Source organism: Halobacterium zhouii (genome assembly GCF_021249405.1).
GTDB classification, from domain to species: domain Archaea; phylum Halobacteriota; class Halobacteria; order Halobacteriales; family Halobacteriaceae; genus Halobacterium; species Halobacterium zhouii.
In genome coordinates this window covers 56,167-110,720 of record NZ_CP089595.1, presented here as the reverse complement: position 1 = coordinate 110,720, position 54,554 = coordinate 56,167, and the positions used below count along the sequence as shown (strand labels likewise).

The window sequence follows — 54,554 nt, the reverse complement described above, 5'->3', positions numbered from 1 at the left end:
CCAATCGATCGCGACGTCCTCGCCCTGTTTCTCGTAGACGTGCATAGCGGCGTGAACCGCATCGAGGGCGATCGTGTAGGACAGCGCTTCAGGATCGACGGGCGTCCGGTTAGATCTTTCTTCGGGTGGCAGAGTGATATCTTGGACGCGGTCCTCATGAGTTTTCAGCTGAATATCCCCACGTTTCTTCCCCCAAATTTTCGTAGAGCGCTTAATATCGTCAATGTCGACACCAATACCGAGCCCCAGCTGATGGCCGTCATCGTAATGGAAGGTGTCGGATTCGTGAACCAGCCAGGAGAGGATATACCACTCTGTAATGTCATCCAAGTCGTCTAGTCGCTCGCCTTCAAGATATTCCTCGACGAGGACTCGCGTTACGGCCTCGCGTGCTTCTTCTAGAGCTCGCCGTGGAGGAATCTCATTATCTTGGTCGTCGACGACAGGATAGGCACCTGCGTAAACTTGCAGTGTCGGCCCGAACGCCGAAATGATGACGTCTGTTTTCGTCAGAGAGAGGCCAGCATCAAGCAGGTCTCTCGCTGCCTCTTTCGCTACTTCACGGGTCTCAGCACGAACATCGCTCCACAGGGTTGGTACCGCTTCAGATTCCGTCTTACTATCGTGCGGTTTTCTCCCTGTGAGCAGCAGAGTACTGTCAGCTGAACCTCCACCACGGGTGTCGGTCCGCTGGGGCATCTCGCTGGTGATTGGGTGGGTTGATGTGATGGTGAACCCAGATCGAATCAGCGACTTTGTGAGGGTATCCCATGCACTGGATTCTTTATGGGTGAACATGACAGTCATCACACCGCCGGGCTCGAGAACACGGTAGAGTTCTTGGAAAATCTCCGCCATCTTGTTCTCGTAGTCCTCGGCAGCTAATTCGGACTTAGATTTGGAATCCGAAGCAATTTCCTCGTATTCGGCCACATTAGCAACCGCCTCTTGGCTTTTGTCAGTAAGGTCGTCAGAGAAGATGTCTGGATAGATATCTTGGAGATATTCTTTGAGCCAAACATAGCTCATATCGGACATCTCAGAATAGATGATGCTATCGTAGTAAGGGGGGTCAATTACGATGGCTTGGATGGAATCTGACTCAAACGATAGATCGGCAGCATCTCTTTGTGAGACGTGGACGTTTTCCGCATCTTCATCACGGAGATAATCGGCGATTTCTTCGTAAGAGTCCCTAACTCGATCAACAGTATCCTGATAGCTCTGATTCCCTGCCGAAGGGTTGTTTTCGACAAACGACCACTGGAGTGTGAAGTGTTTACCACCGAGGGAATTTCCGAGGAGGCCATTACTGATGTCCAATGGCGCAAAACGAACATTTCTATCTACGGTCTTTCCGGCCACTAACGCTAATACAGCCAGTATTCCCTCTGCTTTTTGCTTACTGTACTGTTCAAAGATCTCAGCTTGGCACTGCTTGTAAGCTTGGAGATACTCATATTGAGTTACCAGCTGTCTTGGTGTGAATGCATCCCGCCACTTAGTGACGCCATATGGTCCTGCACGGTCTTCGTCACCAATATAGCGCGGTACATCCAGAAGCGAGCTAAGCTCAAAATCAGCTTCAATTCGATCTGCCGCTTTTGATTGGGCCTCATTATCTTCCGGAATAGGCGCTCTCCAGGCAGTCCCCCCACTCGATTTCTCATATTTCACGCCGTAGATTTCATACTCGAACTCGTAATTACGGATCCGGTCTTGAATGGTGTCGGATTCCATTACGATACCGCAGCTGAGACATTCGGCTCCACTCCGAGTATGAGGCCCATCTTGGGGGTTGTATTCAGACTTTTCAACGTCATCGGGGAGTCTAACAACCTCGTACTCAATCTCGGTACCATCATTAGACACAGAAGGGCGTGCTGCGACACCTTTCGATGAGGATTGCTTCTGAAGCCACCACTTCTTCGTTATCGGGATATCACAGCCACATTCCGGACAATCAACTGCGTAAGTACACGCATAGTGGGAAGGTGTCTGCCGTTCACCATCACTCGGGAAATAAGGTTCAAGCTCCTCCTCAGCGAGTTCATCAATTCGGTCACCCCACCGATTGAGTTCGCTCTGGAGAGAACCAACACTCGGCGCATACTCAAGAAGAACCTTAAGCATCACAGTCGGGACGGGATTGAGTTCGTTCGCTGCTGTCGGTAGGCCATAGCGCAGAGATTCAAACGGAATAACGCCCCCACCGGCAGTCGGGTCTAAGACAGTAGGTAGCTCTCCGTCCCAATGCTCCCGAAGCAACTCGTGCATCTCCGCTTTCTCATCTGTAGTCGGTGTCCGAGTGTACGGGCGAGGATATCCGTAGTGGTCCTCTAAGTTTCCATCCCGATCATCTTCAGTACGCTTCTTTCCTGCCACGTATTCCTCAATATCGACGTCGATTTCGTCACGAGGCTTGATCTGCATCCAATCCAGCAGCGTGTTGGCGTCCACCTCTGGAGGAAGTATGGACGCAAGGATAGCCAGTCTAGAAGCTGGAGTTGGACGACGTGCAAACCACGGGTGAAGATACCGATGAGGCGGCATAAAGTAGGGGTTAGCCTCTTTCAGATTCTCGATGCCAACCGCCTTCAGGGGGAGGTTCCCCTCAATTGCGACACGCTTCAGCTCCGAATCACTGTCCTGGCTTTCGGGATTTTGGCTCATCGTTAAATCACTCAATATGGTCCGTCAGCAACACTCGAAGGGCCTTTTCGCCGTTCGGACTCGACGGAGACCGACACTTTGCGTACCAGTAGTAACACTCCTCATCGCTCATCCGTGCAACGCCGCGAGCCAGCGACCGCATCCGGTCGATACGTTGGATCGGCTTCACGCCACGGAAGGCAACAGCAAGCCGGACGCCTGCCGTTTCGGGTAGGAACACGAACCCAGCCCCGCCAGTGAGAACTTCTGATGAATCTCCTGGCGTGCCTTCAATCGCCTCCCGGACGACGTCCTGGAGCGCACGGACGCGGGTCGGGTCAAGCCGTGCGACCTTTGCGCCGGCCCACTCATCCCACGTCCAACCATCGAGCTTGGATAGGAGGTCGTCCCCAGCAATGTCCGAGACGAGATCCTCGACTGGTGTGATACTCAGCGAACGACCATCCCGCTCCAGGCGATCACGGCGGGCTTCAGCCTGTTCACGAGGGAGTAGTTCATGCAGCGTCCACTCTCCGCCGCCGTCTGTCTCTCGTCGGACGAGTGTGAACGTCGGGCGGCCACCGAACATACTCGTCCCGTAGCGAACCAGCCGATCCTCCTCTGTCCCCTCGGCGGGTGAGGTCTCAAATTCCGAACCGCGACTCGCCATCAGACCGTCACCTCCGAGCTCGCCTGAATCGGGCCACGCCCTTCGACCCGGACGTCGATGTTGCCCGCATCGAGGTCATTATCGAGGGCAGCGAGGAGGTCGTCACCCTCGTCAGTAATCGGTTCGGGCTCGTCAAACTGGAAGCGGAACTGGATGGTCTCTCTATCATCGCCGAACGAGCCGGGCTGGTCGATCACGTCCCGGAATCGGCTCGGTGACCCCGTGAATTCCGCGCTGTACGTCCCGTCGTCAGTCTGGGTTTCGTACTGCATTCGAACCGTCACCGAGTCTTCGCGGGCTTTGAATCCGGGGCGCTGACTGATGAACTTGGCCGCTTGGAAAGGTTCGTCCCCACCGACCTGGATGGTCACCTCTTCAAGCAGCGGCGTCCGGTCAGTTCCGGCCTTCGATTCCGCATCGCGACGAACCTCTGAGAACGCCCGCGAAGCGGACATCATCTTCTTGCTCGCCTCCCAGGATTCGTCTGGCTGGCATTCCTCGCAGCGTCCGCGTGCGTCCAGCAGCTGCTCGCTAGCGACCTCTTTTCCGCAGGAGCTACAGGTCGTATCGGACTGGTGTTCCTCACAGTAGTAGGGTTCGCTGCCTTCTGGGTTTTCAACCTCCGCCCCACACTCGGCACAGGTAGCAACCGTCTGTTCTGGCCGGTCGATTTCGTCGAGGTGGTCGTCGACGAGCGCGTCGATATCTCGATAAACGACGAAGTCACTCCCGATTTGGACATCGCTGTCCCGAATCGAGGTCTCGACATCGGGGGATTTCGCGAACGGTTCCGGATGCGGCCACGTTTCAGGCTCCGTTGTCCCGACCCAGTACGCTGTCCCAGACTCGCCATCCCAATATGCGTACCCGTGGTCACTAACGAGGGACGAGACAGTCTCTCGAATCGGTTTTGTGCTGAAGAGGTAGTCCAGCCCCGGCTTCTTCGCGTATTGGTTGACCAGCGCTTCGGTGGACATGGCGTCCTGGGTCTGCTGCCAGAGCTTCTGTTGGACGTGAGCGGACCCACGAGCGCCGGCGTCGCGTTTCACGATCTTATCCTCGAGCGTTGTCTGGACAGCGTCGACCAGTGTCGTCCCGCCGTTGGATTCGGTCGCACCGATGGTGATGTGGGTGAGCCCGTCCCGGTCAGGGTAGTAGAGGTGTCGGTAGACGTTCCGAACGAGCTCTCCGAGCATCAGCTGTGCCTCGTCGCTCCGTTCTCGAAGCTCCTCGATTTGTTCCGAGGAGAGGTCGGCTTTCTGTTCAGGGCTATCAAGCAGGGCCTCTATAGCCTCGAGACGCCGAGCCTCGTCGATTGCAGCATCCATTCGATCAGCGTCAGGGGCGAGGAACAGAGCGTAGTTCTTGTAGATTCGCGTCTCAGTCTCTCCCTCGTGTTTTGCGGCTTGCTGCTCGTAGAGCTGAGTTACCCGGTTCGGCGGCGTATCGCCGCCGTCTTCGACAGCAGCGGTATCCGGATGCATCACCGCGAGCTTCGGCGTATCCGGGGTATCCGGTAAGTCCGCCGGCGATTCAGGGAACTCCACCGGCTGGAAGCCACCATCGCCGATTTCCTTCGAGGTGAGACGGTTCTGGAAACGCGAATGAGCGCTCGCTTCGGGAGTAGACTCGATCCGCTGGTCGATGATCCGGATCAGATTTGGTTCTTGCTTGAATCGGAGGCGCTCTTCCTCGTAGAGGAAGTAACAAGCGACGTCCATATCGTCGCCCCGGAGTGCGGATAGGGCGGCATCGTAGTCGTCGAAGTTCAGATTGGGGTGGCCGATAGCGAGGTTCAGATCGGCGTGAGTTAGGCCTGCAGCCTGTTCTCCGTATGCAAGGCTGTGCCAGAGAACTGTCGTCGTCAGATGGGTACCGAGAGGTGGGAGACCGTTTTCGGTCCATTTTCGGTCCTCAAGCTGGGCGTGCGCGGTACCATCGTCGTCGTAGATGTCGGCGGTCACTGCGGGACCGAGATCGACGAAGTCGAATAGACGCTCACGAAGGATCGTCTGAATCCCGCCGCCAGGATCGTCATCAGCGACTGTGAGGTCGTAGATCCGAATCCAGTGGCGGTCGTAACTGTCGGGCTGGTGATTCCAGAGGTAGTAGACGGCTCGAGCAAGTAAGCGGAGGGCATCACGCGTGCGCTGGAATCGAGGTATCGTATCGATCTTGTCCGTGAGAGCGTCGATTAAGGAGGGATGGAAGGGGTATTCGCGAGCGAGGACATCCACGTAGCCAGCGTCGGTGGCTTCCTGTGGATACTGCCGGTCTTCCTGGTCATAGAATTGGAAGTATGAGTCGGCGGCTTCGTGCGCGGCGTTTTCTGGAACTTCCGAGAAGAGTCGGTGCTGAAGGACTTGTCCGATCTCGTTTTCGTCGGTCGGCGTGACCGTCTTGTGCTGCCGTCGGCCAATCTCATTGACCTCCTCGATATGGTCACGGACGCCATCACGAACCCGGTCAGCCTGCTCACCAAAGGCCGTATCCGCGATAGAGTAGACGACCGTGACGTGCTCCGATTCGGCAGCCGCTTCGAGGAGCGCCATCACGAACGAAAGCGTCTGATCGGCGAGCGTCTTGTCGCCGACAGGCGTGCCCGCGGCTTTGTTCATGTAGTCGGCGATTTCGTCGATCAGAATGAGGGCCGGCTGGTCGTGCTGAGCGAAGAGTTTCGAGAGGGTCCCCTCACCGGGGGCGTCCCGGTCTTGGTCGTAGTCCTTGAGGTACTCGTAGCCATCGAGCCCATAGAGCTGGTACGCGAGTTCACCCCACATCGTCCGGGTATTCGGAGCATCCGGATCGTCGTCGGCATGGCGGGCATCCTTGCTATCAGCCTTCGTTCCGATGAAGACCCCCGTCGCAATATCGAGGCCCTCTGCCACCGCATCTTGATAGTCGGCCGCAAGCTCCTCGTCGCCGTCCAGCAGGTAGTGTGAGAGGTCGTCAATATCTACGGGGTTCTCAGCAAGATGGTAAGAGGCGATGAGGTCGTGCGTTTTCCCACCACCGAACCGTGTGTCGAGACAGAGAATGCTCGAAGTATACGAGCCGGGGTCGTACTTTGTGGTCGCCAAGAAACGCCCCGTGAGATTGGAGAGCAGCGTGCGGAGACCCTCCGTGGGATAGGTCATATCGTAGAACGAGTCGGGGTCTCGATAGACTGGTGCTGCCTTCTCAGGGTTGTGGACGACAGTCGAGAGTTTCGCAGCGAACTGTTCCTCCTGGAGCGAGCCGTCTAAGACGTCGTCTCGTGGCTGACAGCTCTCGAATAGAGAGGGATACTCACTACTCATCGATTTCCTCCGTGGGTGATGAATCAGCTGCTGGTTTGGACACGATCACGAACTCACTCTCCGTGCTGTTCTCGATAATCGCCTTGGCGATTCCCTTCGATTCGGCGACATCGACCTTGATGGCGTCCCCAACCTCCGCATCGAATTGGTCGAGTTCAGGTCCCGACAAATTCACCCGGCCCGATTGACCGGTGTTCTGTCCAATTGTCTTCTGAGTCATCTGGATAGTCACATCACTTAGCGGGAATGTTATAACCTTTACTTAGTCTAAGTTCCCGATTTGTAGTATGGTAGTTCTTCTATATCCCCTCCCCCCACTACCCCCTGAATACTAAGTGACTGGGGGTAATCGGTCTACTCACAATGCAAATTAATCGCGGTCCTCGCGACCACCGATATGGGACGTACTGGAATCGTATCCCGGAGTGTATGCCAAGGCACGTCCCGGTAGCAGACCTGGGAGGCTTCTCCATACCCCGTAACGAGGGGGGAGTACCCTCTAGAGAGGAGTTCCCCTATCCAGTAGTCCCGGTCACCGACCAATACCAGTTACATCTGTTTCCGGCACCTGACCATATCCGGCCGATGCTGGTTCGGCTCACCGATGGCGAAGTGCTCACCGATGGTCACGAACCGTACGGATTCTGGTTGACCGTCGATGGGATTGCCGAAGCTCGAGAGACACTCATCGCACAGGCAGAGAACTATACGAACCAGACGGCACCTCGAGAGCTCGGAACCGCCCTCCAAGACGCACTCGTCACGGATGAACTGCTACACGACATCTTCTCAAAGCAACTTACTGAGAAGCTCCGTCCACCGACCGTTCGTTGGCTTCGTGACCGTACCAAGTCTGTAAGCGCAGACACTGTCGAATACACCGGTGGAGCGTACGTCAAAACGGAGTGGACCATCGAGTTAGAGCCTGAATCAAACAGAGAAGAGCGATCCCCACGGACACTTGAGTTCCACACCGATGACCTCATTCAGCAGGATTCGCAACGGTTCACGGTTGATTACCGGCAGCTCTTCCGCCAGCAAATTCGATGCTCGAACACCTGGTGGACGGATCTCAGCAGATACTGGATCTCCTCGGCAACGGTCGAAGATATTGTAGACGACGATTATCCCACAGAAGACGAATCTACATTCTCGCTCCGCCAATCGGGGAAGGCGAAGTACCACCTCGTACAGAATGAAACTGGGACGACCGTCTGTGGTCATGAAGCCCGTTCAGGCGACACCCGGGAATTTTCCCCAGATACGCTCCCGATGCCAGCGGCACTCTGCAATCATTGTTCTAGAGAAGTCAAACGACACCTGATTCCCAGAGAATAGTGTCGATTCGGGCTGATCGCTGATCGTGAGAGCTGAACACGATAGAATCAGGCGATCCGCAACACCTATTTAAACCAGACAGAAGCGGTACAGCACCAGAATATTATGACGTTCCAGCGTGGTATCTTCGTATGAGCATCCCCGATCTCACCCCGATACGAGAGTCTCTTGATGCCAGAATCGAGGAGCTGGAAGAGGAGCAAAAACGACAGGAAGAGCGGCACGAAGGAGATGGAAGCACACCGGCGGTCTGGGACAAGGTAGAACCGAAAATTCGGAGGGATGTCGTGGAGGACTGCCAAGAGGATCTTGATGGCGTGGACGAACAAGACGAACTTCTCCGAATATTGGCAGAATGGCGCCGTAACGAAAATCGAGAGTGGGAATTCAACAGGAACAGTTCCAAGGTAGAGAACGAACGAAACAACATCAAGACGGCTGAAATTCGGATCTGGAAGGAGAAGCTCATAGAACTAATTCCCGAATCCGAATTCAAGACCTGCGGCCGCTGTGAGTCACTTCAATTGCCAAAAAGCGACCGGCGCAAGAGTCGAGGGTACGTATGGGAATGTCCTGACTGCTTCTAGTCTGGGCCCACGAACATCTATTATACTGACGACAAGAGAGGGGAGTATGGGCGCATCTGATTGGGCTGGCAGGATGTGTATGCGACTAGAAGAGGAGTTTAACATAAGCGAGGACCGGGCCCTCCGTATCACGACACTCGTTCGACTACTCCGAGGAGAAGGATATGAGGATGTCTTTGGCGAGTACGGAAGCGAGCGACACCAGAAACTCCAAGAGCAGCTGATCGACGAACTCGATAAGTCACTCCTCGAGCAGTCCGGCAATACGATCGAAGAACGCTGGAATAACCTGATGGATGAGCTGGACTGTCAAAGTCGCGCAGACAACGGAGTATACCTCATCCCCTGGAGTGAACACGAAGCCGACGACTGGCAAAATCCCGGTGTGACAAGTTCCCGCCCGTGACCTGATTCCGGAAATCCCGGAAACCTTGAGTTTCCACGAACAGGAATCGCGTTACTGCGCGAGGATTTAGTTAGGTTCGAGGGAGCTAAATGGGGTGTTTCCGGAAGCAACCCGGTCACGTTTTTAGTACTAGCCAGAAAACCAGTCTATCAAGCAACGATGATCCGCGATGCTCGCGTTCTCCGCGCCGGGTTCGTCCCTCGGGAAGTTGAGCATCGCGACGCCGAAGTCAACCACCTTTCCAGCGTTCTCGAGCCCATCACGAACGGAGAACCCGCCGACACCGCTATCGTCACCGGACCCAGCGGAACGGGGAAGACGTGCATCTCGAAGTTCGTCACGGAACGACTTCGAGAAGAGGTCCTCGACGTCGAGGCCATCTACGTCAACTGCTGGCGTAACTACACCCGATTTCGGACGCTCTACCAGATCCTCGACGACCTCGGCGCGACCATCGATATCCACCGGCAGTCGACGCCCCACGACGAACTCGTCGATCGCCTCCAGCAGCATGACGGCCCGCGAACCGTCGTCATCCTCGACGAGGTCGACCAGCTCGAAGACCCCAGCGTCATCTACGACCTCCACAGCCTCCCGCAGTTCGCGATCATCTGCATCGCGAACAAGGAAGAGGAGCTGTTCAGCCGCGTCGACGACCGCCTCGTGAGCCGACTGCGCTCCAGCGAGCACGTCCGGATGGACAAGTACCACGACGAGCAGCTGTACGACATTCTGAGTTCGCGGGCGAAGTGGGGGCTCGACGAGGACGTCATCACCGACGACCAGCTCTACCGGATCGCCGACGCGGCCGCCGGCGACGCCCGCCTCGCAATCGGCATCCTCCGAACGGCCGCCGGCAAGGCCGATCGCGAGAACCACGAGCGCATCACCGACGATATTCTCCTGGACGCCGCCGAGGATGCTCGGGCCCAGATCAAGCAGAAGAGCCTCGACTCGCTCACGCCGCACCAGCGCGTTGTCTACGACATCGTTCGCGAGCACGGCCCGGTCGGGCCGAGCGAGATTCACGAGCGCTATTCCGAGGACGTCGATGATCCGCGGACGAAGCGGACAATCCGCACGTACCTCTCGAAAATGGAGCAGTACAACCTCCTCGAGGCGGAAGGGACGAGTCGGGACCGAGAGTACTCGCTCGTCGATTCGGCGGCGGCGTCGCCGATGCAGTAACGGTGACACCGTCAGCTATCAGGAACTGAACTCGCCGAGGCCCGATTGCTCGTGGTCCAGTGGCTCGATGACCTGGGGATCGTCGTTGCCGGGGTTGTTGACTCGCGTCGAAATCTCGTAGGCGTCCAGATCGTCCTTCGGGTACGGCTGGCACAGTTCCTTGCGGGTGTCCGGGTCTGCGGCGAGCCAGTCGGACTCAGCGTCCTTTGGGAGGACGACCGGCATCCGGTCGTGGATTGAGTTCATCAGGTCGTTCGGCTCCGTCGTGAGAATCGTGACGCACGAGATCCTCTCGTCATCACCCTCCCAGACGTCCCAGAGCCCGGCCATCGCGAACGCGGAGTCGTCCTCGCGAAAAATCCGGTAGGGCTGTTTCGACCCGCCGTTCGGCGATTTCCACTCGTAGAACCCTGACGAGGGGACGAGGCAGGGACGTGATTCCCACGCCCGCTCGAAGACGCGTTTCTCGTCGGCAGTCTCGGAGCGAGCGTTGATGATACCCTCCTCGGGCTCATCCGCCCAGAACGGAATCAGTCCCCAGTGGTAGGCGTCGATCTCGTCTGGAGCCTCGTTCGTGACGATGTGGAGGTCGTCGCCAGGCGCGATGTTGTATCGGGGTGTATAGCCTCCGTCCGCGACGACCTCGGCATCGAAGCGGGCCTCGAGGTCTGCTTGGTCGATGAAGAGCGAGTTTCGGCCACACATACCGAGGAGTTCGGAGGGAAGCATCTTCAACGTGGTCGCACAGAAATCACGTCGTCGCAACAAACCTCATATAGTTCCAATTGATGATGAGGGCTGTTCAGTTGAGCTGAATTTTGTGAACAAGCTTCTAATCACCAGGGAAAGAACAGGAGTCACATAGATGGTGTCTCTAGAAACCGTTCTCACCATCGGCGGGATATTAGCTACACTCTCGATAGCAGGCGCAACCTACTGGACTTTGAGAAAGGATATCCGGACCAGGGTTAGGATACGGCACACGAACGACATTCGTGAACAAGTTCTGGAACCTTGGCTCAATAACCTGCCATCTTACAGGGCCTCCTCACCGCTTGGTGCCGACGGAGGTACCGAATCACTTGTTGCTGAGCTCGCAGGTTATGGTTTCAGGCCCTACCCAGATGAAGTCTCGACTACGTTGAAGGATCATTTTTTGGAACATCATTTAGATGAGCAAGCACCGCACGATCTAAATCAGCTACTTGAAAACATAGGCGAGAAGATCCAAGAAATCCGTTCGGAGAAAAGGGCCTACGTAGACGAGGTCAAGGGGTCTCCTGAGATGGAGAAAATGCTTTCAGACATATCTCGGAACTGGGCTGAAGTCGATCCTCAACAGCTCACAATCTGGCTGCGAGAGGTTTTCGTAGCCGAATACACAGGTGGAGACTTCCAAGGCGAAATATTGTGGATGGACCCCGAAATAGCAGAGAATGGCCTGAGAGTCGTAGAGCGCGACGGCGAATATCACTATTACACCCTCACGGAGAAAAAGCGAGAGAGGACTCAGGTAACGAATGCACCGATTATAACGTCAGACACCAGAGTCCCCAATTTCCAAGTCGAAAAGCTTCTACACGAATACAAGAAGCACGCGGAGTACGACTTTGGGGCAGGGAATCGAAACGAGCATATCCGGAAAGCAGGGGAGGCAATGAGCGAACTAATCTCAACCCAGTACCAATCACTAAGGGAAACACTGGAATACTACGGAGCCATGCCCATTCTCCCCAACGACTGCTATCACTCGAAATGAATCACCGATCATGGACCCGAATAAGTACCAAAAAAGAGCCTCTCTCAATACCCACTACAACTGAGTATTCGTCAGCAGGTACTATGGATATCCTGGAAACGTTCTTGGAAACAATCGATTGACCCGGGAAACTCGACGGCTGAGTCAGGGTCAGTATCTGTCTCGTGCCTTCCCTGAAACGCGGAAGCGACACGCTGCGGCTTATCGGGAATGTGGACCTCTATTCGAGTATGGGAGAACACTCAACGTCGAACCGATTGGCGGTGGACCAGCCGACACGGGGCGCCGACCGCAATCGGTCCCTCGCTGACCAGGCCGATCCGGCTACAGACGAGATGTTGTTGCCGTCACTCGGCGACGGCATCACGCTGCTCGACGTCGAGGGAGGCCGCGGCGTCCCAATCCTGCAGTCGCTCGTACTCGACCATCTCCTCCTGCACGACGGACCCGCCTTCTGGGTCGACGCAAATGGTCACGCGACGACGACGACACTTGCTCAGATCGCGCCCAGTCAACGGTTGCTCAACCGAATCCACGTGGCACGCGGATTTACCGCCTACCAGCACTACGGCGCCGTCTGTGATCTCCCGACGGCAGTGAACAAGTCGATCCAGATGTTCACCACTGACGCCGGGGCGGCCGGTCGAGGGGAACCGAGTCGTGACGAGGACACGTCGCCCCACACGCCCGCCCTCATCGTCGCGCCGGCCGTCGACGCCCAGTACCGCGCCGACGATACCCTCGGCGAAACCCACGCGGGAACCCTTCAGGCTCGAACTCTCGCCCGTTTGGCGACCTACGCCGATGGGTACGACATCCCGGTGCTCGTTACGCGAAACGAACGAAACGAATTCACCGGGCCAGTCGCGACGGTCGCCGACCATCACCTCGAGTGTGAGCAAACCCGGATGGGGCCACGGGTCGTCGGCGAAGACTTCGAGACGCTCATCTATCCCGTCGACGACGGCGCGTACTACCAGACGACGTTCGCGTACTGGCGGCAGCTGCTCGCGGCACGCGCCACGCAGGTCGGCGTGGAACCGATGACGCCGGCGCCGTCGACGCCGACCTCGGAGGGCGTCGGAACGGGCGTCACCGCTGACGGTGAGACGGTGGCGGCCACTGCGGACCCCTTGCTCGATGCGTGGACCGCGACCGGGACAGGAGGCCGATAGCGATGGGGCGCACAAACCCGACGTACCGGGATGCGCTCCGGGCCATCGAAGAGCGGTGGGCGGAGTTCCGCCGGGCACTGCGGCGTCGCGACCAGCCGCGCTTCGACCGGCTGTTCAAGTACGCCCGCGAACACGCCGACGCGAGCGGGCTGTTGAACCACCAGAACCCGCTGCTGCCGGCGCTGCTCAGCATCGATCTCGAACAGGAGGGGCGCCTCGACGATCACGAAGAGCGCCTCGAGGAACTCGAAGCCGTGGTCGCAACAAGCGATGACCAGGAGAGTGCCCCACCGGACGGGAACCCGTGACGATGCCGTTCAGTATCGACTTTCTGGACGACGGCCGCGTCCTGGAGTGGGAGGCAACCGCCGACGGCGCCGTCGCGACGGAGCGCCAAGACTACACTCCACGCTTCTACGTCGCCGCTCGCGACCCAGAGACCGACCTCGACCTCACGACGCTCCAGTCGGTGTACGACCAGCACCCGGACGTCGTCGCGACCGAGATGGTTGCGCGACGCCCCGGCTTTCGACGAGACGAGGAGGCCGTTCTCGCAGTCGACGTTGCCCACATCGATCACGTCACTCCACTCGCCCGGCAGGCGCGTCAGCTGTCGGCCCATCCAGTCGGGGATCTCGTCTGTTTCAACGTGGACTTTTCGCGAGAGTTTCGGTACTGTCTGGAGACCGGCGCCGATCCGACGCCGGCGAGCGAGCTGTCGACGCTCCGGCTCAGTATTCCGGTGACCGAAACGAGCAACGACGTCTATGGGGAGCTGTCCGTCGCCGGCGACGCCGTCACCGGCTCGCCGACGGATATTCTGACCGCCGTCCAAGGGGCACTCGAAGCGCACGATCCGGATGTCCTGGTCTGCTCAACCAGCGAGATCGTCCCAACCCTGTACGAGATGGCGATGGACGCCGGCGTCGACGACTTCTCGCTGAGTCGGTGGCCGGGCGTCGACTACCAGCAGCTCGCGAGCCGGTCGACGTACTCGAGCTACGGCCGCGTCGGCCACTCGCCGGCGCGGTACAACGTGCCCGGCCGGGCGATTATCGACGAGTCGAACACGTTCTTCTACGGGGAGACGAACCTCGAGGGCGTCCTCGACCTGGTGTCGCGCTCGAAAAAGCCCGTCCAGGAGCTCGCGTGGGCGTCGATCGGGAACGTGCTCACGGCGATCCAGATCTGCGAGGCCCACGACCGCGGTGTCCTCGTGCCATGGAACTCCTGGCGCCACGAGTTCTACAAGCCGATGGGGACGCTCCACGACGCCGACCGCGGCGGCTTCATCTTCGCGCCCGAGGTCGGCCTCCACGAGAACGTCCACGAACTCGACTTCTCCTCGTTGTATCCGAACATCATCTGTACCCGGAACGTCTCGCCGGACGTCATCCGGTGTAGCTGCCACAGCGACCGCGACGACGTCCCCGGCCTCGGGTACTCGATCTGCGACGACCGGGGCTACCTCGTCGACGTGCTACAGCCGATCATCGACGCTCGCGACGAGATCAAGGCGGCCATCCGTCGCGAGAAGGAACGGGACGACCCCGACGAGGACCGCCTGGCTGAACTCGAGGGGCGGTCGGGAGCGCTGAAGTGGATTCTCGTCGCCTGCTTCGGCTATCAAGGGTTCAGCAACGCGAAGTTCGGTCGCATCGAGTGCCACGAGGCAATCAACGCGTTCGCTCGCGAGATTCTCCTGATGGCGAAACAACGACTGGAAGCCGGCGGCTGGCGCGTCGTCCACGGTATCGTCGACTCGATCTGGGTAACCCCAGACCCCAACGTCGACGACGATGACCGCGAGGACCTCGAGACGCTCGCAACGGAGATCACGGAACGCGTCGAGATTCGGCTCGAACACGAAGCTCAGTACGACTGGGTGGCGTTCGTGCCGCAGCGCGAGAGCGACGCGGGCGCGTTGACGAAGTACTTTGGGAAGGTCGCCGGCGACGACGATTTTAAGATCAGAGGGATCGAAGCCCGGCAGCGCTCAACCCCGCCGTTCATCGAGGCCGTCCAGCGGGACTGTCTCGACCGGCTCGATGCCACGCAGTCACCGGACGCTGTGCTCGGGCGTCTCGAACGAGCAATCGACGAACTGCAGGCGGGCAACTTAGCAGTGGAGCGACTCGTCGAGCGGAATCGTGTCTCCAAGCCGCTGGAAGGCTACTCACAGAATACTCAGAACGTAGCCGCCTTGAAGCGAGCCCGCGAGCAGGACCTGGCAGTCCACCCGGGGCAGGATATCGAGTACGTGGTCGTCGACGACGAGAAATCCTCACGAGAGCGTGTCGCCCTCGCCCACGAAGCGATCAAGACCTACGACGCCTCGTACTACGAGACGCAGCTGGTCAGAGCTGTCGAGAGTGTGCTTTCACCGCTCGGGTGGGACCGAACCGATATTCGTCGAGAGCTCTCCGGTGAGAGGGACGCTGTTTTGAGCTCATTCGGGACTACCAACGAACTGTCGTAGTGGTCCCCACCCCTGGTTTCCGTCGTTTCGATCCAACCCCACGTTTCCGACGTAATTTTCGACCCCCCTCGTTTCCGTCGTTTCCTCACGCCACACCCCAGATTTCCGTCGTCCGTACCCACTCTGTAGTAGGAGGTTTCTACTCGCGAGTCCAGTCCTGCATCCGGCTGTCTTCGAGGATCGTTTCGCGGACGACCTGGGGGTCCTCGATGAGTCGGTTCTGGAGGTGGATGCCGCCGGCACTCCCCTTGTTAATCTTCTCGATTTCGACAACTCCGAGGAAGGCTTGCTCTTTCAGGATGTCGCGGAACCGGCGGACGGAGAGGATGTCCATATCGAGATGGTTGCAGATCCGTTCGTACTGGTCGTACACCCGACTCGTGAGGAAAGCATCGTCGTTGCTGTTGACACTCAGTTCCGTGAGCGCCAGCAACGCCGCCTTCGCCTGCGTGGGTGCGCCGTTCACGAGTTCTCTGAACCGATCCTTTTCGGCGTGTTGCTGTGCCTGGCGGACGTGGTCCTCCGTCACTTGCTCTGCCCCGGCCTCGTAGCCGACCTCCCCGGCGTGGCGAAGAATATCGATCGCCTTCCGAGCATCGCCGTGTTCCTGCGCGGCGAAGGCAGCCGAGAGCGGAATCACGTCCTCGGAAAGGACGTCGTCCTGGAAGGCGTCCTCGCGGTTGAACATGATCTCCCGGAGCTGGTTGGCGTCGTATGGCTTGAAGAACAGCTCCTTGTGCTGGAAGCTGCTTTTCACGCGCTCGTTCACGTTGTCGACGTACTGGATCTTGTTGCTGATCGCGATGACACCGACGCTACAGTCGATTTTCCCCGCCTCCTCAGCGCGCGAGAGCTTCATCAGCACGCTGTCGTCGTTCATCAAGTCGATCTCATCCAGGATGATGATCACAGAATCGAATTGAGCGTCGAGCGTCTTCCAGAGGAGTTTGTAGTATTTCGACGTACTGAGGCCGGTATGGGGGACGGTGATTCCAGTCGAAGGTTCATCGTTCAGCTTCGCGGCAAGTGAGGAGATTGCTTGGGTCTCGGTATTGTCTTCAGCACAGTCGATATACGCTGTTCCAATCTCGACGTCATCCTGAGCGGCATTTTGAGCTCGTTGACAGACGTGTTTTGAAACGAGAGATTTACCGGTCCCAGTTTTCCCGTAGATCATCACGTTTTCCGGAGAGTACCCGTGGACAGCACCATTGAGACGTTTCGCGAGCTTCGAGATTTCCTCGTCGCGACCGACGATTCGGTCAGCCTCCGGAACGTGGCCGATTTTCAGGAGATCCTTGTTCGCGAAGATACGATGCCCCGATTCAAAGAGTGGGTCGTCGACAGAACTGGGTGAAGAGTCGGGCGTCATTGAATATCACACGGTGTGAGCGGGGGGAGTATAAATCTAGTGGAGGACACCACCCTACGTTTCCGACGTTCCTTGTCCGATATCAGCAGGAAAATGCCCTAATTCGGTGGAATTGGATTGCTGACAATATAGCCGCGTTTCCGACGTGAGGTAGGAAACCCGAAGACGGAAGCGTCGCCTCGATCTCGAATTCCGAACACACACACCCTACGTTTCCGTCGTAATCACTGAACAGGTGGGGAGGGACTTCGAAGAAGACGTCCACGACGAGATACCCAAGACAAAAGCGGCCTAGCCGTCCATAGCTAGCCGTCTATAGAAATGGCTGGAAAGGGTTGTTTCATCTGAGAGGGCGAAGTACTTCGCCCCTCCTTGGCAGAAGTACACTTAATGAACGTTTCTCAGCTATACTACTTTAATCTATGTGTTGCAGAAGTTAGTTCATCTCTAGGTTGCTTCTAGGCCAACATGATTAGCAGCTGCATAGTACTAATCGTAGCCTCTCCCTACTCCGTCGTGGAGAAACGACGGAAACGCGGGGGGTGTGATCCCTTCGAAATCAGCTTCACCCCCTCCACCGACATCCAGTTACGACGGAAACGTGGGGTGGGTGTCCTCCCTCTTCGAGTTTTACTCGTCCGGGTTGACCGGACCCATTCACACTGAGGGATGTTGGGCAAACCGATCCCATTCACACTCTGGGGGGTGCCGTCTGCTTCGTCTCTAATGGTACTGAAAAGAACATCAGGCTACAGTTCCATCTAGTCTACTCGTCGGGATTCACCGGCCCTTTGTACTTCGACGTCACCGAATCTCCTTCCCGCCACTGCCAGTAGTAGTAGCGGTTGTCGTTGATTTCTTTGATCGTGATCGTCGCCTTCGCCGGCACGTCGTCCGGAAGGTCATCGGGGCGCTCCTCGACGTCGGCGTCGTCCGCTTCCTCCTCAAGACGAGCTTCACGCTCCTTGTGTTCGGCCAACGCCTCGGCGTAGCTGGCAGCGTCCCGAAGATGCTCCGGTGTGGCTTCGCTGAGGGCGTCGACGATCTCCGTCGGGAGGTTTGCCGGTGGGGACGGTGGTTCGTAGGACATCGACTCTCTCCGTGTTAACCAACACGAACTCTCTATCCATAGTTTTGTTGGTTAAGACGATGGAGCAAGCTCTTGTTCCTCTCTGTCTGCAACACTACTCGAAACTTCTTTATATAGTAGTTTCGTACAATGTTACACCGTGCTCCGGCGTATCGAACTCGAGGTACTCGCCACGGTCGACCGCGGCGACACGATCTCCGAGCTCGCGACGAAGCTCGACCACAGCGAGAGTTACCTCTCTCGTGCCGTCGGCGACCTCGTCGAAAAGGGACTCGTCTACACGGAACGCGACGGGCGGCGAAAACGAGTCGTCCCGTCGGATGCTCGCGCCGTCGAACTCTATCGGGACCTTGTCCGCCAGCACTCCCACATCGAGTTCCCAGAGCTGCTGACCGGGAAGGCACTCGAGGTGCTGTACTACCTCGACCAGCCGCGAACCGTCTCCGAGATCGCCGACCGGAGCGACAACTACCGTAACACGGTCAACCGCGTCCTCAAGCGGTTTCGTGACCGTGGTCTCGTCGGGACGGCCGACGGCCGCAATGACTTCAACGCCGATTTCGACCGCCTCCACGAGTTCGCACGTGAACTCGCACACCATCTGCATCGCCAACGCCTCGAAGCCGTCGCCCCAAAGGGGACGATTCTCTGGGAGGATTACGACGAATTCCTCACACAGACCGAGAGGGAGATCGACGCGGAGGCGTTCCACGAAACCGGCCTCGCTCGGTTCGCGGCCTTCGACCTCCAGTTCCTACTTACCGGCCACCGCTACTACGTCTACTCCGAGGAACTCGACGCAGTCTCGCCGGCGGAGCTCTGCTGTCACGCCCTCTTGATCGACGACGGCAGCCGCCACCGCTCGTACTGTCTCCTCCTGCTCAGCCACGTCGACGTCGACGAGGAGGATCTCCGAGAGCAGGCGGTGAAGTATGGCCTCGAAGACGAAATCGACGCCTTGCTGCTCTACCTCGAGACGCACGGCGAGGTTGATGACGAGCGGCTCCCGGAGTGGGACGAGTTCCAGGAGCTGGCGGCTGATTACGAGGTGCCACTATCACCATGAGACCAACATTCGGACGCGAATACATCGAGAACGAATTCCAGCGAATCGGGGACGGGCTGTCTGAACCGCTCACGGTCTACCTGATCGGTGGTGGCGCGATGTCGCTGCGCGACCTCAAGGGGGCGACGAAAGATATCGACCTGGTCGTCCCGGATGGCGACGCGTACGGCCAGCTGTGGGCTGTCCTGATGGACCTCGGGTATGCCGAGGTACAGTCGCTGGACGCCGATTATCGGGCGCTGGGTGCGACCAGCTGCGTCGAGAATGACGATGGCTGCCGCCTCGACATCTTCAACCAGCAGGTCGCGAACAAGCTCGTGCTGACCGAGGGGATGCGCGACCGAAGCGAGCCGTTCCTCGCGACCGACCGATTGACGGTCCGGCTGGTCAGCAACGAGGATATCTTCCTGTTCAAACTGATTGCGGGCCGTGACGACGACATCGAGGACATGAATATGCTCGTGCAGGCTGGCCTCAACTACGACGTCGTCCGAGATGAACTCGAAGCCCAGATCGATCGGCTCGGCGACGACCAGTTCGCCACCTTTGCGAATGAAGCCCTGGTCGAGCTTGAGGAGCGGTACGGGGTGACCACACCGATCGAGGACCGCATCCAAGAGCTGACGAACCGATACTACCGCGGGCTCGAAGTCCTCCAGGCACTCGACGAACCGATGACCGTCAACGAACTGGTCGCCGAATTGGAGTTGGATACCGACGAGGTTGACGACCGGATCGCGTATCTCTCAACGTTCGACCGGGTCCACAGGGATGGCGACACAGTCCGTCCCGTGGAGTAGTCCGGTCGCCACCCTACGGTGAGGGAAGTCGCCCATCTGGTCGGGGAACACGTCCCTGTTTGATTTCGTGATCCACGCGACGCAGATGCTTGCAGCCACCTTCGGGTGAGCGCTGCTGCCAGTCGGGACAGGTACACGACTCGTCGATGACGTCGACTTCGTACCTGTTTCCGGACGCGGACTGCACCTCGTAGCGGCCACCTTTCGAGAGGAGCGAGACGTCCATCGCTTCGCTGACGGCGCGCTGGGTACGTGGTTCGAGGTCGTCCTGTAGCTGTGGGTCATCGTCGACGACCAGCCGGTCGCGGACGTCGCCGGTTCGGCCACCGTCCGGGGCGACGGCTTCCGTAGGGCCAGCGAGTCGCTCGTGGAGCAGCTCCTCGACCGGATGGCTTTCCGGCCAGAGGTAGTGGACTTCGCGACGCTCGCGATGGTCGTAGGATCCACACGCGGCCGCGCTGCCGGTCCAGACTCGCCAGGCACCGAGCGCGGCCATCACGTCGACGATGGTCCGTGGAACTGTCTCGTGGTCGTCCGGGAAGAACACCCGGAAGCGGGTACACGCTTCTTGCGGCGGGATGGTCTCCCACCAGTCTTCGCTGGAGCCCCAACTGTCGAACATTGCTTCGTCCGTCCCGTAGCCGACAGTCAGGCCATCGATCTGCGGCACGGTTCTTGGTGTCGCATCAGGCTCGCCTTCGAGTACCCGGAGGATGGCGTACCGAAGATACTCGTGTGCAGGGTGGTCTGTCGGCCGGGCGATTTGGTCGTGCTGTTCTGCAACTCGTTCCGCCTCCTCGAGGATGACGGTCAGATACTGGTCAATCATGGTTTAGTGGAGACGGGAATGCGCCTCCGCCCCTCGGCGGGCGATGATAAACTTAACCAACAAATAGAGCGGATTACACCCGATTGTTGGTTAAGTTTGAATGAACGCTGATTCAGTCTTCGACAATCTTCCCGATGATTTCCTGAGCCGTCGAACTGATCCGACCGAGACGATCCTGAATCACGTCCGGCTCATCGCCCTGCCACGCGGCCACGTAGAACGCGGATCCGCTCGTATCCAGATCGAAATACCGCCCGACGATGTACGCGACGGCTTCCGCTTCGACCTCGCGTTTCGCCCGTTCAGCCTCGTCGGTGACGTCTGCGTGGAGGAGTGCGTGGGCGTACTCGTGGATGAGTGTCACGGCGAGATCAGCCTGATTCGTGCGGGCTTTCGCCTCGACGACTGGTTGGAGATCACGCGTACTCCGGTATTTGCAGACGCCCTTTGCGTCGCCATGCTCCCACTCGGCAGCGTCGACGATACGGACCGTCACGCCGATATCAGCGGCTGCGTCCGTGAGTGTAGGCACGAGATCGTCGGCGTCCCCAGTTGCCTCGGTTTCCAGTTCGGGGATCGGCTCACCTTCGGTCTGGGACACGTCGAAGACAGACGTGGGTTTGAAGCCGACAAGCCCTTTCGACCACTCGTCCGGCGACGTTTCGTCGTATTCACAGTCACTTTGCTCGTGGTAGCTAGGCGAGTTCTCGCATTCAGGACACTGCTTGGTGATGATCGGGGCCCAAATCCAGATGGCTGACTCGCCTTCCTGGACGTGCCGGTCGAACTCATTCCGCCAGGTGTTGTACCCCGCGACCTTCGTCGCCTCGGGACACTGAAGATTGATGAGGAGGGTGTTTCGGTGGGAGTAGTCGTGGAACCGACTCTGGACGTCGAGCCACTCCTGGAATTCATCGCTGGCCTGCGCATCGTCGACGTGGTCGACGAGGTCGTCGATCCACGCTTCGATGGTACTGTGCATCTCGTCGTGTCGCGTGTCGGTCTCCTTGAACGAGACCGATGAGTCACTGGTCGTAGCCATGTTTTCAGTAAATCGCGTTCACGGCGACTGCGTCAGTTCAGATCGCGCCGCACCCCTTCGGGGCGCATAAAAAACTCGCGGCGGCGGTCACCGGAGGACGGCCTTCTCGTCAGCGAAGCCGACCGCCACGAGGTACTCGAGGAACTCATCGAACTGTTCAACGTCGCTGGGCGTGTCGGTCGCGAGGTGTCGCGCCCACTCGATAGCCCACCGGAACGCAGGGTCGGTACCGCCCGTTCCGTGGATGTACCACCAACGAGCAGCCTTCAACACGACGAGCGGATTCGTCGGTGGCTGTTCGCTTGCAAGCCTACGAGTGATCGACCGGATCTCCTCAGGAACTTCGGCGGAATCGACCTTCCCTGATTGCGTGTTTGCAATATCGATTGGAATGTCGTCGATCGAGATGTTGTTGGCACTCTGTTGTTGACTCACGAAGTTCACCTGTGTGTGAAGGCTCTCCATCGAGCCTTCGCCCTCTCCGGGCGCGAAAAAACTGCTCGTGGCGTCACGCGGGCGGGAGGTACACGCTCTGCTCGCCGGCGAACTCCTCGAGATTGTTCCGATGACGATGCGCGAAGTAGCAATCATAGCTGCAGTAGCCACAGATCTCGCCCGTATCGTACTCAGCGATGTAGGGGCTGCGCCGGGTCATCCAGACGTTTGCGCCACATTCAGTACAGGTAGCACTGTCGAGATCGCTTGGTGACGGTCCCTCGTACTCGATGTGAATGCCGTTCTCCTGCGGCGTCGACTCAGGCCAGACGCCGTGTGCCTTCCAGAACCCCCGAATACGACCGAGGCTGTGCCGGACAGTCTTGCGAACTGTAACATGGTCAGCGTCGCGACCGCTGTCGTCCCAGCCATCAGCTGTCCAGAACTCCCCGAACTGCGCCCCGCGATGCAGGCCGTTCCAATCGAGGCCGACGATGTCGGCGGGTGGTTCGTCCGTGAGCGTCGGTCGAGTCAGTTGCCGGATGACGTCAAGTTGTTTGGGTGGGCTTCCACCGAGGATGTGGACGCGCTGGCCACGCCAGTCAGTCGGTTCGGAGAATTCGTGGGCCAATCGGTCGGCGTACCCGCGCGAATAGCCGAGGATGAGGTCGTCGGGAATCGTGTGAATCACCTCTCGACACTTGGGAACGATAACGAGTTCTGCATCGGGATAGCTCGCCTGGATCTCGCGAGCAGCGGCTACGTACTCATCGACCTCGTCGGGTTCGTATGCATCCCCGATCACACCAACTCGGGGCTCGTGTTCGAAAAATCGGGAGACGTACCGGTCAAGATCGGGATTTCGAAAATCATTATCGAGCATCCCGACGGGGATGTCCAAGTGCTGAAACTGGGTCTGCTGATAGCCACAGTCTTCCCGAAAGCCAGGAAGAAAGTCGAACTTCAAGGCGTCCAACGCGAACGGAACTCGGTGCAGGAACGCCACGACGTCGGCTTGTCTGGCAGCGGCAATCTCTCGCGCAGTGCTGCTGCTAGTGCTGATATCAAGTGACATGAGTAGGGCCTGGCGCGGCCACATCTGGCCGCCCGCACCCTCTCAGGGGGCGAAAAACCGCTCTGAAGGCTGCTATTAACCAACGGCGGCAGACGAGACGATGATTGTGTTGGTTAACGTGGGCGCTTACTCCTGGTCTTCTTGTAACTCAGTTACCTTCCACGACGAGAACTCGTTTCTCGGCCCCCTTTCTAACTGTATTATACCGATATCATTGTTACCGTAATGGTCTTGCCGCCGGAGCGTGTAGCACCTAGATATGGAGCGAAAAACGATTGCGGTCACCGGGATGTCCTGCAACGGCTGTGAGCAGAACGTCGAGAACGCGCTCAAAACGATCGAGGGTGTCACTCGCGTCGAGGCCGACCACAAGGGAGATTCTGTGGAGATCGTCGTCGACGAGAACACCGCAGACGACGACCTCAATACAGCGATTCGAGACGCTGGCTACGACGTCACGGCCTAGACGGTTGCCTCATCCTCCTGTCCGATTGCTGTGTTTTCCCCATCAACGGTGAAGTCGGTGTTGACGCCCTCGCCGGCGAGCAGTTGGCCACCGAAACTGTTGGCGAGGACGGCCGTTACTGACAGTACCATCGCGATCATCGCGAACACCGGATGGATCAGTCCGGTCGTCGCGGCGGCGACGCCGACCCCGTTGAACGTGAACGCCGCTAGCAGGTTCTGACGCGTCTTCCGGTAGCTTTCCGTCCCGATTTCGTAGGCATCCATCACGCCGCCGAGGCGGTCGCCCATCAGGACAATGTCCGCGCTCTCGATGGCGATGTCGGTGCCTGCACCGATGGCGATCCCAATATCGGCTTGCGTGAGGGCAGGCGCATCGTTGATCCCGTCACCGACCATCGCTACACGATGCCCTTCGTGTTGGAGACGGCCGATCTCGTCACGCTTCTCGTTCGGCAGGACGTCGGCCATTACCTGGTCGATACCTACCTCAGCCGCGACCGCCTCGGCGGTGCGCTCGTTGTCTCCGGTGATCATTACCGGGGTAATCCCTGCGTCGGTCATCCGCTCGATTGTCGCTGCGGCGTCGGCCTTGATCTCGTCACCGATTCCGACGAGGCCGACGAGAGTACCATTACGAGCGATGCCCGATACAGTGAGGCCCCGATGCTGGAGGCGCTCAATCTCGTCGGTGGCCGCTGAGAGGTCGATGCCCTCTGTCGTAAGCCAGTCTGGTTTGCCGACCCGCACATCATCCCCGTCGACTGTCGCCGTCACACCCTTGCCGGTCACCGACTCGAACGATTTGGGATCTGCGTACTCGACGCCGCGTTCGTCGGCGTACTCGAGGATGGCGTCGGCGAGGGGATGTTCGCTGAACGCCTCCGCGCCTGCCGCCGTCGCGACCACCTCACTTTCGTCACTCTCGAGTGCCACGACCTCGGAGACTGCGGGCGTCCCAACCGTGATGGTCCCCGTCTTGTCGAGGACGACGTGGTCGACGTCCGGGAAAATCTGGAAGGCGTCGCTACTACGCATCAGGATGCCCCGGTTCGCGGCCTTGCCGCCGCCGCGAATCAGGGCCAGCGGTGTCGCCATGCCGAGCGCACACGGATACCCGAGGACGAGCACCGCGAGCGCGGCGAAGGCTCCGGTCTGTACCTGTGGGCCCGTGCCGAGGATCGTGCCGGGAACCACTGCCGGCACGAGAATCCAGAACAGGAACGAGAGGACGGCGATCGTCAGCACGCCGGGAACGAAGTACTTGAGAACGCGGTCGGCGAGCTGGATAATGCCGGGCTTCATCGCGCGCGCTTGCTCGATTTCGCGGGCCACCTGATTCAGGAACGCATCCTCGCCGGTGGCGGTTACTTCCACCAGGAGCGTCCCGGTCTCGTTGATGCTCCCACCGATCACCTCATCGCCCGACTGTTTCTCCTCGGGGATGGACTCGCCAGTCGCGACCGACTCGTCGACCGTCGACTCTCCGTCGACGACCGCGCCGTCGATGGGGATTGTCTCGCCGGGTTTAACGCGCACATGGGCACCGACTTCGAGGTCGTCGATAGCGAGTTCTTCGACAGCACCGTCGTCGGTGACGCGACGGGCGGTGTCCGGCCGAAGGTCGAGGAGGCTCTGTACTGCCTGGGATGCCCGCGTTCGGACGAGGAGACTGGTGTATTCTGAGAGGATGTGATAGGTGGTGATGAAGACGGAGACGGCGAAGAAGTGGACAGTCGGGAACCCGGGGAAGACGAACAGACCGAGAAAGCCCCCAAAGAGGCCCGCGAACGCGCCGGCCTCCAGCAGGACGTGCTGGTTGAAGATGCGCCTTCGAAGGCTGTTGTACGCCTTCTCGAGGATGTAGCGGCCAGGGCCGAACATCGTGCCGAGTGCGAGGCCGAGGGTAACGAGATTCATCGCGAGCGATGTCGATTCGAACCGCCCCATCACGAAGATCATCCACAGCATCAATCCGGCAGTACCGATGGATGCACCGCCGGCGAGCAGGAGTCGACGTTTCCCGTTGGTGAGCTCTGCCTGCTGTTCCTCGAACCGTTTTTCTTTGTCCGGGTCGCGGATCGTGTACCCGAGGTCGCGAAGCGTATCCTTGAGTTCGACCTCGCTCAGCGTCTCGTTGTCGTAGCGGACGAGTACCTCTTCGTGGGCGAGGCTCACGTCGACGTCTTCGACGCCGTCGGTCCGGTTGTATGCCTTCTTGATACTCTCGGCGCAGAACGAGCAGGACATCCCCCCGACGTTGAATTGGTTCTGTGTCGTTCCCATCGTGGTAGTAGCTTGCTGCGCGACGCTAAAAACCATTACGACAAATATTATAGCGGTTTTCAATTCATTATATCACTGCTGGCTGAGTGGCGATACTCTTACTGTCGTCGTGCGTCTATACACTCCTAAGAAAATGGCTCTACTCGAATCTGACGTGCCGATTCGCGAGGTTGTGACGACAGATCCGGAGAAGGCGAAAGCACTGGAGAACGACGTACGAGCGAAGATCATCGATATGCTCGCTGAAAAGGAGATGACCATCGAGGAGATTCACGACGAGCTAGACCATCGCGGCGAGGAGAAGGCCGAGACGACGGTGCGCCATCACGTAAACGTCCTGAAGGACGCGGGGATGGTCGAAATAGCGCGACTGGAGGAAGCTGGCGGTGGCACGCAGAAATACTACAAATCGAACACCCGCATTTTCTCCTACGACCTTCCAGAGGACGCTGAGGAGACGCTCGCTGGGGCGCAAGAAACGGCGACAGCGGAGCTAACGAACCTCGTAGAGATGCTCTATGAGGAACACGGCGACGACATCGAAGCGGTTGCACGGGAGATGAAGCCGTGCGAGTACTGTGCAACACAGCACTACGAGGAGTTCGTCATCCGGGAATTGCTGAACCGCGCGCTCATCGACCTAACAGAGGGTGAGACGCTGGAGGCGCTACGTCCTGACTTAGAACAAGCCGACGATGAATCCGAGTCCCATGATGACGAGGACGGTCGCTGAGAATAGCGGAAGGTACGGTGTGTACTTTTCGACCGTTTCCTCATACTCCTGGTAGCCAGCGATGAGCAGCATCGTCAACCCGACGATCCCGACGATGACCGTCAGCGCATACGCAGTCATCAATTGCAGACAGTACGTTGAGCCAGCGCAGAGTCCGATAATTTCGAACTCCTCCTCGTGAGCGAACCCGAGTACGAACGCGAACCAGGCAATTCCGAACAGTCCCCGGTCGGCGTCATCAGCTGGCTTCGCCCCGTGCTCGTGAGAATGTCCTCCGATTCCTCCAAGCCGAGCTTTCACCCGTGCAACGAATCCATCCGAAGTGTGTTCCTGCACCGGAGACGTGGCGTGGTCGTGCTGGGCCGACTGGCCCTCTGCATGCTCATCGTGCTCGTGATCGTGGTCATGCTCGTGATTATGAGAGTGGCCGTGCGTGTACTCTCGAATTCCGAGACCGATGAGTAAGATACCCGCGACGATGCTCACCGGGCCGCCAATGGCGATGCCGCCGAGGATCGAGATCGGCTCGTTCACCTGAGTCAGCTGGAAGTACGATTTCGCGTAGAAGAACACGCCGACCATTGCCAGACTGCTGATAAGGTGTCCGATACCGATGAGGGAGCTGGCGGCGAGTCCGTAGAGCCACTTATTGGATTGATCGAGCGCATAGCTCGCAGCGACCGGCCATCCGTGTCCGGGTTCGATGCCGTGCACGAATCCAAGCGCAATCGCGCCGACCAACAGTGGAAACGCCTCGCCCTGTAGCATTCACCAGTCCATATATCGTCGCGCTGTATAGCGATTGTTAAGACTGAAACGGGAATTCCGTAATAATCGAGGGCTCAAGACGCCGGGGGACCAACTGGGGAGTATGCGAACGAGTTTGAACGTGTCTGAGGACATTCTCGATGAGTTCGACGAGACGTGGCAGGCTGAGGGGTTGGACTCTCGCTCGCGGGCAATTCGTGAAGCAATGCAGGAGTATATTGAGGGCCATTCACAGCTCGAAGAGGTATCCGGTGACGTGGTCGCTGTCTTGGCCTTTGATTATCAGCATCACGAGGTGATTCATGACCTTCATTCTGCCCAGCACCAGTTCCAGGACGTGATCGAGACAATGAGCCATACCCACCAAGGCGACTGGTGTTTGGAGACGGTCTTCTGTCACGGCGATGCTGCGCGGATACGAGAACTTGTGTATCGGCTCCGCGATTTCGATGGGGTCGGTCGGGTGAAAACGATGTTACTCCGATCAGCCACATAACCTTCTTGCGTACCGAAGTACTCCCGGATAGGTCGATCTAGATTGTCACGAGGGTTTATGAACGCCACCGGCAGCGGAATTGATGCTCTCTGGGAGTGTCGGGTGGATGTGCATCGTGTTCGCAATCTGTTCGGCCGTCGCGCCGAGTTCGATTGCGAGGACGAGTTCGTGGACGATCTCGGCGCCCTGTTCGCCGACGATGTGCGCGCCGAGGAGTTCGTCCGTCTCGGCGTCCGTGACGAGTTTGATGAAGCCAGCGGTTTCGCCGAGCGCCTTCGGCTTGGCCTGCTCAGCGAGGGTCTGTCGACCGACTCCGACCTCATAGCCGGCGTCACGGGCCTCCTCCTCTGTCAGTCCGACGTGGCCAACCTGTGGGTCGGTGAACACCGCCCACGGGACGGTTCGGCCCTCGGTGCTGACCTCTTCGTTTTTCGCGAGGTGGCGATACAGCAGGTCTGCGTCGTCGCGTGCGGAGTGAGTGAACATCGGTGGCCCACTGACATCGCCGATGGCATAGACGCCGTCAGCAGTCGTTCCGAAGCTGTCGTCAGTCTCGACGAACCCGTGCTCGTCGGTTTTAGCACCTGCCTCGTCGAGACCGATTCCATCGGTGTTCGGTCGGCGTCCCGCGGCGAGCAGGACGTCCGAGGCGGTCGTCTCGACGGTTCCGTCTGGTCCGTCGGCCTCGACAAGGATGTCGTCTCCGTCCGATGTGAGAGCCGTCACAGCTGTATTAGTGTGAACGTCGATGCCCTCGTCCGTGAACACATCCTCGATCACGTCACTGACCGCCGGTTCCTCTCGCGGGAGCACCCGATCACCACGCTGAAAGACGGTCACGTCCGCACCAAACCGGCTGTACATCTGTGCGTATTCGGTGCCGACGTACCCCCCGCCAATCACCACCAGCGAATCCGGCACCTCGTCGAGAAATAGCAGCGATGTACTATCTTGGACCTCAACCTCGTCGAGGCCATCGATCGGCGGTTTTGCTGGACGGGCTCCCGTGTTGATGACGATCCGGTCGGCAGAGAGTGTCCGGTCACCGACGCGGAGCTCGTGGGCTGACTCGAAGACGCCGTGGTCTTCGACGAGCGTGAGATTCTCGTTGTCCTCGACGTTGTTGTAGGCTCCCTCGCGAATGCTCTCGACGACGTCGTCCTTCCGCTGGACGATGGCGTCCATGTCGGCCTTGATGGTACCGTCGATGTCGATGCCGAACTCCTCGCTACGGTGGGCGAGGTTCGCCACTTCGGCGCTCCGGATCATCGTCTTGGTCGGAATACAGCCGCGGTTGAGGCACGTCCCGCCGAGCAGGTCCTCCTCAACGAGTGCGGTCTCCATGCCTGAGTAGGCAGATTTCATTGCGACTGGGAGGCCGGCCATACCGCCGCCGAGAACGATAAGATCGTACTCGTCCGGCATCAGACTAGTTCCTCCTGTGCTTCAGTGATCGCCGCTCGCACGTTCCCGAGACAGCAACCTCCAAGTGGACTCTTCCATCGACAGGCACACTCCTCGGCCTGGACGCGTTCAGTGATCCAGTCGTCGATGTTCGTTTCGCCGTTCTCCGCGATGTCCTCTTGGATGTGTTCCTTGTTGTATCCAAAGCAGTAACACAGCGGGTATGGCTCGGCGTCACCATCCAACTTGAAATTCGGTTGTTCGCGAATCACGTCAATCTCGAACTGCTGATCGAGTTCGTCGGCGAAGTAGACGACTGGACAGTCCTGAGTTTTGCAGATTCGGTACTGAACGTCGTCCTCTATATCTTGATTCCCGAACGGTTCGACCATGTTACGAACTGTTTCGGTCTTTATTTGCCCGGCAGCGTTCCCACAGTCGGGGCAGGGTTCAGTCGTCGCTGGCATAATTCGTCCTCTAATGGTACAACGACAATTAGAATAAAAGTGGTGCCGGAATTCGAGCCACCAGTGGAAGCCGGTCGACTAAGCCCTATTAGTATAAAATACTCACGTAGAACTTAGAGATTTTCGGAATAAGGGGTGATAACGCATCTGCCTCCTAGCGAGGTGAAGCATAGATAATTGATGTCAAGTACGCCCTAAATGGGGGTTCTAGCACCAACGCTTTTGGAATTTCAATTCCTATTGAGTCGTATGGGAATTCTTGAAACAGGAAGAGAAGACGTTGTCAGCGTTGCACCGGACGCCACCGTCGAGGAAATTGCACAGACAATGTTCGATCAGTCCGTCGGCAGCGTTCTTGTCGAAGAGAACGGTGAGCTAGAAGGCATTATTACCGACCGTGATCTCGTCGTCGAACTCATGACCGGTGACGGAGCGGCCAATGTCTTCGAAGACCCGTCGACAGCGGCCGACGTGACTGCCCAGAATCTCATGACGGCTGATCCGGTGACTGTCGATCACGAGATGGAGTTTCCGAAGGTTCTTCGCGAGATGGAAAACGCGGCTGCACGACGGATTCCGATTACTAAAGACGGAGACGTAGTAGGAATTGTGACCCTCGACGATTGTCTTCCCCGCATCGCAGGAGAAAGCGAGCAGGTGTCGGCGAAACTCGAATCGCTTGCGGGGGTCGTCCGTAAGGAATCTCCTGAACCGGATACATAAATAGAAACGTCAGTCAACAAGTGATAGTTGCTGTCTGCAGATGTGTAGATAGAACACTGTTTTAGAGTGACCAGTGGTAGAATCGTATGTAGTCATGCCCAGTCTACTGGGCGGTGGGTTCATTCTGCTGTGCCAGTAATATTAGCGTCATGCGCCAGGCGGTACTCAGCGTCGACCACGAAACACTGGCCGAGTACGGATTCGCGGTCTTTCAGGATGCCGGGTTACTCGACATTGAAATCCTCTCGTGCGAGGGGCCGCGCGGCGTGTCCCGAATCCACGTCGAAGAGCAACTGGACGAACACCGGCTGGACGAACTCAAGACGATCCAGTGGTGGGAATGCGTAGCGGACGAGGGATCGAAGCATGTCTATCTCGTCGAGATGAACGTGGCTGAACAGTTAGACAGGGTCGGTGTCGATGCTGACGTAATGACGCGGACTGAATGGGCCGAGGTACACAGCCAGGGGTTCTCGTTCGAGCAGACTGGCTCACAGGAGGAACTCAGTGCTATGCTCGCTGACTTGCAGGCTGCTGGACAAAATATCACCTTAGAAAAACTGCAGGACTACCGTATCCAGGAGACGCCCATGGATGTACTGACGGATCGACAGCACGAAGTGCTTGACGTCGCGTACGAACTCGGGTATTACGACGTGCCCCGCAAATCGTCAACGGCGGAGGTTGCGGCCGACCTCGGCGTGGACGATTCGACGGTGTCCGAACACCTCCAGCGAGCGGAACACAATCTCCTCGAATCCCTTCTGGGCTAGTCGAGGACCACGTACCGCCGTACTAGCGTCCCGACTGCCGCTGGTTGAAACGGGACGGTTTCTCCGTCAGTTTCTGCGGCCCACTGCTCGTAGGTGTCTGCGGATTCGAACGCGTTGATGTATTGGCAGAACGTGTTCGTAAGACTGGGCGTCTCGGCTTGCAGCATCCAGCTGAAGATGGTTTCATCGCTGTCTTCGAGTTCAGGGATGGTCGCAGCGATCCCGAATGTGATCACGGCCTCTTCAGGGGTGACGTCCACGGTCCCGTCGTCGACGGTGAACGTGACCGGCGTCCCGGTCACAGGGTCAACCGAGCGGACGGTCACCGGGTCCTGGTCCTCCATCACCGCGGCCCCGAGCGCATCTAAGATGCACGGCGAGTACCGGATATGGTCGTTTACGCGGACTTCGTGACGGGTCGGGTTCTCCGTGTACAGATCTTCCGGCTCGATGGTCTGGTCGCTCGCCGCAAGCTGCTCGGCGAACCTGGCCCAGTAGTCGTCCATCGTTTCCGGAGGCGTCTCGAAATTGCCCACCGCCGCGAGGTGATCCGCGAAGTCGGGCGGCAGGTCGATACGGTCGTCGGTCTGGGGTTCAGTTCCCATTGCAAGGTAAGAGATGGGCTAGCGAGCGGTGTTGCTTGCTCCCAGCTAGCTGGGGGACTTCATAGGAGGCTCCAAATCCCTGCAAAACCGAGTAGGACTACTGATTTCTCCTCTGCACTGACTTCCAGGATAGACAAAACGCTAGCCCAAAACTACCAATATCTGAGGGTTTCGATAGAGCCCAGTTACTCCACACAGCAGCTCATCGTCGAGGTATCCCGTCGGAACGCCTGGCAAGCGTGTTTGAACGCTTCGCTGAACGTCGGGAACGGGTGAATGGTGTCGATGATGTCGTCGACGGTGAGCCCGAATTTCACGGCGAGCGTCGCCTCCATGATCATGTCTGCGGCGCGGGGAGCGACCATGTGGACGCCGACGATCTCGTCGGTTTCGTGGTGTTTGACGATTTGGACGAGCCCGTCAGTGTTCTCGACGGCCTTCGCCCGCGGGATGTCCTCCATCTGGACGGTGCGACACGAACACGTCCCGTGCTCGTCCATGTACTCCAGTTCGGTGATCCCCACTGAAGCGACCTCAGGGCTCGTGAACACGACCGCCGGAACTGCATCGTAGTCGATGGTGACGCCTTCGTCGTCTTCTCGCGGGCTCTGCCCGCTCGAATGGCCCGCGGAGCTTCGCTCCACGCTGCCGAAGGCATTCTTGACGCCGTGGTTGCCTTCTTTGGCGGCGACGGTCTCCAGTTCGGGTTCGCCGATGACGTCGCCCGCGGCATAGATATCCGGGTTGGTCGTCTGGAAGTACTCGTCGACGCGGATTGTTCCGTCAGCGTCGGTCTCAACCCCGACCGCTTCCAGCCCGATGTTTTCGCTGTTGGGCTGGACGCCGGTCGCGACGAACAGGCCCTCCGCTCTAAAGGTATGTTCGTCACCGTCGACTTCGGTTTCAACAGCGATCCTCTCTTGGACGGCCTCAGCGCCGCCGTCTGCGACTGGCGAGTGAACCTGCCGGACGTCATTATCGGTCACGACGTTGATCCCTTCTTCCTCGAATGCCCGCTGCATCTCACGGCCGAGCTGCCCCTCCATGGCCGAGAGCACGCGCTCGGAGCGCTGGAGGATGGTCACGTCGACGCCGACGCGGTGAAGGATCTGGCCCCATTCGAGCGCGATATATCCGCCACCGATGATGACGATGCTCTCGGGGAGATCACGCTCGTCGAGGATGGTCTCGCTCGTGTAGTAGTCGACATCGTCGAGGCCGTCGATGGGTGGCGCCCACGGTGCGCTCCCGGTGGCAACGAGCGCTTTCTCCCCGGTGATGCGCGCACCCTCGTCCGCACCGTCGACTACCTCGATGGTTGTATCATCGACCAGCTTGCCGTATCCCTCGTAGATGTCTGTATCGTAATGCTCGGCGACGTCAACGTAGTTCGTCTGCCGGAATTGCTCGACAAGGTTGTCGGTGCCGTCCAGCGCGGCTCCCCAGTCGACGGTCGGCTCGTCTTTGCTGTACTGGACGGCGTCGAACGGGTTGTCCCGAGAAGCGAAGGCGCTCTCGCCGACGGCCAGTAGATGCTTGCTGGGGACACAGCCGACGTTGACACAGGTTCCGCCAATAGGCAGTCCAGTATTGACCATCGCCGTTGAAAGCCCACGACTACTCGCTTCGGTGATAGCGGCGAACGCTGCTGCGCCGCCACCGAGAATCACGAGATCATATTCGCCTGTTCCATCCATTCTAATGCTCGTTAGAGTATTACGTTATATAGGGATTGCGGAGGATCGTAGAAGAGGCCCTCCCTTAATGCAGTATAACTCCAAAAGCCTATATGGCAATAGTCCAGTGAGTATTGTAATGAGTGTTCAGCTCCTCCAATCGAATGCAGACGTGAACGACGCACGGGCAAATATCTTCGGAGCGTTGAGCGACCCAACTCGATTACGGATTTTCCAGAAGCTGATCGAGAGCGACGAGCCGTTGAACGTGACTGAGATCTGTGATCAAACGGATCTAAAGACGAATCTGGTCTCACACCACCTTCAGTGTCTCAAGAATTGCCAACTCGTCGACGCCGAGAAGGACGGCCGGAAGAAGTACTACGAAGTCAGTCGCCCAGAGGCCGTCGAAATGCTCTCGCTCGCCGACGACTGCATCCGCCAGAACATCGAGAGCGTCATCGGTTGCGAGATCGTTACCGATTCAGATGACCATGACGAGTAAATGGTCGTGGCTGCCGTACGCGGGGGTCGGAGGCGCCGTTGTCTGTTGTCTCGCCATCGAGTTACTCGGCGGAGCAGTGATACTCGGTGGCATCGCGGCTGCAGTCGGCCTCTCGACCGGGCTGACGTATCTCCTCGCCGTCGGTCTCGGTGGAATGCTCGCGGGACTGCTGGCGATCAGCTACCATCGGATAGAGGGGGTGAGCCATGGCACCCTCGGGTGACGGCTCCGCCTGGGGCCTCCTCGGAGTCGCCGGTGCGATAAGCCTCTGTTGTATCGGCCTTGCGACCCTCGCCGGTGGTGCCGCCGTCGCTGGCGGGACAGCTGCTGGCGCGACGGCTGCGAGGGGTACTTCCGGTGGGTTGGGTGGCATCCTCGCGACTGTGTTCGCGACAGCGTTGCCACTGCTCGTCATCGGAGTCATTGTTCGCCGACGGGGATACCACGGATGACGGGAAGGAACAACTGTCCGGTCTGCGGAGAGAGCTTCCCGAGAGAAACCAGTACCCGTGACCACGCGTGGGACGTTCACGGCGTCTGCCACCACTGCGGGGCCTCATTCGAGGACCGAGCGGTGCTGTATACCCATTGGTTGGAGGCCCATGAGGACGACCTCACGGCGGAAGACCGCAAGCGGGCCGAATCCAAGGTCGGTGACGGGACCGTCTGTCCGGTCTGCGACCAGCGATTTGCGAGCGAGACGGCCGTCCACGACCACACGTGGAACGCACACGGGGCATGCCACGTCTGTGGTGCGGACTTCGACACCCAGAACGCATTGTTCACCCACCAGCTGGCCGTTCACGCCGAGGCATTGTCCCGGGAGACCCGTGACCGGCTCGAGGAGGCGGTCGGCCCGCTCACGTTCGGGAACCGGCTGGCCCACCAGGGTCCCATCGATGCTGTAACGAATACTAGACTTAGCCGGCGGAAACTCCTCGCCGGTGGGGCCATCGCCACCGCCGGACTCGGCGGCGTCGCTGCAGATAGCTTGCTCGGATCGTCTGCCAGTTCTGTATCGCGGGAGCGTGGGGGGACGAGTCCCGGGGCGACCGCGGCCCCTGCCACGTTCACCACCGTCGACGGCGAGGAGAAACAACTGGCCGACTACCGGGGCCAGAAAGTGATGTTCTGGGTCTTCGCCACGTGGTGTCCGTCGTGTAAAGAGGGCGCACGAGCACTCCAGGCGAACAAGGACAAGTTACAAGACGTGACCTTCCTCGGGCTAAAGACCGACGGGAACGCGGGTTACGACGGCCCGTCGGTCTCCGAGTTCGCCCAGCAGAACGCACCGGAACTCGTCGATGCAGACAACTGGGTGTGGGGGGACCTCTCGGCAGAATCGACCCGCGTCTGGAATCCACAGGACCGACCGGACATCTTCTGGCTCATCGATGCAGAGGGAACGATCCAGGCGAAGACCGCGGCGCCGGCCGCGAGGATAGACCGAATCATCCAGTTCGCACAAGCCGAAAATCCGGGCGGTGACCGACCCGGGGAATCGATCGAGATTCAACCTGCCGAGCATATCCAGCAGGGTGCCAACCATCCCGAGTACAACTCGAACCCGCCAACCTCGGGCTGGCACTATTCCAGACCGGCGGAGTGGGGGTTCTACGACCAGGCGCTCCCTGACGAACGCGTGGTACACAATCTGGAACACGGCGGCATCTGGATCACGCACAAGAACGTGAGTGACAGCACCCTCTCGCAGTTACAGCAACTCGCCACGGACTATCCAAAGAGCGTCGTTATCACGCAACGCAGCGAGAACGATGCGCCACTCGCCGTCGCCTCCTGGGGTCAGCTCATGAAACTCCAGTCGTTCGACCGAGAACGGATTGTCGAGTTCATCGAACAGAACCGGAATCGCTCCCCGGAACCAATCGCGGGTGAATGACGTGAGTCAACACCAGATAGACGACACCCTTCGAAACCAAATCGAGTCCTGGAGCAGGGCGTCCAGTATCGTCTTCTCGCAGCGCAAATACCGGGCCATCGGGGCGGCGACGTTCGTGGTCTTCGCCACGCTCTACCTCTTCACGCTCCCTGCCACGTACACAGGGGGACGGGTCGGCCTGGTGTCGCTGAGATTGCTGACGCCGACGCTCGCGACGTTCTCCGTCATCATGGCCGGGTTGGTAGCCGTTATCGTGTCGTTCACGGCGTACACGATACGCCTCGGTGGCTCAGCCAGTTCAGCGACGACCACGACAGGGTTCGTCGGCAGCGTCTTGCCACCGCTACTCTGCTGTTCGCCGCTACTCCCTATACTCGCTGCGTCCGTCGTCGGCGTATTTCCCGCGGCCTTCGGCGTGAGTGGCTTCATCCAGGGCGTTATGGCGACATACGAGGTGGAGATTCTGACCGGGGCCACGCTCGTACTGGTGTACGCAGCGACGCAGAACGCAAACGGGGTGACAGAGTGCTCTGTCTAACTCCGCGGCGTGTGCTGGCGACCACCCTCCTCACCCTCGCTAGCCTGTCGATGGCCCCGACCGCGGCAGCGCACGGTGGGAGCACTCACGCCGGAACCCCACACTGGATCTTTCTGGGAATCACACTGCTCGGTGTGGGTATCGTCGGGATTAGCATCCACTTCGGACGGACGCGCTGGGCGGGTGCCCCGCGGCGAACGATCAAAAGTCTCCTCCTCGGGACGGTGGTCGCAATGATCGGCTCGACCGCAGTGATACAGATCCAGATCGAACCGATCGGGACGACGCCGACCGCCCTCGAGTGGTACCCGATCCTCGCTGGCATCGTCGGGGTCAGCATCCTGATTGCGAGTCTCGTCGTGGGGATTGTCCGCTGGCCGGAGCGCCCGCGATATACACTGCTCGGAACGCTGCTCGGCCTCTGGGTGCTCTACCCTGCCGTCATGCCGAGGGCGGGATACACGCATCCGCTAGGCTATCTGCTCGTCGCCGTCGTCCCGCTCGTCATCGGCTATATCTTCTGGCGCGATGTCTCCCCGGCCCTCTCCACCGCCGTGGTCGACCAGTTCTCTCGACGCGTCGGCGGAATCGTCGCTGCGCTGTTCACCGTCTTCTTTCTGTTTTCGGCCGGGTTGTTCACAGTCAATCCCGACGAGGGCGTGAACGCGCCGACGGAGTCGTTCGTGACGACAGCTTCGTTCGCGAATCCGCTTGTCATCTGGCCAGCCATCGAGTTCTACATTCCATCGATTCCACTCTTCGGTGGACTCTCGATCGGAACGGCGCTGGTCATCGGGCTACTCGCTGTCCTCATCGGCGTCAATACGGCCCTCATGACGACGGTCTGGCAACGCGATATCGAACTCTCCTCGACGGTCGGTGGTGGCGGGGCGGTGGCGACCACTGGTGCAACCGCGTGCTGTTGCTGTGGTCCCGCTGTGTATGCCATCGCGAGCGCAATTCTGGGGGTGTCGGCCAGCCCACTCTATTGGTCGTTTGTAGCTCCGTCATCGCCACTCGGCGCACTCTTCTTCGTCAGTGCTGTAACACTCCTGACCGGAAGTTCGGTCCGACTCACTCGCTCGTTGAATGATGCTGGCGTCTGCGCTCACCCGGGGGATCACAGAGTAGTACCGGGGTGACGATTCATTTCATGTGGTGGATATTCTCGAGTTAGCGTGTTGAGTAATGTGATAGACCGAGAAGCTGTAGGGTCAGCTCATCGCGTCCTAGAACCACCCGCGGAGCGCATCCTCGCGTTCCTCGAACTGGTCGACCCTCTCTTGCAGGTCGTCACTGACGCGCTCGATGGTGCCTTCGGGGTTGAACAGGATGTCGTTGACGATGCCGACGTACTGATCGAGGGACGCTCCCTCCTTGCCCTGGAAGAAATGCGTCAGCGCGTACGTGTCGCCGGAATGTAGCGTCCACACATCGATCTCGAAGGATGATGCCGCATTTGCTTCTGCATCGCCTGCAGCGCGCTCGGCCAGGTAGTCCGGGAAGCCCAGCAGGCTGTAGAACTCTGTGACGGTGAACGGGAGTTCCGAGAAGTCGAGGTCGATCTCCTGAGCGTCACGAATGAACTCGAAGAGGTCGTCGGCGACGAGTTCGACCTGTGCGAGGATCTCCTCCCACCAGATCCGGAAGTTCCGGACGCCGCCGACGTGCTTGATGACCTCCTTGTCGGTGAGCGAGCGCATCGTGTTCGAGCAGTAGCCGTCCTGGGCGAACCCCTCCACGTAGACGGCGTGCTCGCCGAAGAAGTCGTAGCCCGACGTGACGCCCATCGTGATCGGGTCTGATCGGCCGGGGAGGCGCACCTCGAGGCCATCGAACATAATGTCCATGTGGACTTCGCCCCCACCTCGGTAGCGCCGAATTTCCCCGAACATCACGTCGCCCAGCGGCGTCCCATCGATGGTCTCCTCGCGAAGGATCTCTTCCAGCGGGCCGTACACGTCGACCGGGTTGATGATCGAGTACGAGTCGGTCGGGATATGGAAGAGAGAATCCATTTCAGCCTCCCCTGCGGTCGCCTGTTCACGAGCTCGACTCGGCTCGACGAGCGCGTTGAAGCGCTCCGTCTCGACCCACTCGTCGGTGAATGGGTTCTGGTACGCCACGGTGGTCTCGACGGCCTGGGGGAGGTCTCGGATCGCCTCCGCGAACGTCACGGACTCTACGCCTCCGCGACGCTCCCGATACCACTCAGGGAGTTCGGTGTCGGTACGTCCGTCGACGCCAGCGAAGATGGTTCTGGACTTTGGGTCTTTCATTTCGGTCACCTCGAATCAAGAACGCTCATCGATCCGCGACTGCGTCGTCTCGCGCCCCTCTCCCGGGCGCAAAAACAACACCACGTTAACCAACAATAGCAGCTTTGCCGCTCCTGATGTTGGTTAATTCACAGCTGATATCGTGCCTCAAGTGGTTCGATCTCTCCGGCGTGGACGAGACTCGTCTGTGAGTCTGCCTCTTCGTGAAGAAGATCGACGAGTGCGAACTGCGCGCAGGCAGTGAACGAGCATTCCTCGTCGAGACACCACACATCGGCGTAGGCAATGTCGGTCTGCTCACCAGCGTAGATGGGTTTCCCGATGCCAAGGTGAGATTCGCAGTCGTCACGGGGGCAGATCGGCTCGATACGCGTGAACGTGGATGTGTCTTCCATCGAATTCATCAGTAGGGAGAGTAATTCGGCGTGATATCGCCGGTCAGGACACTGCTCTCGACGGCGTCGCTTTCACTGCCCTCGAGATCGACGATTCGATAGACGGCGTCACCGCTCCACTCGCAGTGGACACTGGAACACATCGCACTTGCGTACGCGCCGTTCTCGTTATCAAGGTGGACGCTCAGGAGGTCGAGACGCTCGCTACAGAGCGGACACTCTGCCGGAACCTGTACATACCGATAGCCCGTCGCGACGGTGATATCGTCCTGGTCGACCTCGACGCCGTGACGCTCCCCGAGCCGGTCTCGGACCGCTACGCGAATATCGTCGAGGAGTGCATGGCGCACGTCCTCGTCGACGGGGAGATCGACGCCGTCGACGGTAATCGTTAGCCGGTACGCTGTCGTCTGGTCTGCATCTTCCATTCTGGTCACCTCTGGGGGCACGTCTGCTCGCGCCCGCGCCCCTCTCGGGCGCTCAAAAACCACCAGTCGCACCCAGTGTTAACCAACAGCAGCAGTGAAACGGCCTCTTGTTGGTTAATTCAACTAACACCCCTTCGACTGTCACGACAGACTTGCGTGTTCGTCGGACCCCGCTCGGGGAATGAGTCCCAATCTTTAAGACGAATCGAGAAAATACAATATGATGGTGATGGCTCAGAGCACTCTCGATCGCATCTGGAATCGGCTCGTAGACCGCTACAACCAGGATGATGAGGCAGATTGCTGCGGCCCCACTATCGAAGAAGACCAATCTGACTCCGCAGAATCCGAGTCGGAACCCTGCTGCGAATAAACCAAACCGTACAATTCCAATATGTCTGAAACAGAGTCACCGCCGGAGGATGCCCAGGATGCACTCGAACGGCTCTACGATGATCCAGCGGCCCGGATTGCCGCCTTACAAGACGTCCGGCCATCTGAACAGGATGTCGCCGGTCAGGAGACTGTCTTCAAAGCCCTCGGAAATGAAGATCGACTCCGCGTTCTCGAGGCGCTCCGTGATTCAGAGTGCTGTGGCTGTGAATTACAGGTCGTCCTCGACGCCCCACAATCGACCGTCGCCACGCACCTCCGGAAGCTGAAAGAGGCAGGCCTGGTGAAATCGCGGAAGAAGGGGAAGTGGAGCTACTACCGTATCGCCGACACCGCGGTCTTCGAACTACTCGACCTCGCTCACGCGATCCAGGAGGACGCCTAAGATGCTTCCACCAGGTCTTGGCGAGGCACTCTTGGATTCCTGGGACTACTTCCTCCACCTCGCCGTCATTCTCGTCCCGCTATTCATCGGGGCTTCGTTCCTCGTGGGCCTCGCGCAAGAGTACCTACCCCCGGAGAAAGTCGAGCGCAAGCTCCGCGGCCACGATGAAGGAACCGGCAACGTCGCTGCCGCTGGATTAGGAGCTGTCACGCCGTTCTGTTCGTGTTCGACGGTTCCCGTCCTCGCCGGGTTGCTCCAAGCAGGGGCACCGCTCGGACTCGCGTTCTCGTTCCTGCTCGCATCGCCCCTCGTCAATGAGATCGCTATCCTCCTGCTTATCGGCCTCTTCGGAATTGAAGTCACTGTCTACTACGTCCTCATCACGTTCGTTGCCGCTGTCATCGGTGGCATCGTCATCGGACGGCTCGGATTGGTCGAGCACGTCAAAGATGTCCGTGTCGTCGAAGAGACGAACCAGGCCGTCGCAACGGACGGTGGGACGGCTGACTGCTGTGCAGGTAGTCCAGTTACGGCGAACCAGACGCACAGACAGCACGTCGAGACGGCCGCACGTGAAGCGTGGTCGTTCTTCGTCGATACGCTCCCGTACTTGATTCTGGGGATGACGCTCGGGGCGCTGATTCATGGTGTCGTTCCCGTCGACGTGCTCCACGCCGTCCTCGGGTCGGAGAATCCGCTGGCCGTGCCACTGGCGGCGGTGGCCGGTGCGCCGGTCTACATCAGCCTCAGCGGGATGCTCCCCATCGCGGCGTCCCTGAGTGAACAGGGGATTGCTATCGGGACTGTCCTCGCGTTCGTCGTCGGTGGCGCGGGCGTGAGCATTCCGAACCTGATTCTACTGAATAAGCTCTTCGAGCGCCGGCTGTTATTCGTCTACGCTGGTACTGTCGTCACGATTGGAGTCGTCGTTGGTGTCGTGTTCAACGTCTTCATCGTCTGAGTCCCTACATTAGAATGCGTGACTCACGCCTTCATCGCCCTCGACCAATACCGGGACGTCGTCGATCCCGGCACTCTGACGACACTCTTCATTGGTAGAAACAGCCCTCGTATGGTATTCGCAGCCGTCTGTTGTCGTTATTCGACGGCGACGACGGCGTCGACGGTGACTGCGGCACCGCCGAGCAGTTCACAGACGCCGACCGTTGTCCGCGCGGGATACGTCTCCTCGAAGTACTGCTCGTACGTCTCGTTCACCTGCTCGTACGCGTCCATGTCCGCGAGGTAGAGCGTGACCTGGAGCACGTTCTCAACGGTCCGCCCGTGCTGAGCGAGGACGGATTCGAGGTTCTCCAGGCAGAGTTCCAGCTGCTTCGACGCAGAGTCATCGCTTTCCACTGTTCCATCCCGTTCCGGGAGCTGCCCCTCGACAAAGAGGAGATCCGAATCACCGGTTCGCTGGCCGAATGCGCCCGTAAACTCAGTTCCGTCACGTTGTTTGCGAGTAGCTTCACTTGCACGCGAGACAACACGGGTTCGGGTGGTTGATTCGCTCGACATCTGTTAGTTGTCTCGTTGTTCAACTAACTTAGTTCGACCGGTCTTCAATCATACGCCTATATATGGTTATGTGAGGCTCGTTGTTCGGATGTGTTCGCTCGTAAGCGAAAGCACTAATTGAGTCGTCTCTCAACTAGATGCTAATGGCACAAGCCACAGATCGATTACGACGCTATCTCGATGACGAACTCGGGGAGTGTCGCAGCGAGGACGTCGAGCGTCGGCTCGACGAACTCGGCACCCTCGAAGCAGCACTCGGAGCACCGCAGGTGAATGCTGAACTCGACGTCCTTTCGGCACTCGCCAATGAGACGCGCTACACGCTCGTTCGTGTGCTCGTGGCGGCCCAGGAGGAACTCTGCGTCTGCGAGTTGCACGCGGTCGTCGACGTGAGTGAGAGCGGGCTAAGTCATGCTCTCTCGGCACTCGTCGACGCGGGCCTCGTCGACGGGCGAAAGGACGGTCGCTGGAAGAAGTACCGGGCGACCAACCGCGCAGTCGCCCTCGTGACCGTCCTCGAAGGGAGCGTGAGCGATGAGTAACGTCGACGCCCACGAGCACGGGCCGAACTGCGACTGTGAGAGCTGTGGTGACCCGCGGTCGATGGACTTCCTCGACAAGTATCTCACCGTCTGGATCTTCGGTGCGATGGCGATTGGCGTGGGACTGGGCTACGTCGCCCCGTCAGTGACCGAGCCAATCCAGAATCTCCACCTCGTGGGAATCGGCCTCGTTGTGATGATGTACCCACCGCTGGCGAAGGCGGACTACTCACAGCTCGCGACAGTGTTCAGCAACTGGCGGGTGCTCGGGCTGAGTCTCATCCAGAACTGGCTCATCGGCCCGACGCTGATGTTCACGCTCGCAGTCGTCTTCTTCAGCGGGCTCGTTCCCGGCCTGCCGGCTCGCCCCGAATTCTTCCTTGGCCTCATCTTCATCGGGATGGCCCGGTGTATCGCGATGGTCTTGGTCTGGAACGAACTCGCCGAGGGTTCGACCGAATACGTGACCGGGCTGGTCGCGTTCAACAGCCTGTTCCAGATCATTACCTACGGGGTGTACGTCTGGTTCTTCGCGCTGTTCCTGCCCCCACTACTGGGGATGGAGACACTCGTCGCTGGCATCACCACCTTCGACATCACGCCGATGCAGGTGTTCGAGGCGATCGTCGTCTTCCTCGGTATTCCCTTCGCGGCAGGGTTCCTCACTCGCTATATCGGGACACGGACCAAGGGCGAGGAGTGGTACGACGAGGTGTTCATCCCGAAGATCGACCCCCTGACGCTGGTCGCGCTGCTGTTCACCATCATCGTGATGTTCGCCACGCAGGGCGAGAACATCATCGCCGCGCCTGCAGACGTCCTGTTGATTGCAGTGCCGCTGACGATCTACTTCGTGGTGATGTTCTTCGTGAGCTTCGGCATGGGCCGGGGCATCGGTGCGGACTACTCGACGACGACAGCGATTGGCTTCACGGCTGCCTCGAACAATTTCGAGCTGGCGATAGCAGTCGCGGTCGCGGTGTTCGGCGTCGGCTCCGGTGTTGCCTTCACGACCGTCATTGGTCCGCTCATCGAGGTGCCGGTTTTACTCGCGCTGGTCAACGTCGCCCTCTATTTCCAGCGGAAACTCGACTGGACTGACTCCGAGACTGGAAGTCCCGGACCATCCGCTCCTGAACCGACCACGAACGACGACTAATCACCACACAAGCCAATGTCCACGAATACTGATTCGGCTGAGCCGATTCGTATCGCCTTCATGTGCGTCCAGAACGCTGGCCGCTCCCAGATGTCCACGGCGTTCGCAGAGCGAGAACGCGACCGCCGTGGTCTCGACGACCGCGTCGAAATCCTGACTGGCGGGACGCATCCGGCCGACCACGTCCATGAGGAAGTAATCGAGGTGATGGACGAAGCGGGGTTCGCCCTCTCTGATCGAACACCGCGTGAAATCACGATTGACGAACTCCAATCGTGTGATTACGTTGCGACGATGGGCTGTTCCACGCTGGATGTCGGCGAGGTTGGGAGTGCTGTCGAGGTGCGCGACTGGGCGCTCGACGATCCCGATGGAGCGGACTTGGAGCGAGTGCGCGAAATCCGTGACGAAATCGAACAGCGGGTCATCGCGCTGTTCGACGAATTCAGCGTCGCTACATAAGACGGCAATATACCACTTTTCGGTGGGTTCAGCGATAGAGTGGCCACCACCTGTATTCTACCCGCTGTATCAGAGTACATGGATTACGTGATTGATCTCTGACGACGTGGGTCGCCGACACCAGTACACGTTGACTAGCGGGCGGTCAGATACTCGTAGAACGTTCTCGGGTCGACAATGTCGATCCCTTGGAAGGAGTCGAGATCGAGTAGATGCCGATCGCCAGAAACGAGATAGTCCACGTGACCCGCCACGGCGGCCTCAAGAAATTTGTCGTCATCGGGATCATCATCAACCGCTGTGATGTCCTCGTCTGGGTCGACGAACTCTGCGTAATACCGGATTGTTTCGACCTCCTGCTGGACGTCTTCTTCGTCCATGTGGAACTTCTCTGGGTATTTCAACAGCGTTTCTCGAAACTCAGTCAGCGTCGCGACGGACACGATAATCTCATACTCGCTATTGAACCCCCTGACGACCACGTCGTGGGGGACACCAGTTGCGATGACGCTTGAAATGAGGACGTTCGTATCGAGAACGGCTCTCATTCATCGGCGCTCCGCGCGTCGTGGACCAACTGAGTGACCTCATCCATGGAGAGATCGACCTCTTCCGATCGCTCTTCGACTCGGTGCTGGAACTCTTCGACCGAGGGGAGTTCGAGTTTCTTCAAGACCAGACCGTAGTCTGTCGGGACGACCATCAGCTTCGTCCCTTTTTCGAGGCCGAACTGCTCGCGAAGCCGACTCGGGATCGTGATCTGTCCCTTCGAGGTAACCGTCGTGACTTCAGGGTCGTCAGTACTCATTGGCAGTTCTACGTAAGAATTCCTTACGCAGCGACTTGAACCCACCGGTCAATTCGATTCCACTGAGTGCTCCGCCGTTATCTGCTCTAACCGTTGAGAGTCAGCGCTCGGGGCCGTAGATGATCGCTGAGCGGCTTTCGTAGCCACACTCTCGACACTCGAACCACCGTTGGACCTTCGCGCCGTCGGCACTCTTCTGGCCGACGACGACGTCGTCGTTCGGACACTCTGGACAGGGTAGTTCAGGCTGGGGCCGTTTTCGGAGTTCATCGCGAAGCGATGTGGCTTCCTTCGTCGCGAATCCGCGCGTCCACACCGGATAGCCATCGACGAGAATCGCAGCCCGCCACTTGTGGATGTACGTGTCCGGCGCTCGGTGAAGCACCGCATGTGCGTTGGTCTCTGTGTTCCGATACGCTAGTTTCGGGGTACGGCTCTCACGCACCCAATTTGTAATTCGTGGCATGGGTACTGGTGCCTCCGCGTTTGGGAGGCTCGCAGTCGCTTGATTCGGGTATTGATTGGTCTCGTGAGTCGATATCGCGTCCTCACCAACGATTACCCAACACAGCCAGTCGAACGAACTGACTGTTGGTTACTCCTCGAAGAGACAGCGATCGGCTGCATCGTCGCCAGCAAGTGTCTGCTGATCCTCGGCAGTATCGGCGAAGAGGTTAGACTGATCACCCTCGGACGAGTGCTCTACTCCCGGACGGTCGTCGACGCCGAACTCACTCGCCTCCGGCCGGTCGAGCCGCGAATCACGATCGCGGTGATCTACGTCCGCACCGAAGTCCTCGAGCGAGGTTTCGACGCTCGTCTCAGTCACTTCGAGCTGGCCATCCTCGCCGAAAGCGGTCTGTTGCTGAATTTCAATCTTTGGTCGGTCGCTCATGTGAATCGAGCCTCCACCCACTGGAGGCTCCGAAAAACTGCCCACGAGCGCCGTCTCAATCCTCTTGAGACCGGAGCTCGCTGGCCCGATGTTCGAGCCGCCGAAGGATCTGGACTCGCTTCTGATTCGCGTTCTCGTAGGCGACGCAGGCTCGCAGCATCTCCATGTTGTTGATCGTCACGATGCCAGCGTTGATGAGTCGCGCATTCGGTGGTTCGAGACGATGTTCCGGTGATAGACCGCTCGATACCGTGGATTGCTCTGAAGAGTTGCTCACTGACTGTCGCCTCCGCCCCTGCTTCGGCGACGAAAAAACAGCGCCAGTTCGCTCTCCGTTTCGCGTACTTTCTCAGCGACAGACACGGACAGACACTGTCCGATGCAGGACTCGCGGTGAGGGTTGCCCCACTACTGCTGTTGATCGAGGAATTCGAGAAGCGTCTCGATGTCTTCGGCCGAGGCCGATGATTGGCCGAACAGACTCTTGAACCGGTGATCGAGCCCACCCTCTTCGATGAACGCGTGTGCGTCACTGAGCTGTTGCCGAAGGGCATCAGCATCTCCGCGATGCAGATGTGTCTCGACTCGATCTAAATCGATCGAGGGAATCGCAGCAAGGACATCTGCGAGATCTGTTTTCCGGCCACTGTGGAGTTTCGCGGCGACGAGGACCTCGCCGGCAGCTGCTCGTGCAGTCGTTGACCGAGTACCGCCTGAAATCGTCGTCGGGGAACTGTGCGTGCGCAGATAGTCGAACGACCACTCTGCTTCGGTCTGTCGGCAGCCGAGGCCGTTCACAAGGATGTCCACGCCGACCGGGTGGGGTAGTCCTTCGGTTCGCTCGAAGCATTCGATTTCCCGGTTGTAGATGGTTTCCTCTGCTGGGACGTCGAACTCCGCTGTCCGTTCGAAGCCATGCTGTTGGAGGAATGCAACGACTTCGTCGTAGTCGTCCGGTGCGATGACGAGATCGAGATCGGTCGAGAACCGTGGTTCGAACTGACTGATCGCGTATCCGCCAACGAGGACGAACCCAATTTCTGACTGCTCTAGTTCTTCGAGCACTTCGATGAGTGCCTCACTTCGGTCTTCCTGGCTCATACTTAGGCTGGCTCCATGCGGTAGGTCGCATCAGTGTCGACGTCGTCGTACATTCGGCCGAGCATGTCGAGTGCCGACTCGAAGGTCGCGTAGTACTCGTTTGCGAACGCCACGGTCTCTTGGAGCGGGATGACGGGCCGGCCGTCGACCATCTCGGCCTCGATCTGTGACCGCGGCTCGAGAACAACCTGTATCGCACCATCGAGGTCGTCGGCCGGTTGTCGTTCCTGTGCGACCGGAATCCCGAATCGGTCGAAGAACGCTGTCCAGGCGTCGACGTCCTGCTCGCGAACAGCGATGAACAGCGGATAGTCCTCCGGGTCGCGGGCGACCTGGTAGCCACCGCGTGTCCAGACGTAGACGGCATCGATAGCGGTGAATGCGTAGTCCATGCCAGCGAACTGTGGGAGGACGTACGCCTCCGGGATCGATGGCGGCGAGGTGTCTGCTGCCACGGCCAGGAACTCGAGACCGACGTCACGGAGCGTCTGATCGACGAGCTGGAGGCCGTCATCGTACGCGACGTACCCGGCCTCCTCGATGCGGTTCACGACGCGACGGATCGTCTCCCGGTTCTCGTCGATCTTCCGCGCGACGCCCGAGATGGAGTCCCCCGTATCGAGCGCGAGGAGCACCTTGAATTCCTTCTCGCCACACGCTTCGTACATCCTATAGCTACACAATTCTGTGCAACAACCAAAAGATTTACTCTTCGTGTGGGTCTGCTGGCTGGATCTGGCGGACGTCCTCGGCGAGGTCGTGGATGTACGCTCGAAGCGTCTCCATGTCCTCCCGGGCATCTTCCAGCGTTTTCGCTTTCACCTTGGCCTTGATCTGGTCTTCATCTCGTGTCCCGGTTCCGCGTTTGAGCTTCACGGTCAGCGAGACACCGACGTCAGTGCGCTCGACGTGCTCCGTTTGTGACGGCTGCTCACTGTTCCCTGACGATTCGACATCCGCACGAGACGGCTGGGTGTGTTCCGACATGTGAGACTCTCGGTGATCGGTGCTCAGATAGACGGTGCGACGGCTCCATCGGAGATTTCGCGAAGGGCTGCGTCGATGTCACTGCCGGTGAGTCGCCAGCGCCCGTCGCGACCAGTGCAGTCCAACTGGCTCACGACCTCGTTTTTGAACTCGGTGTATTGCGCTAGCGCAACTTGCTCGTCGTCGGTATAATCCAGCAGAAGCGCGAGCGCGAGTTGCGCCGGGCCACTGCCACCGTATCCCCACTCGAAGCCCGAGGGGCTGTGGTTCGCCATCTCGAGACTCCGCTCTAGAGTGAGCTGTTCTTGTCCAGGTAGCTTCTCCACGACGGCGCGTCCGCGCTGTCGGTAGCCGACGTAGACGACGTCGCGGTCATCCCTCGGGCGTGTCTGTTCGAGCGATCGTGAGTCGATAGTTCCACTCATGGGTCTGTTCGAAGGTACTCGTTCGAGCACCCCCGCACCCCTCAGGGGGCGAAAAAACGCTCTGCGGTCACTGCGTCACGGATCAGCTGGCCGGTTTGGTCACTCAGAAGTGGACGTCCGCCGGCACAATCCAGAGATCGTCACTCTCGTCGAGAATCCGATCCAACTGGCCTCGGTGTCGGATACCGCTTCCATGTTCGTCGTACAGGAAGACTGATGGCCCGTCGTACGCGCCGATCTGGTGGAAGGCGTGTCGGGCGAGGTCTTCATCGCGCATGATCTCCTCGTCGCTACGTTCGTCGAGCGCCTCCTTCACGCGGTCGAGATTCCGCTGGAACTCCTCCTTCGTGGCGTCCCAGCCGCGTTCGAGCAGCTCTTCGCCCTCATCGGATTCCACAGTGGCTGCAACCGGGAGTTCGCCCCAGCGGGCTGTTCCAGCGACTGTCGTCTCGTCTTCGTCGAAGCAGACGTAGTAGTCGAAGACAGCGCCTGCGTGGGGGACGGCGCCGACGAGTCGATCGAACACCGTCTTTCCGGTGGCGAGGGCGTCGTCTCGTGTCGATGCCTCTACGAGCGTGTAAATGACCATGTGCATCGGTGTTCTCCTCTATCTGCCGACGCACGCGACTGTACTCCGCTACACCGCTTGGTGCGCCGGCACTCATCGCCGGCGCAAAACAAACGCCACCGGAGAACGCGGTCGTTAGGACGTGTCTTGCCCTGACTGTGTGACCTCCTCGACGGTAATCGTCAGGTCACCGGATTCGTAGTCGGCCTCGAAATCGACCGCAAACGCCTCTGACTCGTAAGCCGCGTGGTAGGCGCGATGCCGTTGGAGTGACCCGGTTGCCTTGAAGTGGAAGAACGCCGCTGCGGTGTACGGTTTGCTGGCGGTTTCGATCTGTGCCTCGACTGACGCTTGCAGCGCGATCTGCGGGGTATCACTGTCGATTCCAGCGGCAAAGGCTCGAGCCTCGTCGACGGTCGCTTGCGCATGCTCGGGCGTCTCGCCGGTCAGTACGTTCACTGGCGTTTCGGTCTCCTCGGTGAACAGGACATCTTCGTAGATTTGTGTGCCGAGGATTGCATCGGGGCCTCGCTCACAGTCCTCGAACGGGTCGTCGGGTGGTTGTTCAGACATGGAATCACGAACCCCAGTGTGGGGCTCAGCCCGTTAGCCCCCGATAAACGACTCCTCTGCACCCGCCAAGGGTTCCTCACCAGTCACTCGTCAATCGGGTCGAGTCCGCTGAGATCGGCGTGAAGGACCTCTCCGTCGCGAACGACGTACCGTGAGGCGAGCACCGGGAATCGACACTTCGTGTACCCGGCCGTCTGGATGTCGAGCTCTTGGTCGCCATCGATGTACTCGGCGAGTTGTCTGAGGAACTCGTGGGTCACGATCCCACCCTCGTAGTCGGGGAGACCATCGCCACGGGCTTCGTACACTTCGAAGCTATCGTAGCCCCAGATGGTGAGTTCGCTCTCCTCGGCCACTTCCCAGGTGAGGGTTCCGAAGCAATGATTCTCACAGAGCTGGCGGACTGCCTGTGGATCCGATACGATGGCGCCGGTCGATGTCGTCGCTGCTTGGAGCGTTGCCATGGGTTGTACTCGGGGGCGTTCTTCTGCCCCGCACCCCTTTCAGGGGAATAACAAACGCATTCTGAGACGAACCAGGAAGATCCGCTACTCGAGGATCGTGTATCAGGATTCTACGTGGACGCCGTCGTCCTCCGTGGCAGGTGGTCGAGTGAGGAGACTCACCTGCTCTAGGAGCGTGAGCGCTGTGTCGATTCGTTCTCGGTCGGCGGGATCCAATTGATCGACATCGATATCGTTGAGATTGCTGAGCGCGCGGTGCATTCGGTAACCAGGTGTGTCTCGTGGGTCCATGTGTACGCCTCCGCCGATTTTCGGCGCGGAAAAACGCCAGGGGCGGATAGCAAGACATCTCCAAGATGGTTCTTGACTTGTCTTCGGTTAACCAACGATTCCAGAACTCCACTCTTTCGTTGGTTAATCTCGACTTCCAGCCTACCGATCTCCTTCAGGCTCCGGCCCGTATCGAGGAGTTCCGCACACCTGACACTCCCACATCGGCTGTCCGGCCCACTCGTCGTCAGGGACGGCTTCGAGTTCGTTGAATCGATGCTCAGTCTCTCGATTGCACTCCCGACACTCGAGGTGATCTCTGTTCGGGCTCGCGTGTCGCAGACTCTCGGTACTGGTGTCGGTGACGGATCGCTGGAGTGCAATTGCCGGCACCAGCCAGATATCGCCGTCTGCGTTTTTGAGGAGGGTCACGAGACGCTCCTCGTCGCGAATCCCGCTTCCCGTTTCGTCGTAGAGGAACGTCGCGTGCTCGCCGTCGTGAGGCGACTGCGTCGGGCCTCGCCACGCAGTCCGCTCACGCGCCGCCGCGAGCAACTGTGCGCCGCCCTCTGCTGTTATCCGTGCCGCGGAGGGGAGTGAAGGCCATCGGTCGGCAAACTGCGTTGCAGGCTCCTCCTCGAGGTCGTAGATGAGCTGGCAATCGTCGACCGCTGGGTCGGACTCCGATTTCGCGAGGAGAGAGGCCGCAGCAGATCCCTTCGCGATGGCGCCGTAGAACGTCCGCGACTCGACGAGAGCGTGGATGACATGGAGGATATCACACTCCGAATCAGGGGTGTCCTGTCCATCGGTGGGTGCATCGAGATGATTCGTGAGACAGAACCGGCATTTCGTCTGGCCAGCGGGAATCGACGTCCCACAGGAGGTACACTCGGCCGACGTTGCTGTCGTGGCGTCTGGATAGCCTGCGTTGGCTCTACCCGCTCGTTGCCGTCGGGGCTCTCCGTTGCCACTGCTGGTAAGTTCATCGTCGGGAAGATGCGTTGCTTCGCCAAGCGGTCGGAGCTCTTCGTAGTCAGAGTAACGTCCGGTCATAGAGTCGTCTGATAGCCACATGCTTCGTCTTCGTTTTTAAAGGGTTGTACTCATATCAATTCCTCTATGGGCATGCAAATCAACCGAAAGAGCGTCGTTAGACAGCTAGTTCGTCCAGTGCGTCTCGGTGAGTCCGGACGGTTACTATTGAAACGTTCGCGACCGCTGCGACCGCTGACTGTGTGAGCAACTGTCCCTGTTCGTGCCCCGCTTTGTACAGGCAGGCCGCGGCGAATCCTGACGGGCAAACGCCCGTGGTAACTCCCGTCGATTCGGAATCTTCCGCCAACTTCCTGGCCCGTTGCCGGATCCGATCTGGGACGTCGAGTTCTGATGCGAGCCGCGGAACGAACGCACTGGGCGTCACGGGCTTGGCTGGGAGGCCGAGTTCCGTATTCAGCGTCTTGTACGCGTTCCTCACCCGCGACTGCTCGACGTGCGCCGGGTCGGTGACGTCGTCGAGGGTTCGCGAGAGTCCGTTGCACCGACAGGCGCCGTAGACGCTCGCGGTGGCCATCGCTTCAATCGACCGTCCTCGGAGGAGGTCTTCGTTCTGGGCGCTCCGGAAGAGTCGACACGCCTGGTCACGAATCGTCTCGGACAGCTCGAGTGCGCTCACGATCCGGCGGATCTCACCGAGGCCATGTGCGAGGTTGCGCTCGGCTTTCGACTGAAACCGTCCCCGGGTCTGTTCCCGGCGCATCCGGGCCACCTGCCGCCGCTTCCGTCCGGAGAGTGTGTTCCCGTTCGCGTCAGTTCCACGGCCGATCTCGGTCGATAGCCCTCGGTCGTGCCGCGCCGCCGTGAGCGGTGCACCCGTCCGTCCGCGCTTGTCCTTGTCGAACGCTCGCCACTCTGGCCCGTGATCGATTCGCTGCTCGTCGACGACGAGGCCACAGTCCTCGCAGACGGTTTCGACCGCATTGGTGGTGACCCGGCCGTCGCATTCGGGACACTGGTTCGCGCTGGAGTCAGTCTGTACGTCTTCGTCGAACGATGTCTCGTAGATTTCTCTTGTTGCCATGATACTCACGAGGGACATTACAATGAATCGCGTCTCTCGGAATGCCCCTCACCCATCAGGGGCACATAAACACTCAGCGGCGCGGAGCCGGCGTAGTGCTGTGCTGTGGCGAAAGCCCGGCGGCTCTGTGAGCCGCCCGGAACGTGGAGGTTGGGTGGGGCGGCGGGAAGTGGGTGAACGGGCATCACCCAAAAAAAGAAGGCCGCGTACGCTGGCTACTCCCACCACCGACCGCGCTCGGGGAACAGCACGGTGCTCCACCCGGTCAGGGCCACTGAGACGCGCCCCTGATACCAGTTCTTCGCCGCCCCGTGAATCCGCACACGCTCTCCTTCCTCCATCCACGGTGCGTCCGACGCTTTCCAACTCGTGAATTTCGTGCGCCCGCTCTCGTCCTCGATGAGTCCAACTTGGGCAATGGCTGGACTCGACGGCTCCCACAGCTGTGTAATCGTTCCTTCGATGCTCACCTCCTTTCGGTTCACATCCTCGACTTTCCCAATCGGGATCACCTGGCCCGGCGCCGTCTGGAGCTCCTCGAACACCCCGACGACCGCACTCATCATGTCTTTCCCCGTGACGACCGCCTCAGCCAGCCGCCGACTGATCGACGCCCGCGACCAGCCATCCAGCTTCTCGGCCAGCCGCATCGACTCTTCGTTCACAGCCGCCAACTGCTCCTGTTCGAGCTCTGCACGTGGGTCCGGCCGATCCGGGTCTGCCATCGGATCCACGCTCGCTCTCCGCTTCTGGAACTCAATCCGCCGCTTCGCACTTCGTTTTGCCGCGATATCTCGCGTCCGCTTCTCCCGACCCTCCTGCGTCCCGAGTTCGGCCTGGGCACTGATGCGCTCCAGCTCAGCCTCCCGCGCCTGGATGCGCTCTTCTTGTTCGAGGGTCTTCCCGAACATGTGATCCGGCCCCGCTTCGACTCGCGCGTCCGGATGGTTTGAATCGACTTTCGCCTGCACCTCCATCTGCACCGTCGCCTGGAACTCCGGGGTCTCATCGACGACCTCGAAGCCATCCTCGTCGACTTCTGATTCATCGTGTTTTTCAAATGCCTGTTCATCGACCGAAACTACATCACTGGTGACGTTCTTACTTGACATTGGAACTTTCACTGGTTCCTGAAGGCGCTCAGCGCCCGACACCGCGATGCTACTACATCGCGGATTTCTCAACGACACCGACCGACAGACTCGTCTGCGCGCTCTCGCTCGCGCCTTCGCGAGCGACCCCTGGGCGCGAGCGAGAGCGCGCCTCAGGAGGACACCCATCCAGCACCGCGCGGCGACCCGCCCGGAGCAAGCGTCCAGCGGGATATGCCCGCTCGTGTCCGGCCCGATGTGCGGGTTCGTGTCCAGGGCGACTGTCGGGAGCACGGCGAGCCCGCGGGGTGGCTCGCCGCGCGCAGCGGCACCAAGCGCTGGAACGCGAAAGCCCGCAAGGGGCGCAACCGACGGGGATACCCGCTGGCGCCGAGGGCACATGCACTTTAGCCCGGAACGGGCGCGGGCGGTGCGGAGAGCGCCCGCACGCCCGGAATGGTCGGTCGCGAGCGACGCGGAGGGCGGCAGCGGCGAGCGGGGCGAGCCATAGAGAAACACCGTTCAACCGGATTCGACGCTCAGTGACACAGCCGACATCCTGGTGGACTTAGAAAGGGCGAGGCCGTCTCGGTCGTCCCCCGACCCCGCCAAGCACCGCAGGAACGAGGAGCGCAGCGTGGGTCGCGGGATGCCGAGCGGCCGCGGGCTTTCGAGACGATGACGACCATCGCTGGCGAGCTGATATCGAATGCTATGCCCACGTGACCGGTTCGAGGCGTCGCCGAGAGGGGACTACTCGAGAAGATCTTCGACGAAGCGAAAGCCGTTCACGTACGTGACTGAATCGCCGTAGCCCTCACTGGCGAAAACGGTTTCAGCTCCTTCACCAGCAGGAATATCGGTTGTGTAGATGTAGGCATGGTCTGCGGTCCCCTCGACGAACGCCTGAGCGGCGACCCCAGCGAGCGCTGGATCTGCGCGTTCGATCTCGTCGGCACGGCGATCATCAGCGTTCGCGATGTATCGCTGGACGCCATCCATTGCCCGCGATACCAGTGCATTCGTGTATTTCAACGGGTCTGCGACTCGGGCCCACTCCTCGTCGATTGCCGTGTCGATCGGCGGGTTGTTGACATCGGGGTCGTTGACGGTCAGTTCATCGTAGA

63 protein-coding genes (2 of these 63 only partly in view) are annotated in these 54,554 nt (G+C 59.3%); 25 read left to right on the top strand and 38 right to left on the bottom strand.

Going from position 1 to position 54,554, the window contains the following annotated elements:
- The 4 genes in view from LT970_RS14555 to LT970_RS14540 are tightly spaced (at most 7 nt apart) and all read right to left on the bottom strand, a layout consistent with a single transcriptional unit that may run on beyond the window.
- On the bottom strand, nt 1-2,673 hold the 5' portion of the coding sequence (locus LT970_RS14555) for a DUF1156 domain-containing protein (protein WP_232688938.1). It extends 216 nt beyond the left edge of the window; only the first 2,673 of its 2,889 coding nucleotides appear in the window; it begins with the start codon at nt 2,671-2,673; its stop codon lies off the left edge, out of view.
- 7 nt (nt 2,674-2,680) lie between these two features.
- Nucleotides 2,681-3,322, bottom strand: a complete 642-nt coding sequence (locus LT970_RS14550; RefSeq protein WP_004594464.1) for a DUF7680 family protein — start codon at nt 3,320-3,322, stop codon at nt 2,681-2,683.
- A complete protein-coding gene (locus LT970_RS14545; protein WP_232688937.1) occupies nt 3,322-6,621 on the bottom strand; it encodes an ATP-binding protein in 3,300 nt (1,099 codons plus the stop codon). Before LT970_RS14545 ends, LT970_RS14550 begins: the two co-directional genes overlap by 1 nt.
- The gene (locus LT970_RS14540; protein WP_014053325.1) at nt 6,614-6,841 is read right to left on the bottom strand and encodes a hypothetical protein; all 228 of its coding nucleotides are present in this window, start codon (nt 6,839-6,841) and stop codon (nt 6,614-6,616) included. The genes LT970_RS14545 and LT970_RS14540 overlap by 8 nt, the downstream gene beginning before the upstream one ends.
- Nucleotides 6,842-7,050: 209 nt before the next feature.
- Between LT970_RS14540 and LT970_RS14535 the strand changes: the two genes are divergently transcribed.
- From LT970_RS14535 to LT970_RS14520, 4 genes are all read left to right on the top strand, one after another.
- Nucleotides 7,051-7,959 (top strand): hypothetical protein, encoded by a 909-nt coding sequence (locus LT970_RS14535; protein ID WP_232688936.1) that lies wholly within the window; start codon nt 7,051-7,053, stop codon nt 7,957-7,959.
- Between the two features lie 131 nt (nt 7,960-8,090).
- Complete coding sequence (locus LT970_RS14530) at nt 8,091-8,546, top strand: hypothetical protein (protein WP_232688935.1); 456 nt, start codon at nt 8,091-8,093, stop codon at nt 8,544-8,546.
- 46 nt (nt 8,547-8,592) lie between these two features.
- Entirely contained in the window at nt 8,593-8,952 is a 360-nt protein-coding gene (locus LT970_RS14525; protein ID WP_232688934.1) for a hypothetical protein, read from the top strand.
- 159 nt (nt 8,953-9,111) lie between these two features.
- Nucleotides 9,112-10,140 carry a Cdc6/Cdc18 family protein gene (locus tag LT970_RS14520; protein ID WP_232688933.1) on the top strand — a complete coding sequence of 343 codons (1,029 nt, stop codon included), beginning with the start codon at nt 9,112-9,114 and terminating at the stop codon, nt 10,138-10,140.
- Nucleotides 10,141-10,158: 18 nt separating this feature from the next.
- Here the strand turns inward: LT970_RS14520 and LT970_RS14515 are convergent, their stop codons facing one another.
- Nucleotides 10,159-10,845, bottom strand: a complete 687-nt coding sequence (locus LT970_RS14515) for an SOS response-associated peptidase (RefSeq protein WP_232688932.1) — start codon at nt 10,843-10,845, stop codon at nt 10,159-10,161.
- A 160-nt stretch (nt 10,846-11,005) separates the two neighbouring features.
- Here LT970_RS14515 and LT970_RS14510 point away from each other — a divergent pair, with 160 nt between their 5' ends.
- The 4 genes from LT970_RS14510 (at nt 11,006) to LT970_RS14495 (ending at nt 15,553) form a co-directional block, all read left to right on the top strand.
- Nucleotides 11,006-11,899 carry a hypothetical protein gene (locus LT970_RS14510; protein WP_232688931.1) on the top strand — a complete coding sequence of 298 codons (894 nt, stop codon included), beginning with the start codon at nt 11,006-11,008 and terminating at the stop codon, nt 11,897-11,899.
- A gap of 230 nt (nt 11,900-12,129) precedes the next feature.
- Complete coding sequence (locus LT970_RS14505) at nt 12,130-13,074, top strand: hypothetical protein (RefSeq protein ID WP_232688930.1); 945 nt, start codon at nt 12,130-12,132, stop codon at nt 13,072-13,074.
- A 2-nt stretch (nt 13,075-13,076) separates the two neighbouring features.
- Nucleotides 13,077-13,382 (top strand): DUF8156 family protein, encoded by a 306-nt coding sequence (locus LT970_RS14500; RefSeq protein WP_232688929.1) that lies wholly within the window; start codon nt 13,077-13,079, stop codon nt 13,380-13,382.
- Between the two features lie 2 nt (nt 13,383-13,384).
- The gene (locus tag LT970_RS14495; protein ID WP_232688928.1) at nt 13,385-15,553 is read left to right on the top strand and encodes a type B DNA-directed DNA polymerase; all 2,169 of its coding nucleotides are present in this window, start codon (nt 13,385-13,387) and stop codon (nt 15,551-15,553) included.
- Nucleotides 15,554-15,692: 139 nt separating this feature from the next.
- Here the strand turns inward: LT970_RS14495 and orc4 are convergent, their stop codons facing one another.
- Both orc4 and LT970_RS14485 read right to left on the bottom strand, forming a co-directional pair.
- Nucleotides 15,693-16,925 carry a DNA replication protein Orc4 gene (orc4, locus tag LT970_RS14490; protein WP_232688927.1) on the bottom strand — a complete coding sequence of 411 codons (1,233 nt, stop codon included), beginning with the start codon at nt 16,923-16,925 and terminating at the stop codon, nt 15,693-15,695.
- Nucleotides 16,926-17,691: 766 nt separating this feature from the next.
- The gene (locus tag LT970_RS14485) at nt 17,692-18,015 is read right to left on the bottom strand and encodes a DUF6788 family protein (protein WP_232688926.1); all 324 of its coding nucleotides are present in this window, start codon (nt 18,013-18,015) and stop codon (nt 17,692-17,694) included.
- A 139-nt stretch (nt 18,016-18,154) separates the two neighbouring features.
- Here LT970_RS14485 and LT970_RS14480 point away from each other — a divergent pair, with 139 nt between their 5' ends.
- Together LT970_RS14480 and LT970_RS14475 are read left to right on the top strand one after the other, a co-directional pair.
- Complete coding sequence (locus LT970_RS14480; protein ID WP_232688925.1) at nt 18,155-19,081, top strand: helix-turn-helix transcriptional regulator; 927 nt, start codon at nt 18,155-18,157, stop codon at nt 19,079-19,081.
- The gene (locus LT970_RS14475) at nt 19,078-19,881 is read left to right on the top strand and encodes a DUF6036 family nucleotidyltransferase (protein WP_232688924.1); all 804 of its coding nucleotides are present in this window, start codon (nt 19,078-19,080) and stop codon (nt 19,879-19,881) included. The genes LT970_RS14480 and LT970_RS14475 overlap by 4 nt, the downstream gene beginning before the upstream one ends.
- A 13-nt stretch (nt 19,882-19,894) precedes the next feature.
- On the opposite strand, the gene LT970_RS14470 is transcribed toward LT970_RS14475, so the two are convergent.
- From LT970_RS14470 to LT970_RS14455, 4 genes are all read right to left on the bottom strand, one after another.
- A complete protein-coding gene (locus LT970_RS14470) occupies nt 19,895-20,710 on the bottom strand; it encodes a hypothetical protein (RefSeq protein WP_232688923.1) in 816 nt (271 codons plus the stop codon).
- Between the two features lie 112 nt (nt 20,711-20,822).
- Nucleotides 20,823-21,752, bottom strand: a complete 930-nt coding sequence (locus tag LT970_RS14465; RefSeq protein WP_232688922.1) for an ArdC-like ssDNA-binding domain-containing protein — start codon at nt 21,750-21,752, stop codon at nt 20,823-20,825.
- A gap of 87 nt (nt 21,753-21,839) precedes the next feature.
- On the bottom strand, nt 21,840-22,187 hold the full coding sequence (locus LT970_RS14460; protein ID WP_232689000.1) for a DUF8013 domain-containing protein: 348 nt from the start codon (nt 22,185-22,187) through the stop codon (nt 21,840-21,842).
- Nucleotides 22,188-22,260: 73 nt separating this feature from the next.
- Entirely contained in the window at nt 22,261-23,262 is a 1,002-nt protein-coding gene (locus tag LT970_RS14455; protein ID WP_232688921.1) for a DUF6610 family protein, read from the bottom strand.
- Nucleotides 23,263-23,521: 259 nt separating this feature from the next.
- Here LT970_RS14455 and LT970_RS14450 point away from each other — a divergent pair, with 259 nt between their 5' ends.
- On the top strand, nt 23,522-23,728 hold the full coding sequence (locus LT970_RS14450) for a heavy-metal-associated domain-containing protein (RefSeq protein ID WP_232688920.1): 207 nt from the start codon (nt 23,522-23,524) through the stop codon (nt 23,726-23,728).
- Here LT970_RS14450 and LT970_RS14445 read toward each other — a convergent pair.
- Nucleotides 23,725-26,013 carry a heavy metal translocating P-type ATPase gene (locus LT970_RS14445; protein WP_232688919.1) on the bottom strand — a complete coding sequence of 763 codons (2,289 nt, stop codon included), beginning with the start codon at nt 26,011-26,013 and terminating at the stop codon, nt 23,725-23,727. The two genes, LT970_RS14450 and LT970_RS14445, sit on opposite strands and share 4 nt — an antisense overlap.
- A gap of 133 nt (nt 26,014-26,146) precedes the next feature.
- Here LT970_RS14445 and LT970_RS14440 point away from each other — a divergent pair, with 133 nt between their 5' ends.
- A complete protein-coding gene (locus LT970_RS14440; protein WP_232688918.1) occupies nt 26,147-26,746 on the top strand; it encodes an ArsR/SmtB family transcription factor in 600 nt (199 codons plus the stop codon).
- On the opposite strand, the gene LT970_RS14435 is transcribed toward LT970_RS14440, so the two are convergent.
- Complete coding sequence (locus tag LT970_RS14435) at nt 26,693-27,514, bottom strand: hypothetical protein (protein ID WP_232688917.1); 822 nt, start codon at nt 27,512-27,514, stop codon at nt 26,693-26,695. The two genes, LT970_RS14440 and LT970_RS14435, sit on opposite strands and share 54 nt — an antisense overlap.
- A 103-nt stretch (nt 27,515-27,617) precedes the next feature.
- Here LT970_RS14435 and LT970_RS14430 point away from each other — a divergent pair, with 103 nt between their 5' ends.
- A complete protein-coding gene (locus LT970_RS14430) occupies nt 27,618-28,010 on the top strand; it encodes a CopG family ribbon-helix-helix protein (protein WP_232688916.1) in 393 nt (130 codons plus the stop codon).
- 45 nt (nt 28,011-28,055) lie between these two features.
- Here the strand turns inward: LT970_RS14430 and lpdA are convergent, their stop codons facing one another.
- Entirely contained in the window at nt 28,056-29,435 is a 1,380-nt protein-coding gene (lpdA, locus tag LT970_RS14425) for a dihydrolipoyl dehydrogenase (RefSeq protein WP_232688915.1), read from the bottom strand.
- Nucleotides 29,435-29,881 (bottom strand): putative iron-sulfur cluster-binding metallochaperone, encoded by a 447-nt coding sequence (locus tag LT970_RS14420; protein WP_253521723.1) that lies wholly within the window; start codon nt 29,879-29,881, stop codon nt 29,435-29,437. Before LT970_RS14420 ends, lpdA begins: the two co-directional genes overlap by 1 nt.
- 249 nt (nt 29,882-30,130) lie before the next feature.
- Here LT970_RS14420 and LT970_RS14415 point away from each other — a divergent pair, with 249 nt between their 5' ends.
- A complete protein-coding gene (locus tag LT970_RS14415; protein ID WP_232688913.1) occupies nt 30,131-30,604 on the top strand; it encodes a CBS domain-containing protein in 474 nt (157 codons plus the stop codon).
- 149 nt (nt 30,605-30,753) lie between these two features.
- Nucleotides 30,754-31,377, top strand: a complete 624-nt coding sequence (locus LT970_RS14410; protein WP_232688912.1) for a helix-turn-helix domain-containing protein — start codon at nt 30,754-30,756, stop codon at nt 31,375-31,377.
- On the opposite strand, the gene merB is transcribed toward LT970_RS14410, so the two are convergent.
- Both merB and merA read right to left on the bottom strand, forming a co-directional pair.
- Nucleotides 31,374-31,883, bottom strand: coding sequence for an organomercurial lyase (gene merB / locus LT970_RS14405; protein ID WP_232688911.1), 510 nt, complete (start codon nt 31,881-31,883; stop codon nt 31,374-31,376). The two genes, LT970_RS14410 and merB, sit on opposite strands and share 4 nt — an antisense overlap.
- Nucleotides 31,884-32,167: 284 nt before the next feature.
- Nucleotides 32,168-33,679 (bottom strand): mercury(II) reductase, encoded by a 1,512-nt coding sequence (gene merA / locus LT970_RS14400; protein WP_232688910.1) that lies wholly within the window; start codon nt 33,677-33,679, stop codon nt 32,168-32,170.
- Nucleotides 33,680-33,797: 118 nt separating this feature from the next.
- Here merA and LT970_RS14395 point away from each other — a divergent pair, with 118 nt between their 5' ends.
- The 5 genes from LT970_RS14395 (at nt 33,798) to LT970_RS14375 (ending at nt 37,743) form a co-directional block, all read left to right on the top strand.
- Complete coding sequence (locus LT970_RS14395; protein WP_232688909.1) at nt 33,798-34,163, top strand: ArsR/SmtB family transcription factor; 366 nt, start codon at nt 33,798-33,800, stop codon at nt 34,161-34,163.
- Nucleotides 34,153-34,386 (top strand): hypothetical protein, encoded by a 234-nt coding sequence (locus LT970_RS14390; protein WP_232688908.1) that lies wholly within the window; start codon nt 34,153-34,155, stop codon nt 34,384-34,386. Before LT970_RS14395 ends, LT970_RS14390 begins: the two co-directional genes overlap by 11 nt.
- Before the next feature lie 351 nt (nt 34,387-34,737).
- Nucleotides 34,738-36,063, top strand: coding sequence for a DUF3105 domain-containing protein (locus LT970_RS14385; RefSeq protein WP_232688907.1), 1,326 nt, complete (start codon nt 34,738-34,740; stop codon nt 36,061-36,063).
- Nucleotide 36,064: 1 nt separating this feature from the next.
- Nucleotides 36,065-36,601 carry a hypothetical protein gene (locus LT970_RS14380; RefSeq protein WP_232688906.1) on the top strand — a complete coding sequence of 179 codons (537 nt, stop codon included), beginning with the start codon at nt 36,065-36,067 and terminating at the stop codon, nt 36,599-36,601.
- 134 nt (nt 36,602-36,735) lie between these two features.
- Nucleotides 36,736-37,743, top strand: a complete 1,008-nt coding sequence (locus LT970_RS14375; protein WP_232688905.1) for a hypothetical protein — start codon at nt 36,736-36,738, stop codon at nt 37,741-37,743.
- 87 nt (nt 37,744-37,830) lie between these two features.
- On the opposite strand, the gene LT970_RS14370 is transcribed toward LT970_RS14375, so the two are convergent.
- From LT970_RS14370 to LT970_RS14360, 3 genes are all read right to left on the bottom strand, one after another.
- Nucleotides 37,831-38,880 carry a hypothetical protein gene (locus tag LT970_RS14370; RefSeq protein WP_232688904.1) on the bottom strand — a complete coding sequence of 350 codons (1,050 nt, stop codon included), beginning with the start codon at nt 38,878-38,880 and terminating at the stop codon, nt 37,831-37,833.
- Between the two features lie 128 nt (nt 38,881-39,008).
- Nucleotides 39,009-39,275, bottom strand: coding sequence for a hypothetical protein (locus tag LT970_RS14365; protein ID WP_232688903.1), 267 nt, complete (start codon nt 39,273-39,275; stop codon nt 39,009-39,011).
- A gap of 8 nt (nt 39,276-39,283) precedes the next feature.
- Complete coding sequence (locus LT970_RS14360; RefSeq protein ID WP_232688902.1) at nt 39,284-39,703, bottom strand: hypothetical protein; 420 nt, start codon at nt 39,701-39,703, stop codon at nt 39,284-39,286.
- Between the two features lie 394 nt (nt 39,704-40,097).
- On the opposite strand from LT970_RS14360, the gene LT970_RS14355 reads away from it, so the two are divergent.
- On the top strand, nt 40,098-40,481 hold the full coding sequence (locus tag LT970_RS14355) for an ArsR/SmtB family transcription factor (protein WP_232688901.1): 384 nt from the start codon (nt 40,098-40,100) through the stop codon (nt 40,479-40,481).
- A gap of 1 nt (nt 40,482) precedes the next feature.
- The gene (locus tag LT970_RS14350) at nt 40,483-41,442 is read left to right on the top strand and encodes a permease (RefSeq protein ID WP_232688900.1); all 960 of its coding nucleotides are present in this window, start codon (nt 40,483-40,485) and stop codon (nt 41,440-41,442) included.
- A 137-nt stretch (nt 41,443-41,579) separates the two neighbouring features.
- Here the strand turns inward: LT970_RS14350 and LT970_RS14345 are convergent, their stop codons facing one another.
- On the bottom strand, nt 41,580-42,002 hold the full coding sequence (locus tag LT970_RS14345) for a RidA family protein (RefSeq protein ID WP_232688899.1): 423 nt from the start codon (nt 42,000-42,002) through the stop codon (nt 41,580-41,582).
- Nucleotides 42,003-42,145: 143 nt separating this feature from the next.
- On the opposite strand from LT970_RS14345, the gene LT970_RS14340 reads away from it, so the two are divergent.
- From LT970_RS14340 to LT970_RS14330, 3 genes are read left to right on the top strand one after another with little or no spacing between them, the layout of a single operon-like run.
- Nucleotides 42,146-42,544, top strand: a complete 399-nt coding sequence (locus LT970_RS14340) for an ArsR/SmtB family transcription factor (RefSeq protein WP_232688898.1) — start codon at nt 42,146-42,148, stop codon at nt 42,542-42,544.
- Entirely contained in the window at nt 42,537-43,703 is a 1,167-nt protein-coding gene (gene arsB / locus LT970_RS14335) for an ACR3 family arsenite efflux transporter (protein ID WP_269785484.1), read from the top strand. Before LT970_RS14340 ends, arsB begins: the two co-directional genes overlap by 8 nt.
- Before the next feature lie 15 nt (nt 43,704-43,718).
- Complete coding sequence (locus tag LT970_RS14330) at nt 43,719-44,165, top strand: low molecular weight phosphatase family protein (RefSeq protein ID WP_232688897.1); 447 nt, start codon at nt 43,719-43,721, stop codon at nt 44,163-44,165.
- Nucleotides 44,166-44,299: 134 nt separating this feature from the next.
- Here LT970_RS14330 and LT970_RS14325 read toward each other — a convergent pair whose 3' ends face one another.
- From LT970_RS14325 to LT970_RS14245, 17 genes are all read right to left on the bottom strand, one after another.
- Nucleotides 44,300-44,713, bottom strand: a complete 414-nt coding sequence (locus LT970_RS14325) for a putative toxin-antitoxin system toxin component, PIN family (protein WP_232688896.1) — start codon at nt 44,711-44,713, stop codon at nt 44,300-44,302.
- Complete coding sequence (locus LT970_RS14320) at nt 44,710-44,973, bottom strand: AbrB/MazE/SpoVT family DNA-binding domain-containing protein (RefSeq protein ID WP_232688895.1); 264 nt, start codon at nt 44,971-44,973, stop codon at nt 44,710-44,712. The genes LT970_RS14325 and LT970_RS14320 overlap by 4 nt, the downstream gene beginning before the upstream one ends.
- A 100-nt stretch (nt 44,974-45,073) precedes the next feature.
- Nucleotides 45,074-45,439: a DUF7568 family protein gene (locus tag LT970_RS14315; protein WP_232688894.1), complete on the bottom strand. Its 366-nt coding sequence runs from the start codon at nt 45,437-45,439 to the stop codon at nt 45,074-45,076.
- A gap of 129 nt (nt 45,440-45,568) precedes the next feature.
- Nucleotides 45,569-45,868 carry a hypothetical protein gene (locus tag LT970_RS14310; RefSeq protein WP_232688893.1) on the bottom strand — a complete coding sequence of 100 codons (300 nt, stop codon included), beginning with the start codon at nt 45,866-45,868 and terminating at the stop codon, nt 45,569-45,571.
- 55 nt (nt 45,869-45,923) lie between these two features.
- Nucleotides 45,924-46,145 (bottom strand): DUF8129 domain-containing protein, encoded by a 222-nt coding sequence (locus tag LT970_RS14305; protein WP_232688892.1) that lies wholly within the window; start codon nt 46,143-46,145, stop codon nt 45,924-45,926.
- A 131-nt stretch (nt 46,146-46,276) separates the two neighbouring features.
- On the bottom strand, nt 46,277-46,969 hold the full coding sequence (locus LT970_RS14300; protein ID WP_232688891.1) for a nucleotidyltransferase domain-containing protein: 693 nt from the start codon (nt 46,967-46,969) through the stop codon (nt 46,277-46,279).
- A 2-nt stretch (nt 46,970-46,971) separates the two neighbouring features.
- Nucleotides 46,972-47,637, bottom strand: a complete 666-nt coding sequence (locus tag LT970_RS14295) for a helix-turn-helix domain-containing protein (protein WP_232688890.1) — start codon at nt 47,635-47,637, stop codon at nt 46,972-46,974.
- 37 nt (nt 47,638-47,674) lie between these two features.
- Entirely contained in the window at nt 47,675-47,956 is a 282-nt protein-coding gene (locus LT970_RS14290; RefSeq protein ID WP_232688889.1) for a DUF7389 domain-containing protein, read from the bottom strand.
- A 23-nt stretch (nt 47,957-47,979) separates the two neighbouring features.
- Nucleotides 47,980-48,381, bottom strand: a complete 402-nt coding sequence (locus LT970_RS14285; protein ID WP_232688888.1) for a DUF6166 domain-containing protein — start codon at nt 48,379-48,381, stop codon at nt 47,980-47,982.
- A 103-nt stretch (nt 48,382-48,484) separates the two neighbouring features.
- Entirely contained in the window at nt 48,485-48,976 is a 492-nt protein-coding gene (locus LT970_RS14280) for a DUF7995 family protein (RefSeq protein WP_232688887.1), read from the bottom strand.
- A gap of 108 nt (nt 48,977-49,084) precedes the next feature.
- Nucleotides 49,085-49,522, bottom strand: a complete 438-nt coding sequence (locus tag LT970_RS14275; protein ID WP_232688886.1) for a DUF8025 family protein — start codon at nt 49,520-49,522, stop codon at nt 49,085-49,087.
- 83 nt (nt 49,523-49,605) lie between these two features.
- On the bottom strand, nt 49,606-49,986 hold the full coding sequence (locus tag LT970_RS14270) for a hypothetical protein (protein WP_232688885.1): 381 nt from the start codon (nt 49,984-49,986) through the stop codon (nt 49,606-49,608).
- A 102-nt stretch (nt 49,987-50,088) separates the two neighbouring features.
- Nucleotides 50,089-50,277 carry a DUF8012 family protein gene (locus LT970_RS14265; protein WP_232688998.1) on the bottom strand — a complete coding sequence of 63 codons (189 nt, stop codon included), beginning with the start codon at nt 50,275-50,277 and terminating at the stop codon, nt 50,089-50,091.
- Nucleotides 50,278-50,418: 141 nt separating this feature from the next.
- Nucleotides 50,419-51,312 carry a biosurfactant protein 1 gene (locus LT970_RS14260; RefSeq protein WP_232688997.1) on the bottom strand — a complete coding sequence of 298 codons (894 nt, stop codon included), beginning with the start codon at nt 51,310-51,312 and terminating at the stop codon, nt 50,419-50,421.
- 97 nt (nt 51,313-51,409) lie between these two features.
- Nucleotides 51,410-52,336, bottom strand: coding sequence for a transcription initiation factor IIB (locus LT970_RS14255; RefSeq protein ID WP_232688996.1), 927 nt, complete (start codon nt 52,334-52,336; stop codon nt 51,410-51,412).
- Nucleotides 52,337-52,551: 215 nt separating this feature from the next.
- Nucleotides 52,552-53,448, bottom strand: a complete 897-nt coding sequence (locus LT970_RS14250; RefSeq protein ID WP_232688995.1) for a DNA-binding protein — start codon at nt 53,446-53,448, stop codon at nt 52,552-52,554.
- Between the two features lie 732 nt (nt 53,449-54,180).
- Nucleotides 54,181-54,554 carry the 3' portion of a PIN domain-containing protein gene (locus LT970_RS14245; protein ID WP_232688994.1) on the bottom strand. Its footprint extends 127 nt past the window's final position, so the window shows 374 of its 501 coding nt (coding positions 128-501); its start codon lies off the right edge, out of view; it ends in the stop codon at nt 54,181-54,183.

What these genes read in the sequence shown, in the direction of transcription:
- merB (WP_232688911.1), bottom strand. Translation starts at nt 31,883, where the DNA reads ATGGACGACTACTGGGCCAGGTTCGCCGAGCAGCTTGCGGCGAGCGAC.
- LT970_RS14485 (WP_232688926.1), bottom strand. Translation starts at nt 18,015, where the DNA reads ATGTCCTACGAACCACCGTCCCCACCGGCAAACCTCCCGACGGAGATC.
- LT970_RS14270 (WP_232688885.1), bottom strand. Translation starts at nt 49,986, where the DNA reads ATGGCAACGCTCCAAGCAGCGACGACATCGACCGGCGCCATCGTATCG.
- LT970_RS14440 (WP_232688918.1), top strand. Translation starts at nt 26,147, where the DNA reads ATGGCTCTACTCGAATCTGACGTGCCGATTCGCGAGGTTGTGACGACA.
- orc4 (WP_232688927.1), bottom strand. Translation starts at nt 16,925, where the DNA reads ATGACGCCCGACTCTTCACCCAGTTCTGTCGACGACCCACTCTTTGAA.
- LT970_RS14365 (WP_232688903.1), bottom strand. Translation starts at nt 39,275, where the DNA reads ATGGAAGACACATCCACGTTCACGCGTATCGAGCCGATCTGCCCCCGT.
- LT970_RS14435 (WP_232688917.1), bottom strand. Translation starts at nt 27,514, where the DNA reads ATGCTACAGGGCGAGGCGTTTCCACTGTTGGTCGGCGCGATTGCGCTT.
- LT970_RS14465 (WP_232688922.1), bottom strand. Translation starts at nt 21,752, where the DNA reads ATGGCTACGACCAGTGACTCATCGGTCTCGTTCAAGGAGACCGACACG.
- LT970_RS14265 (WP_232688998.1), bottom strand. Translation starts at nt 50,277, where the DNA reads ATGGACCCACGAGACACACCTGGTTACCGAATGCACCGCGCGCTCAGC.
- LT970_RS14500 (WP_232688929.1), top strand. Translation starts at nt 13,077, where the DNA reads ATGGGGCGCACAAACCCGACGTACCGGGATGCGCTCCGGGCCATCGAA.
- LT970_RS14255 (WP_232688996.1), bottom strand. Translation starts at nt 52,336, where the DNA reads ATGGCAACAAGAGAAATCTACGAGACATCGTTCGACGAAGACGTACAG.
- LT970_RS14475 (WP_232688924.1), top strand. Translation starts at nt 19,078, where the DNA reads ATGAGACCAACATTCGGACGCGAATACATCGAGAACGAATTCCAGCGA.
- LT970_RS14360 (WP_232688902.1), bottom strand. Translation starts at nt 39,703, where the DNA reads ATGGAAGATGCAGACCAGACGACAGCGTACCGGCTAACGATTACCGTC.
- LT970_RS14320 (WP_232688895.1), bottom strand. Translation starts at nt 44,973, where the DNA reads ATGAGTACTGACGACCCTGAAGTCACGACGGTTACCTCGAAGGGACAG.
- LT970_RS14450 (WP_232688920.1), top strand. Translation starts at nt 23,522, where the DNA reads ATGGAGCGAAAAACGATTGCGGTCACCGGGATGTCCTGCAACGGCTGT.
- LT970_RS14445 (WP_232688919.1), bottom strand. Translation starts at nt 26,013, where the DNA reads ATGGGAACGACACAGAACCAATTCAACGTCGGGGGGATGTCCTGCTCG.
- LT970_RS14415 (WP_232688913.1), top strand. Translation starts at nt 30,131, where the DNA reads ATGGGAATTCTTGAAACAGGAAGAGAAGACGTTGTCAGCGTTGCACCG.
- LT970_RS14390 (WP_232688908.1), top strand. Translation starts at nt 34,153, where the DNA reads ATGACGAGTAAATGGTCGTGGCTGCCGTACGCGGGGGTCGGAGGCGCC.
- LT970_RS14495 (WP_232688928.1), top strand. Translation starts at nt 13,385, where the DNA reads ATGCCGTTCAGTATCGACTTTCTGGACGACGGCCGCGTCCTGGAGTGG.
- LT970_RS14340 (WP_232688898.1), top strand. Translation starts at nt 42,146, where the DNA reads ATGGCACAAGCCACAGATCGATTACGACGCTATCTCGATGACGAACTC.
- LT970_RS14285 (WP_232688888.1), bottom strand. Translation starts at nt 48,381, where the DNA reads ATGAGTGGAACTATCGACTCACGATCGCTCGAACAGACACGCCCGAGG.
- LT970_RS14540 (WP_014053325.1), bottom strand. Translation starts at nt 6,841, where the DNA reads ATGACTCAGAAGACAATTGGACAGAACACCGGTCAATCGGGCCGGGTG.
- LT970_RS14370 (WP_232688904.1), bottom strand. Translation starts at nt 38,880, where the DNA reads ATGAAAGACCCAAAGTCCAGAACCATCTTCGCTGGCGTCGACGGACGT.
- LT970_RS14345 (WP_232688899.1), bottom strand. Translation starts at nt 42,002, where the DNA reads ATGTCGAGCGAATCAACCACCCGAACCCGTGTTGTCTCGCGTGCAAGT.
- LT970_RS14420 (WP_253521723.1), bottom strand. Translation starts at nt 29,881, where the DNA reads ATGCCAGCGACGACTGAACCCTGCCCCGACTGTGGGAACGCTGCCGGG.
- LT970_RS14295 (WP_232688890.1), bottom strand. Translation starts at nt 47,637, where the DNA reads ATGTACGAAGCGTGTGGCGAGAAGGAATTCAAGGTGCTCCTCGCGCTC.
- LT970_RS14545 (WP_232688937.1), bottom strand. Translation starts at nt 6,621, where the DNA reads ATGAGTAGTGAGTATCCCTCTCTATTCGAGAGCTGTCAGCCACGAGAC.
- LT970_RS14250 (WP_232688995.1), bottom strand. Translation starts at nt 53,448, where the DNA reads ATGTCAAGTAAGAACGTCACCAGTGATGTAGTTTCGGTCGATGAACAG.
- LT970_RS14280 (WP_232688887.1), bottom strand. Translation starts at nt 48,976, where the DNA reads ATGCACATGGTCATTTACACGCTCGTAGAGGCATCGACACGAGACGAC.
- LT970_RS14300 (WP_232688891.1), bottom strand. Translation starts at nt 46,969, where the DNA reads ATGAGCCAGGAAGACCGAAGTGAGGCACTCATCGAAGTGCTCGAAGAA.
- LT970_RS14275 (WP_232688886.1), bottom strand. Translation starts at nt 49,522, where the DNA reads ATGTCTGAACAACCACCCGACGACCCGTTCGAGGACTGTGAGCGAGGC.
- LT970_RS14515 (WP_232688932.1), bottom strand. Translation starts at nt 10,845, where the DNA reads ATGTGTGGCCGAAACTCGCTCTTCATCGACCAAGCAGACCTCGAGGCC.
- LT970_RS14505 (WP_232688930.1), top strand. Translation starts at nt 12,130, where the DNA reads ATGGGAGAACACTCAACGTCGAACCGATTGGCGGTGGACCAGCCGACA.
- merA (WP_232688910.1), bottom strand. Translation starts at nt 33,679, where the DNA reads ATGGATGGAACAGGCGAATATGATCTCGTGATTCTCGGTGGCGGCGCA.
- LT970_RS14535 (WP_232688936.1), top strand. Translation starts at nt 7,051, where the DNA reads ATGCCAAGGCACGTCCCGGTAGCAGACCTGGGAGGCTTCTCCATACCC.
- LT970_RS14315 (WP_232688894.1), bottom strand. Translation starts at nt 45,439, where the DNA reads ATGCCACGAATTACAAATTGGGTGCGTGAGAGCCGTACCCCGAAACTA.
- LT970_RS14520 (WP_232688933.1), top strand. Translation starts at nt 9,112, where the DNA reads ATGATCCGCGATGCTCGCGTTCTCCGCGCCGGGTTCGTCCCTCGGGAA.
- arsB (WP_269785484.1), top strand. Translation starts at nt 42,537, where the DNA reads ATGAGTAACGTCGACGCCCACGAGCACGGGCCGAACTGCGACTGTGAG.
- LT970_RS14470 (WP_232688923.1), bottom strand. Translation starts at nt 20,710, where the DNA reads ATGATTGACCAGTATCTGACCGTCATCCTCGAGGAGGCGGAACGAGTT.
- LT970_RS14530 (WP_232688935.1), top strand. Translation starts at nt 8,091, where the DNA reads ATGAGCATCCCCGATCTCACCCCGATACGAGAGTCTCTTGATGCCAGA.
- LT970_RS14330 (WP_232688897.1), top strand. Translation starts at nt 43,719, where the DNA reads ATGTCCACGAATACTGATTCGGCTGAGCCGATTCGTATCGCCTTCATG.
- LT970_RS14395 (WP_232688909.1), top strand. Translation starts at nt 33,798, where the DNA reads ATGAGTGTTCAGCTCCTCCAATCGAATGCAGACGTGAACGACGCACGG.
- LT970_RS14525 (WP_232688934.1), top strand. Translation starts at nt 8,593, where the DNA reads ATGGGCGCATCTGATTGGGCTGGCAGGATGTGTATGCGACTAGAAGAG.
- LT970_RS14290 (WP_232688889.1), bottom strand. Translation starts at nt 47,956, where the DNA reads ATGTCGGAACACACCCAGCCGTCTCGTGCGGATGTCGAATCGTCAGGG.
- LT970_RS14410 (WP_232688912.1), top strand. Translation starts at nt 30,754, where the DNA reads ATGCGCCAGGCGGTACTCAGCGTCGACCACGAAACACTGGCCGAGTAC.
- LT970_RS14355 (WP_232688901.1), top strand. Translation starts at nt 40,098, where the DNA reads ATGTCTGAAACAGAGTCACCGCCGGAGGATGCCCAGGATGCACTCGAA.
- LT970_RS14310 (WP_232688893.1), bottom strand. Translation starts at nt 45,868, where the DNA reads ATGAGCGACCGACCAAAGATTGAAATTCAGCAACAGACCGCTTTCGGC.
- LT970_RS14510 (WP_232688931.1), top strand. Translation starts at nt 11,006, where the DNA reads ATGGTGTCTCTAGAAACCGTTCTCACCATCGGCGGGATATTAGCTACA.
- LT970_RS14550 (WP_004594464.1), bottom strand. Translation starts at nt 3,322, where the DNA reads ATGGCGAGTCGCGGTTCGGAATTTGAGACCTCACCCGCCGAGGGGACA.
- LT970_RS14455 (WP_232688921.1), bottom strand. Translation starts at nt 23,262, where the DNA reads ATGTCACTTGATATCAGCACTAGCAGCAGCACTGCGCGAGAGATTGCC.
- LT970_RS14350 (WP_232688900.1), top strand. Translation starts at nt 40,483, where the DNA reads ATGCTTCCACCAGGTCTTGGCGAGGCACTCTTGGATTCCTGGGACTAC.
- LT970_RS14325 (WP_232688896.1), bottom strand. Translation starts at nt 44,713, where the DNA reads ATGAGAGCCGTTCTCGATACGAACGTCCTCATTTCAAGCGTCATCGCA.
- LT970_RS14430 (WP_232688916.1), top strand. Translation starts at nt 27,618, where the DNA reads ATGCGAACGAGTTTGAACGTGTCTGAGGACATTCTCGATGAGTTCGAC.
- LT970_RS14260 (WP_232688997.1), bottom strand. Translation starts at nt 51,312, where the DNA reads ATGACCGGACGTTACTCTGACTACGAAGAGCTCCGACCGCTTGGCGAA.
- lpdA (WP_232688915.1), bottom strand. Translation starts at nt 29,435, where the DNA reads ATGCCGGACGAGTACGATCTTATCGTTCTCGGCGGCGGTATGGCCGGC.